Genomic DNA, 57,671 nt, shown 5'->3' with positions numbered 1-57,671 from the left:
AACTCGCGTCCGGATGCCCCGATCCCGACGTGGGCCTGCTCTCACCCAGCAGGAACCGCTGGCCGGGACCGTTCCCCTGACGGTTCCGGCCAGCGCCATGTTCTCGGAGTCTCTGCCGAGACGTGTGCCCGCCCCGGTACGATCGTGGCCAAGGTCACCAGGCCGCACGATCGGGAGGGGAACCGCGTGCGCATTCCACGGACTGGGCTGGCCGAGCGCCGCCGACTGCAGGGCTTGAGTCAGGAAGCGCTCGCCGAGCGTCTTGGCGTCGCGCGCACGACGGTCACTCGCTGGGAAGCAGGTGACGTGGAACCGCTGGCCTGGGTACGCCCCGCGCTGGCCGCCGCGCTCTCGGTCACCCTCGAAGACCTTGCCACGCTCCTGACGCCCACAGACCATGGGCCGGACAGCATCCCGAGCCACGTGCCCGCGCCTGAGGCCGTCCCGGCGCAGCCTCCCTACCCGCTCGATGACGGTGAGCTGCTCGACGTGGCTGAGCGGCGGTCCTGGCTGGCCTCGCTGGACGTGAGCGCCGCGAAGATCGATTACCTGGCGCCGGCCGTCGAGTGGATCATTGATCAGGACGAACGCGTACCGGCCGCTGAGCTCCAAGCCAGAGCACGTGGCCTGCGATCCCACCTGCATCCGTTGCTGGAGGCTCCGCAGCGCCCGCGCACGGCGATGCGTCTGTTTGCGGTCGCTTCCCGCTTGTCGGGCGTGCAGGCGGCGCTCAGCCTCGACATGGGCAGCCTTCCCTCGGCTCGCGTGCATTCGGCTGAGGCGTTCGAGCTTGCTGAAGCTACGGGAGACCCGGACCTCATGGCTTGGGCGCGAGCCACGCAGAGCCTCGTTGAGTACTACGCGGGTCGGTACCCCGATGCACTTGCCCTGGCCAACGACGGCCTTGCGCGCTCTCCCCGAGGACCACACGCGGTGCGTTTGTCCGTCAACGGCCGGGCCCGCGCACTGGCCAGGATGGGTGACCGAGCTGGCGTTGACCATGCGGTCGGGCATGCCTGGACGGTCCGCACCGAACACCCCGACCCGGACACTGCCCTCACCGCAAGCCTGACAACGACCGTCTACTGCGAGCCCCGCGCCGCAGGCAACGCTGCCACCGCGTACCTGGCCCTCGGGGACACCGCACGCGTGGAGCAGTATGCGAACCTCGCCCTGGACACGTTCGACGCCGAAGGCTTCACAGGGCCGCAGGCTATGACACGAATCGACGTCGCCACGGCGCTCTTGGACCCTGCGACCGGTGACGTCGAACGGGCTGCAAGCCTGGTCACTGACGCCTTCCAGATCGGCGGGGCCGCCTCGTTCCCTGTGCAGCAGCGTGTGACCGAGTTCGTCGCTGCCGCGGCGTCGTGGGAGGCTCTGCCCGCTATCCGCGAGGTCCGGGAACTCGTCTCCGGACACACGACTGAGGAGGGCACGAATGCCGACACCTGAGCTGGACAGCTTCACTGCTCGCTGGGAGGAGTTTGGCCGACTGGAACGGCTGACCAACCACTGGTGGTGGCGTCCTGGCTGGTCCCTCGGCCGCTCGTTCTACACATGGCACCTCACGTTCGACGACCCCACGGCAGCACCGCTGCACGACCTCGTCCACCGCCTCCACGATGGGTTGGCCGACGTCGACGGACTCGACCTCATCCCGCAAAGGTGGCTGCATCTGACGATGCAGGGGCTCGGCTTCACCGACGAGGTCACCGACGTCGACGTGGACGCCATCACGCGCGCCGCGACCAAGCACCTGGCCACCGTCCCCGCCTTCGACCTGACGCTCGGCCCGATCGAGGCCGACGACGAAGCGACCGGCCTGCTCGTCCGCCCTTGGACAGCTGTGGCCGGCGTCCGGGACGGTATTCGCGATGCCATCGGGGACGTCTGGGACGAGGTGCTCGAGAGCCCCGAGTTCCACCCGCACGTCTCCATCGCCTACAGCAATTCCGACGTCCCAACCGGCCCCGTCCGGGAGCGTGTCGCTCCACTGCGTGATTTCGAGCCGGTCACTATCCCGATCACCTCTGCCCAACTCATCCGCCTCAACCGCGACAATCAGATGTACGAGTGGGAGACGGTCGCCGACGTCCCGCTCGGATGAGGCCGACCGGCGCTGACGCATCTTGGTAGCACCTGCGTGCGGCACGCCTTCGGGCCAGGACTTGGGCCATCCCGGGCCATAGCCTCGACGCGTGGACGAGACACACGAGGACGAGACGATGTTGCGGTCCGGGATGCTGGACCGATTGGCGGCTATGAGGGGGCGCCCTCTGGCCGACGACGTGGCGGACGCCATGACGACCGTGCCGCGGCACGTGTTCGTACCTGACGCGCCGTTGTCGGAGGCGTACGGGCTGGGCGCTGTGGTGACGCACAGGGATGCGCAGGGTGTGCCGACGAGCTCGGCGTCCGCTCCTGGCACGGTGGCGGGGATGCTGGAGCAGGCGCAGGTCCGGCCCGGTCAGCGGGTTCTGGAGGTCGGGGCGGGCACGGGGTACAACGCGGCGCTCCTGGCCCATCTGGTCGGGCCGTCGGGTTCGGTGACGACGATCGAGTACGACGCTGATGTCGCGGACGCCGCGCGAATGCATCTCATCGCGTACGGCGCGAACGACGTGCGGGTCGTCACCGGTGACGGAACGCTGGGTGCCCCAGAGGACGCTCCGTTCGACCGGATCCTGGTGACGGCTGGGGCGTGGGACGTCTCGCCGGCCTGGGTCCAGCAGCTCGCACCTGGCGGGCGGATCGTGCTGCCGCTACGCCTGCGCGGCCTGACCCGGGTGGTCGCGTTCGAGCGGGAGGGGACTGGCCTGCGGAGTGTGTCGGTGCAAGAGGACGGCTTCATCCCGATGAAGGGCATCGGCGCGATGCCGGAGAAGAACGTCCCGATTGGCCCTGGGCCGGACCTGACGCTGCGGATCGACGACGCACAGCCTGTCCAGCGCGACCTGTTGGACGCACTGGACAGTGAGCCGACTCTGGTGTGGACGGATGTGGTGGCGCCATGGGCGTGGACGCCGGAGCAGGACTTCTGGCTCGCGACGCTGCCCGGATTCTGCCGGGTGTTCGTCAACGCGGACGCGGTGGCAGCGGCCAGGATTCCTCGGGCGAAGGATCCATGGGGCGCGTGGGGCGTCTACTCGGACGGATCGCTGGCCTACCTGACCGCGCAGCAGGTCGGCGGGACGAACGAGATGCCCATGTTGCAGGTCGGTGCATGCGGGTTCGGTCCGGACGGTGACGCCCTGGCGCGTCGGCTCGCCGACCGAGTCCGGGCCTGGCGGGAACAGACCGAGGGTGGAGTCGAGATGCGGATCGAGACGAGACCGCCCTCTTCGGCACCGCGCCCCGGTGAAGACGAGGCCCTGCTGGTCGTCGACAAGGTGGACCACGTGTTCGTCGTGCACACCGTGCGGGCTGCGACCCCAGCCGAGGCGTAGCACCGGCTGACGTGAGGAGCGAAGAGGACTCTGACCGCGGCCAGAGTCCTCTTCGCCGTGCATATGGTCAGATCATGCGATCAGGAGCGGGGCGTCCCAGAGCGTGGAGGCGGAGTGCGAGGGAAGTCCGGCTACCTCGCTGAGGGTAAGCGCGACGCCCGCCGCACCGGTCAGGTAGCCGGGGCTGTCATGCCTGACGCCGTGCTCAACATGCGCTACGACAAAGGGCCGGTCGTGATCCACCGACTGCATGACAGCTGCTGCCGCGCACTCAGCGACGTCACGGTCGACGTCGGCCGTGCAGCGCGCGACTCCCGAGTACCCGTGGCAGAGAGTCGGACCCACCGCGTCCCAGTTGGCGTTCTGCGTACCGAGTCGCGCGAGGTCCGCGCGGGCTGCCTGGCCAAGGTCGTCGTCGCGGAGCGCATGTGCAGCGTGTAGCAGGGATCGAGCGATCCCGGGTACGCCGTAGCACCACGCGACACGTCGCCCAGATCGCTGGGCGACAGCACCTGCTGCGAGCTCCTGACCCGTGACGTGGTTGGGCCAGCCGTGGTCGTCGATCCGCCAACGGTCGAGCCAGCCGACGGCGTCCCGGATCGCGGTCGTCTGCCCGGCCACGGAGTAGCCCGCGGACTGCGCAAGCGCCAGAAACGCGAGGGGGCCTGCGACACCATGGGAAAGCCCCGTGTCTGCCGCACCGCCAGGGTCGAGGCGAGCAGCGACAACGGGCGGGTGCTGATCGGTCGGAACCCACCACCCGGGCAGCGCTACTCCGTTGTCAGTCAGCATCGTCGTCATCGCCGTCAGCGCGGCGACCAGACCCGGCTCGGCGGAGCCATGACCCCCGGCCCGAGCGGCGAGCAGGATTCGGCCGATGCCGGACAGGCCGGAGATCGTGTCGTAGACGTGCCACGAGGTTCCGGATCCACCCGCGCGGACCGACTCCGCGTGGTAGGCGGCGATCTTGACGGCGTGAGCGGAGAGCCAGCGGACCGACCGGGCCGTCGCTGCCGCCGTCACGTCAGGGTCGGATAAGTAAGGGGAGCCGAGAACGAGGGAAGCGGTCAGCCCGCCAAACGTCCCGAAGATCCCGGCCCCCTGCGCGGGGCCCGTCGCAGCGCGCACGACCGCAGCGTCCCAGTGAGCGCGGGCCGCCGTCGCGAACACGGAGTCGACGGCTGACAAGCGGGCATGCAGCAAGGCGGTTCCCGGGAGCCCATCGGCGAGCGTCGCTACCCCGTACGACGGTGCGGTCTCGATCACTCGTTGCGGGTCCAGCAGCCGCTCGGCGATGGCCAATGTGGCCTCGGCGGCGTTCATCAGCCCTTCCGTGCGAGGAGCTCCGCCGCCAGTGCACGGGCGACATGTTCCTGGTCGCGGTCCAGACCCAGCCGGTTGGCGTGCATGTGGATCACCGACGAGGCGCAGTCGGCGCGTCGAGCGGCCGGCAGAACGTCACGGTAGACGGCAAGCGCGGCGCGGCGCCGGTCCCACAGTTCCCCGGCGGCGGAGTCGAGCAGCGTGGCTGGGCGAGATGACGCTGTCGCGCGTAGTTCGTTGACCCGTCGCCGCCGCGCACGGTCCAGCCGCGGCCGCCCGACGGCTGCAGCGGCATCGTCGCTGATCCGGAGAGCGATCTCGACGGCCGACGAAGCCGCAAGGATGAGTCTGTCGTCGTCAGGGGGGTTGGCCAGAAGGCTCAGCGCGAGGTCGCTGTCGGCGGCGAAGATTCGCTCGGCGGCGTCGATCGCCGCGGGGCCGCCATAGCGGTCGACCTCCGGTTCGTAGGACTCGATGACCAGCCGCCCAACCAGCCCGCGGGCCATCCAAGTGGCGTACGCCTCGGACAAGGCGGGGAGCACCGCCGTGCTCAGGGCTGAGGGTTCGCCTGTGAATCGGACTCGCAGGTGCGGCCCGTGCGCGGGGTTGTCGTAGCGGAGCCAGAACCAGCGATCGAACTCGTCACGCAGAGTGAGGGCGAGGTTGCCGATCTGCGCGAGCAGGTCGTCGTGATGAGTGCTTGGCGACGGGATGGTCAGGGAGAGCCACCGGCCGCCCGGCAGGTGAATGACCGGCGGGGCCGAGACCACTGGGCGGTCGTCGTCTGTCGCAGGACGACGGACGGAGCCTCGTAGCGGGACGACGAGCTCAAGGACATGTCGTCCGTCCGGGCCGTCGGCGACGGCCTGGACGGCGTCAGGGCCGCCAGGCGGAGCGGTCACGGCATCGGCGCCGCGTCGGACGTACCGGCGCAAGAGCTCTCGGTCGCGAGGATCGTCCAGGTCGAGCGGGAGGCGTTGATCCGTGTCCTGCACGACCACAAGGCGTGGCACCGCGGGCACGGCGGCCGTCCGCCAGCGGAACAGCTCAGACTCCCACGTGTGCCTGTCGGCGACGGCGACCACGAGAGGGTGGGGCAGGCGCCACCGGGCCGGCGACAGGATCGTGTTCCGCCACCGGACCTCCGGCAGGAACGGGCTGTCGACGAGCTGTCCCCAGGTCCACGCATGCCACGGTCGCGTACCGGCGTTCGCGAGGTCCTGGAGCACGCGCACGGCGGGCGTGACATAGGCGGGACCGATCCGGGAGAACAGAACCGGGACGATCTCTTGATCGAGGCGCCGTGACCACAGCCTGAGGCGGTGCCCGTCGGACGCCAGGTCGAGATCGGACAGCGTCAAGTCACCCGGCTCAGGGATCGTCCCGATGCAGATCCGCCGTGGCGCGAATCCGGACGGCAGCGCCACCGTCGTCAGCGCCGTCAGGCGCGGACGAACCACGACCTCGACGTGCAGCGGCTCCTCGGGATCAGCGACCGGGCTGGGGAGGTCGAGGAGGGAAGAGAAGCGCCCGAGGGTTGATCCCGCGTCCTGGGTGCTGCCGAGGTAGGCCGCCAACAGGTATCGGCCGGCAGCGAGGTCGTCGGCCGATCCGGCGAGCACACGGGTGTACAGCTCGCCGCCCGTCGGCGGCACGCGCGGGCCGGACACCCGGAGTGCCGCGATCGTCCCGTCGTCGAGAGTGACCTGCGTGCTGTGCCTGGCGGCGGCGTCAGCAACGAGACCGGCCAAGACACGCTCGCGCGCAGGAACCTTGTCCGGGGCCGGGGGTTGGTCGTCGTCCGGGTTGCCGAGCCCGGTCACCGGGTCGATGACGGCCAGCAGCGGCACTCGTCGTCGGATGCCGTACCGCTCGACGAATCGAGAGTGGTAGACGCCCAGGACGTCGGACGACGGTGTGATGCTCCACAGCAGGCTGGCCGCATCGGCGGCCTCGCCCAGGAGCGATCGTGGGACCTGCACATCGGCGTCGACTGCGACGTCGACCGTGACCGGGTTCTCGTGTGATGCGAGGCGGTCGCAGATCGTGCGGGCCTCGGCCAGAGCGGCCAGGCGTTCATCGGTGCCCGGCGGGTACTTGTCGGCCTCAGCAAGTAGATCGCGTAGCTGGACCAGCGGTTCGGCCATCTCATGTGAGGAGGGGACACGGGCCAGGAGGTGTTTGAGCGGATCCTGTGCGACGTCGTGCGGCAACAGGTCAGTCAATAGCAGCCCGGTCCGGACCAGCGTGCGCACCGTCGCTCCTACGGTCTCGGCCGGAACGCCCGGCCAGCGGTCCTCGAGGGCGGCCATGATCTGCACCAGGCGGGTAGGGACACGGCAGGTCTCCAAGATCATTTCCACCGCTGGCGTCGCTCGCAGTGTGACCCGCTCGGGCTTCTTGGAGCCGACGGCCCACTCGTGCTCGTACCGGTCGCCGCGGCGGCAGACGAGGTCGTTGGACGCGAACTGTGCGGCACCGAGCACGTCCGGGGCGTCGAGGAGCTGGTCGGCGACGTCGTTCAGCCACGCGGCCGACGGCGCGGTCCGTGCCCGGTGATTCTTCCCGACACTAAACAGCGCGTCTCCTGTGGTTATCTGGGCGACCTGGACGCCGGCAAACGCGCCGCGAGGTGTCGCCCGGGTACGAGCGCGTCGCTCGTAGGCGTGCACCGTGGTCGCGAGCCGCTCATCGGCGTCCAGGTCGTTGTCAGTGACCGTGGCGAGGGAGCGCGAGGCGAAGCGCACCGCTTCTAGGAACGAACCCGGCAGCATGCGTGCTGGATCGGAAGCAGGGCCGTCCGGAAGCAGCGGTGTGCGTGCCAGGACCGGGAATCCGTCATGCAGCGTGAATATCCGCTCGCGCTTCATCGCCACGGCTCTCGCCTACTTGCAGTTGCAGGTAGCCGAGCAGCCGACACTCGGACAACTCGCCGAGCACCCGTCGTTCGTGTGGTTGTCGCAGGCCATCGGGACCTGCAGAGTGCGGACGTCCAGGTCGAACAGGTCGGCTGTCAGGCGGTCCAGGTCGCTCTCGGCGCGGTCCAGGACCCCGGTCAGATCTGCCATGGAAGTACCTCTCGATGAAGGGAACAGCTGTCATCCCTCATCGAAGCCAGAGGTCAGAACCCGGAACAGCGCACCATGGCCGCACCACCGTCGCATCTGAGTAGCACGGCAACCCATCTCGGTGGACTGGTGACCCAACACGAGTCCGGGTTCTTCGACCGGATTGCCTGAGCCCTCGTGGCGGCGGGGATCGCCCTGGGATCGCCCCGGGCCCTGAGGGGTCCCGTCGCGTCGCTTCTGCTGTCTTGCGGCACGAGCGCCGGGCAGCGACGGCGGCACACGCGCGCGACGACGCACACGGGTGCGCGCGACGACGCACACGCGCGACGGACGCGGCGGCGCGACGGACGCGGCTGCGTGGCTGGTGCAGGCGGACAGCGGGATGGCGGGTCCCGCGGACCGCTACGACGAGGGCCACACACCTCTTGCACAAGCCGTGAGCGGGGGTCGCTGAAGCGACCCGGAACAGCCACCGAGCGTCTGGGAGGGGGGTGGGGGTCACGTGATGACGGTCCACGTGCTGAGCGCCGGTAGCGGGTACACGTACCTGACCCAGCAGGTCGCCAGCGGGGACGTCCCGCGGGGTCGGGGCATGTCGTTGACGGATTACTACGTGCAGCACGGCAACCCGCCCGGCCGGTGGGTCGGCAGCGGGCTGGACCAGCTCGGGGTGTCCGGTCGGGTGCTGGAGCGGCAGATGAAGTCGTTGTTCGGGGTGGGGCGTCACCCGGACGCCGGCCGTCTGGAGGTCGAGGCGCTGGCGCGTGGTGCGTCGAGGCCTGAGGCGGATCGGGCGGGGTGGATCGGGCGGGCGTTCCCGATGTTCGAGTCCCGCCCGGATGACGGGTTCCGGGCCGGGTTGGAGGCCGGGTTCGAGCGGTTCGCTCGGGAGAACGACCGGCCGCCGGAGCCGGGGGTGGAGCGGGACCTGATCCGCTGGAACGTCGCGACCTCGTTGGCGCAGCAGGAGAAGAGCGACAAGGGCGGCGGCCCGGTCACGGACACGGAGGTCGCGACGTGGTTGGCCAAGCGGGGACAGCAGCCCCGCCGGGCGGTGGCGGGGTATGACCTGGTCTTCACGCCCTCGAAGAGCATCAGCGTCCTGTGGGGTCTGGGGGATCCGGCCACGCGGGAGGCGATCACGCGGGCGCACACCGACGCCTGGCGGGACACCCTGGCATGGATCGAGGCCGAGGGAGCGCTGACGCGGGAGGGCGCGGGTGGTGTAAGGCAGATCGACACCCACGGCCTGACCGCGGTGGCGTTCGACCACCTTGACTCCCGGGCCGGCGACCCGAACCTGCACACGCATGTCGCGGTCTCGAACAAGGTCCGTGGCGTGGACGGGCAGTGGCGGGCGTTGGACGGGCGGGTCCTGCATCACCTGGCTGTGGCGGCCAGCGAGCGGTACAACACGAGGATCGAGCAGCTGCTGGTCGACCGGCTCGGCGTCGTGTTCCACACCGAGACCCGGGGCCGGGGCAAGCAGGGCGTCCGGGAGATCACTGGCATCCCGAAGGCGCTGCGGGACGCGTTCTCCCGTCGGCGGGCGGCGATCGAGGAGTCCTACGAGACCCTTCGCGCGGCCTACCGGGCCAAGCACGGGCACGAGCCTGGGACGAAGACGGCGTTCGGGTTGACGCAGCAGGCCAACCTCGACACCCGGCAGGCCAAGGGCACCCCCGTGGGCCTGCGCGACCGGCTCCCGCAATGGGCCCAGGTGGCTACCGGTGTCCTGGGCGGTGGGGACGCGGTCGCGAGGATGCTGACCACCGCGCTCCACCCGCACCCTGGGGCCGGCCGGGTCGTGGTCGACGGGCTGGAGGATCTGTGGCGTGCGGTCGCGCAGGACCTGGCCGGGCGTGGGGTCGTCCGGTGGGCGGCCGGCGATGTTACCGCTGCTGTGGAGCGGCTCGTGGCGCGGTGGCCGCGCGCACAGGTCTTCCGGCCGTTGCGGCACCGCACACCGGCCGCCCGCCAGCGGCTGCTCACCGACCTGGCCGGCGGGGTGCTGGCCGGTGGCGACCTGGTGGAGGTGTGCCTGCGGAACGTGGCCGACCGGCACTCGACCTGGACGGCGTACACCCTGCAGGCCGAAGCCACCCGCCTCGCCAGGGAGCACGCCCCGCGCAGTACCGACCTGCTTGCCCTGGCCGCGACCATCACCGGGCATGCGGTGGCGGGGAGTTTGCAGGTGTCGGCGCCAGATGTGAACGAGCCGCCGGACACCATGCGCCGCAAGGACGGCGAGAGCGTCTACATGGTGCACGGCTCCACGAGGTACACGTCGCTGGCCGTGCTGGAGGCCGAGGACCAACTCATGACCGCCGCCCGCACTCCCGGCGGCCTGATCATCGACCCCGGCACGGTCGAGCACGCCGTCGAGCAGGTTCGCCTGGACACGGGCCGGGTGCTGAACTCGGGGCAGCGGGACCTGGTCGCGTCGTTCGCGGCGAGCGTGAGCCTGGTGGCGGGGATCGGCCCGGCCGGCACCGGCAAGACCACCGCGATGCGCGCCTTTGCGGGCGCCGTGCAGGAGTCGGGTGGCAAGCTGATCGCGCTGGCGCCGTCGGCCGCCGCCGCGGAAGTCCTCGGCGCGGACCTCGGCGAGGGGATCACCGCGGAGACCCTGGACATGTTCCTCCTCGCCGCCCGGGGTGCGGGTGGGGAACGCCTGCGGGAACGCCTCCGCGTGGAGTCGGGCACGGTGGTGCTGGTGGACGAGGCCAGCCTGGCCGGCTCCCTCGCCCTGGCCGAGGTCGTGGCCATCACCCAGCAGGCCGGCGGGAGTGTCCGGTTGCTGGGTGACCCGGCCCAGCTCGGCGCCGTCGCCGCCGGCGGCGCACTGCGGCTGATCTCCGAACAGGCCGGTGCCATCGAGCTCACGAAGATCCACCGGTTCCGCACCACCGGCGAGGCCGAGGCGTCCCTCCAGGTCCGCGATGGTGATCACCGGGGGCTGGACTTCTACGTCACCGCCCACCGCACTCAAGGCGGCAGCGCGGCGGCGATGGCGGAGGAGATGTTCGCCAACTGGCAGACCGACTCCGACCGAGGCCTGTCGACGATCATGATCGCGGCGACCAACGACCTGGTCACCACCCTGTCCGCCCGGGCCCGCCAGCACCGGGTCGCGCGAGGTGAGGTCGAGGACGACGGCGTCACGTTGCACGACGAGACCCGGGCCGGGATCGGGGACGTCATCGTGACCCGGCTGAACAACCGGCACATGCACGCCCAGGACGACGACGGGCACATCGACCGGGGGCGGGGCTGGGTCCGCAACGGCGACCTCTGGCGGGTCACCGCGCGCAGTCCCGAGGGCGCCCTGCGGGCCCGGCACCTGGACACCGGCGCCACCGTCGTGCTCCCTGCGGACTACGTCGCCGCGCACGTGGAGCTGGGGTACGCGGCGACGATCCACCGGGTCCAGGGCATGACGGTGGACACCGCCCACGCCATGGTGGGGGTCGGCATGACCCGCAACGAGCTCTACACCGCCATCACCCGCGGTGCCGACTCCAACCGGGTCTATGTGGAGGTCGAGGACGTCCTGGATCTGGACCCGCACCGGCAGCCCGCCACCGAGCGTGCGGTGCTGAACGCGCTCAAGGGCGTCCTGGACCGTGACGGCGAGGAGAAGTCCGCCCACCGGGTCATCGAGGACGACTGGGACTACGCGCACTCCCTGGCGCGCCTGGTCCCGGAGTACGAAGACGCCTACCTCGCCTTCCTCGAACCCGACCGCACCGCCCGCCTCGCCCACGCCGTGCGCACCGTGCTCCCGGAAAGGATGGCGAACCTGGTGCTGGCGGACGAGGCCTGGCCGGCCTTGGCCAAGCGGCTGTCCATGCACGACGCCGCCGGCACCGACCCGGCCGCGGTGGTCCAGCGCGCGTCCCAGGAGGGGTTCGGGGGCGCGAAGTCGATCGCGAAGGTCCTGCACCACCGCATCGGCCTGCCTCGACCCCACCACACGGACGGGGACGGGCGGGGTCTGCCGGTCTGGATCACCACCGCCCCCGACACCACCCAGAACCTCCTCTGGGAGGCCACCCACCCGGCACCAACCGACCACACGGAGATGCGCGACCAAGTACCGACGTCGCCGGCCGGGGACGACGCCGCGGGCACCGAGCGGTCGGCGCCCGTGGATGCGCGGGGGCGGGCGTTGGTGGTGGAGATCACCGCGCAGGCCTGGGGGTGGTGGACGAGCCAGACCACCACCCAGGAGTGGGCGACGCGGTACATGGCCAGCCGCGGCCTGGCCGGTGCCGAGTGGGGTGTCGCACCGGCGGCGTGGACGGGGCTGACCGACCACCTGCAGACCCTCGGCTACACCCCCGACCAGCTCATCACGGCTGGGGTCGCGACCCGGACCCGCAACGGCAGAGCGGTCGACAAGTTCCGGGGCCGGATCATGTTTCCCTACCGCGACCAGACCGGGACCGTCGTCGGCGTCACCGGTCGCATCAACCCCGCCGACACCAGCACGGGGGAGAAGCAGGTACCGAAGTACCTCAACACCCCCGAGACCGCCGCCTACCGCAAGAGCGAGCTCCTGTACGGGCTCGACCCCACCGCAGCCGCACGCCTCGCGGCCGGGGCACGACCCGTCCTGGTCGAGGGACCCACCGACCACGCCGCCCTCCACCTGGCCGCCACTCGCCTGGCCGAGGAGACCGAGGTGCAGATCGTGCCGGTCGCGGCCGGCGGCACCGGTGTCACGCAGCAGCACCTGCAGGCCCTGCGCGAGGCATCGGGGCGGGACCTGTCCGACCTGATCGTCGCCCTGGACCCCGACACCGCCGGGCGCACAGCCGCTGCCCGCGTCTGGGAGGCCCTTACCCCGAAGGAAGCCGCCCACGCTCAGGCCCTGAAGCTGCCGACCGATCCCGCCCAGACCGCTCACGAGGACCCTGACGCCCTCACCGCCGCGTTGGCCGGGCCGGTGCCGCTGGCGTGGTTCGCGATGGAACCCAACCTCCAGCACATCCGATCCCTCGACCACCCCGACCGGCAGACATCCCTGCTACGGGCTCTGGTCGACCACCTCTACGACCGCGTCGAACCACAGCAGTGGCCGGCCCTGGTCGAGCACATCGCGCGCACCGTCGGCGACACCCCCGGCGCGAGCACCCATGCCCAGCTCGATGTCTCCTCCGTACGGCGAGTCGTGACCGACCATCTCGTCGACCGGATCTCGCCCGACACGCAAACCAGTCTGGACCACGACGTCGCCCTCCAGGCCGATCCCGCCAGCCAGGGAGACCACGAGACCGAACCGGCGCGCGCACCGGAGACGGACCTGCTCGTGGCCGCGTGGCTGGTGCGGCACGCCGACCTGATCGCTGCCCGCCTCGACGCCCTCGTCGAACGGGCTCTAACAGAACCGGAGCTGTGGATGGAGACCATCACGCCACCGCCCCCACCCGGCCCCGCACGCGACGGGTGGCTGGCCGCGATGCGGCAGGTGCTGGCCTACCGCGACCGGTACCAGATCACCGACCCCACCCACCCGCTCGGACCCGACGTCAGTGAGGGCGAACGCGGCGACGCCCACGCCGTGGCTGACAGGGCACTGGACACCATCACCAGCAGCGACAGCGGAACCCGGCACGCGGCCCGGCCGGTGACCCATTGCCGCCCGAAGTCGATGGAACGCGCGCCGGTCGTGCTGGCCGACGCCCGGGCCAGCGCCGCACGGATGCGCCAAGAGGGCGACGAACGTGCCCGCCGCGACCGCGAGCGGGAACGCGAGCCCTCTACCGACCTGAGCCGGTAGAGGAAGCCAACCCGGGTCCCTGCGGGGCTGCCGGGTGAACCGTTCGGCGTGGGCCCACCGGTCGGGCCCGTGACCTCATCGGTTGGTCGCAGCCCGGCAACCCAAGCCGCCGGTGCCCCGCGGCACCCTGCACGTCACGCACGGCACCTGGGACCGCATGTTGGACCGGTCCGAAGACCCGCTCATGAGGCTGCGACAGGTTCAAGGGTGAGCGGCTGGGTCGTGTCTTGCTGGGCTGGGCCTGTCTACTGCCTATCGTGACGCGTGCTCCGGTGCGGATCGCCAACGGGGTGGCGGGGCAGCTCCAGGGGCCGAGCCCGCACCCGCACCTCTACCGACGCCGGCGAGGGGGAATGCGCCTATTCGGGTTCAACCTTCCGTACTGGGAGGTGAGCATGATCTACCACGCTGGCTTCACGCTTACGATCCCGATGGCACTGACGGGGCGCAACTATGCTGCGGCTCTATGAGGTCATTTCGGGACAGCCCGCCCATGTGGCAGATGTTCGAGCGAGCGGTCGCTCAGGTTGTGGTCAGCCTTGGCTCAGAGGCGGTCGTCGAGCACAATGCCCGCATGTTCGGTGAACTGAGCCGAACCCAGCGTCAGATCGATGTGCTCGTGACTGGCGCGCTGGCAGCATACCCGGTCTCGACTGCGATTGAGTGCAAGCACCACAAGGCGGCCGTCACGATCGATGTGGTCGAGTCATTCATTGGAAAGCTCCAAGATGTCGGCATCGGTTCGGGAGTAATCTTCTCGACCTCTGGATTCACCGCGCCGGCAGAACGTCGAGCCGCTGGATCGCGGTTCCCGACAGTGCAGTTGAAGAAAATACCTCGTGAGATGTTCCTGGATGAACGCGAGGTATCCATGGGTGAACACGGGGGAGCCTCTACGCGGTTCAAGATGGAGCGGGTCGGTCCAGGTGGGAAACTCGTCGTTCTGGAGAATCCTTGGTATTTCGATTATGCACGCGAAGCGCTGAGGAGGGAACCAGGAGGAATTGGCCTCGTGGCGTGCGGGTCCGGCTTTATGTTGTCGTCAATGTTTCAATCTATGGATCCCGAATTTATCGCTGAGATCGTGTATTTTGGCGACGTGGACGTCCAGGGCCTGCGCATGCCGATTGTCGCCGATCGCGCCGCCCGGCAGGCGGGGCTGCCGCCGGTGCGGCCAGCGGTAGGTTTGTATGAGGCACTACTGGCCAGCGATAGGACCGAGCCGGCAGGAGGGAATCCCGTGTCGCAAGGAGTGGCTGCTGACTTGGCTAGTTGGCTTGCTCCGAAACACCGAGTGGTGGCCTCCGATATTCTGCGGTCGGGGCGCAGGCTGTGGCAGGAGACCGTCTTGCTGCCGGCGGGCGTTCGGTTTGATTCGTACTTTCGCTGAGGCGGCCGAAGTGCTGCCGGATCCCAGTGCTGCGAGACCGTTATTCGATCAGGTGCTTAGTGTGCGCCGGCCTGCTGCACCGATAGGCGAAGGTGCCTGCCGCGCACGCGTTCGCATGAGGGTCGGTCTGAGACTAGCCCCACCAGTAGAAGAAGTATCCTCTGGTGTCTCGATAGCAGCCTGAGGTGGGCAATGTGGGATGTCCGCCGTCTACTATCCTCTGTCTCCAGGCATCGCACCCGTATGTGCCACCGAGTGAATCCCAGAAACCGTAGATGTTCCATCGCGCTGCCTGTGCCGCGGGGCGGGTGGTAAGAACGTTTAGGTTCGCTGAGGTCGTTGTGGCGTCGACCGCTGTCGACTCCTCGGCCGCTGCGGTGGTGAGAGATGCGACGGCGATCAGCGCCGTGGATGCCACGATAGTTACGAGCCTTCTGGCCCTGAATCGAGTAGTTGTCTTCATTTCTCAACCGTCGGGCTTCGCAGGGCTAGCCTGCAAGCTGATTCGGCTGAAGCCGAAGGGTCCGCAGGTTCCGGAGGGCCAGCGATCGTTCAGTCGATCGCGCCCCGCCTGTCGCGTGTTCGACGGCCTGCCGGCGGCTTCCTTCTGTCCGGTGTGGGCGAGAGATGCCGTTCTCTTCGGGCGCGGGACCGCATGCACGACCTCACGGGGTGTGAGTCTGCCGACGCCAGGTCGGGCACTTCATCTGGTGGCGCTTGAGCCACACGCGGTCGCGGTCCACCTTCCTGGCCCCGGCGCTTCCCCCGGTCCCGGTCATCTCCGTGATCGCGATCCCTCGCGCCGCTCTACCCAGCCGGTGTCTCCGGCGATGGCACACCCAGAGACGGTGGTTGCCCTGGGCGATGGTCTCGGCACGCCCATCGTGCCCAGACGTGGTGCACGGTCGGCCGAGCGCCCGAGAGAATGGGGCGGTGGCCAGCGACCTCACCCCGTTCTTCACCACGACCGCCCAGGTGATCCCCGCCCTTCTGATCGTGATCGGGCTGGATGCCGGATTGCTGCGCACGCTACGCACGGAGGGCTGGCGTCGCGCGCAGACGCTTGATCGTCATCACCAGACCCGGGCCAAGGAGGAGCTCGGGCAGTTGGCGGCCGCGCCGCTCGAGCAGGACAACGTCGCCGACATCAGGCGCCTGATCGCAGGCCACAAGCGCACCTACCGGTGGCGCGTCGCGCCGATGAAGCATCTCGCCTCGGTATGGGTCGCCGCGCTGCTGCTCCTGACCTGCACAGCCGAGATCGTCTCGTTGATCGCTACGGTGATCCTCCCGCAAGGAGCGTGGCGGGTGTGCGCAGTCAGCCTGGTCGGGCTCGCCGTAGCGCTGCTGCTCGGCCATGTCGCCACCGCGGTCGTGCGAGCGGCCTGGCACTGGCAGACACCGGGTGGCCTGCGGCCGGCGCCGACCTCCCGCGACTGACCGCACAAATGAGATCGGCCCGAGCGGTGCCAGGTCAGGACAGGTCCAGCATGCCCTGTGAGAGCACGTCCACGCTGGCCACTCGGGCAGAATCCTTGCGGCGGGTCATGCGTAACATCATCGTCAACTGAGGCTACTGCGCAAGAATCGTCGCCCAGCGGTCCTCGGTCTGGCCACTTGCTCGAAGTTGGCCCGCGGTTACCACGGTCACATCCGCCACGTGGTAAATCCTGCAATCCCCGCCCATTGGATCGTGGGCCGGCGTGCTGGAGCAGTGCGACGACTAGCGTCACCTGTCAGTGCATCCATCCCATCTCTAGTCAGGTGTCTGTGCTGAATGCGAGGAAGTCGGCTCGCGCGGTACGTTGCGTACGCCACCGACCAGTGTGCCCAACTGGACGATCGCGGAACCGGGCGTGGGTGAGAGTGAGGTGGGTCTTCGCGCGTGAGATCGCAACAAAGAAAGCTGAGATCGCTTCTTCAGGGTCCCCCCAGAACAGTTCGTTCTCGACGCCGAGTACCACGACGCGCTCGAACTCCAGTCCCTTGCACTTGTGGATGGTTAGGATGCGGACGGTCTCGGTGTCGGACAGCCGCTTGATGGCGGCTGCCGGCTTCTCTTCGACGGTGAGCGCGTCTTCGAAGGCTTTAAATGCCTGATCGAGGACGTCGTCCAGGCGGGATCCTTGTTGGTAGCCGGGTGACAGCGCCATGAGCGCAGGCCGGGAGACTAGTTCGAGGAAGCTGGCGATCGAACTACGCCAGAATGTCGGGTCCGCTCCACCATCGCGGGATGTGCGGAGGTCTGTTCGGGCTTCTTGGATGAGACGCTTGAGCTTCCGGTCGAAGCGGAGGGCTTCCTCTTCGGAGGCGTCGGCGCGTGCGGTCGTCCGCATGAGCTCTGTGTAGGCGGCCGGCTGACGGGCGCTGGTGACAACGCGGATGTAGTTGAAGACGAGGGTTGCTGCGGGCTCGGCGACGAGATCCTGGGCGTCTTGCTCGTTGCGGAAAGCGATCCCTCGGCGGGACAGAGATTCTGCGAGCCGCGCCGTGACCAGGTGAGGCTGCTGGCGGACCAGGATGGCGATCTCGGAAGGGGCGATCCCATCAGCGAGCCATGTCTGCACCTGGTCGGCGACGTGCTCTGCTTCGTGACGGTCCGTCTCGAAGCCGCAGACGTCGATGGTGCCAGCGTCCCCCGCCAGGGATTCGGCGTCACTCGCAGCCGTCGCATCCATGACGGTGATCATGCGGTTCTGCATGCGCCGCAGACGGGGTGCGGAGCGGAAGTTCTGATAGAGCGACAACGGAGTGGCGCTGAAGTCGTCCGCGAAGGTCTGCAGGACTCCGTCGAGGGCGCCAGCCCAGGCCATGATGCGCTGCTTCACGTCACCAACCGCTGTCATGGTGGCGTCGCCATGCGTGAACGCGGCCTTGAGGAGGTCATATTGCTCGGTGGTGGCATCCTGGAACTCGTCAAGGAAGACGTGGCTATACGTCTGGCGGATTCCGCCTCGTGCGTAACGGTTGGTCTCGAGGATCTCCAGAGCGAGGGGCACGAGGTCTTTGAAAGTGATCTGCGTGCGAGCGACCCGTGTATCGGGATCGATGCTGTAGTCGGCGTCGAGCGCGCTGATACCGGCGAGAGCAGGACGGTAGTTGTCGATGATGCGCTTCGCGAATGCGTGGAAGGTGAAGCTGTCGAACCTGGCTGCGTACCGCGTACCGGAGCGCTGGCGGACCCGCTCACGCAGGTTGCGGGCCGCGTCGACCTTGAAGGAGACGGCGAGGATCCGGCGTGGGTATGGGCAGGCTCCGGTGCGGAACAGGAAGTCTGCCCGTTGAGCAAGTAGCTCGGTCTTCCCGGATCCCGGCCCGGCCGTCACGACCACGTTCTGGTCCACGGCGGTGGCTGCGGCTAGGGCGTTGCGTTCGAGGACCTTGCCGCCCGTTGGCACCCAGTCGCTGGACCGGATCATTCAGGCAACCCTGCGAGCGTGGACCGCACTCGCGCCACGAGCCGGGTCAGCACTTCCGGAAGGCCCTGCATGAGCACGTCGTCTTCGAGAGCGGCCAATGCAGCAAGGTGCGAAGCGGGCTTGCTCTTCACGTCGAATTTGCGGTGGTAATCGACGAACAGATCCAGCACGCTTGGACCGAGGCGATCCTCGTGGATGTGTGCCTTGCCCAGGACAGCCACGATGGTCGACTCGTCAGGGGGTTGTGGGGACGTCCCGTAAGCGTCGGGAAACGCCTCCATCATGAGCATGTCGAGATCCACTGGGGCGGAGAAATACACACCTGCACGTTCCAGCCATGACACAGGGCCGTTCTCGGAACTGGTCGTCGGGAAATCGACGTCGTCGTTCCACGCCGGCAGAGCTTCTATGTGCGCCACGGTGACGAGGCCCGGTCTAATCTTCTGAACCTGCGTGAAGGCGTTGCGCACCCTGCCCCAGCCACCTTGGTGACGTCCGCTGTCCAGGTCGAGCAACGTGACATGCGGGATGTGAAGCTCATCCAGGAGCCTCCAGAAGTGGTTCACGTGCCGGCCGCCGAGCGGCACGACGGACACGGACGCGTCGTCCTCGGCGATCCCGGCAGCCGCGAGCATCCGCGGGAGGACGACCAGCTCGCTAGCGCCTTCCCCGAGCACCACCAAGCGGGAGAAATAGAGCTCCGGGTACGCCTCGACCGCTTCCTGGACGTATTTCGCTGCCTCCTGGTCGTCCTCGGGGAGTCTGATGCGGTGGACCGCCGTCTGCCGGCGCTCGTCCAGGCGCAGGAAGCAGATGGCCTCAGGGTCGACGCGGCGCAGCAATGCCGGGGCGTGTGTCGCCACGAGGGCCTGCACGTCCCCTGTTTCACAGGCTTCTCGCAGTTGCCGGATGATGCGGCCCAGGTACTGCGGCGCCAGGCTGTTCTCAGGCTCCTCAACGGCAATCAAGGTGTGGACCGGTGGGCGCAACCTGTCTGGGTCCAAGGATGTCTCCTCCCCCGTGAGCACCCGGCGGGAGAGGTTCTGCCAGGCGAGCACGAGGGAGATGTACAGCAGTGACTTCTGGCCGTCGCTGAGGCGTTCGAAGGGCAACGGTGCCCCTTCGTGGGACGGCGTGAACGTGACAGTGAGCTGGCGTAGCACCCCGTCCAGCTCGCCCCGGCCGAATGCGATGGCCGGGTCTGCGAAGAACGCTCCCTTGTGCAGGCCGCGCCACTCTTGGCTGAGGTGCGTGCCGAGACTCGCCACGGCGCCGTTTGCCGTCATTGCCTGCGTGATCTGGTTGGTGAGGTCAGCCAGGGTGTTCCGTTCCGCTGTCCAGTCGACAGCGCGGAGCGCCCGGCCGATCAGGGAGGACGTCGCGTAGGAGATGTGGTCGGTCGGGTCTCTCCTGGCCGGAAGGTAGTGCACCTCGATATGGCCGCGGTCGTAGCGCGACATCGTGGCCGTAGACGAGGGATTCCCGTCCTCGTCGGCCTGCAGGACGTACTCGAGCTTCTCTTCGACGACGCCGTCGACGGCCAGGACAGCGGTCAGCCGGACACGGATCCGCGGGGCACTGTCAGGGTCTTCGATGGCCATGTGCGAGAAATTTGGTGGGACGGAGGCATGCTGGCCGTCCTGGCCGGCTTCAGGGAACTCGATGTCGACCTCGATCCACAGCTTCGGGGCGTCGTCCTGGATCTCGACCGCGCTGCGGTCGGCCGGGACGTGGAAGTCGCTCGTCCGGATCGAGCGTTGCCCGGTCACCGGGCTGAACAAACGGGCCAGGGCTTCGAGCACGGCCGTTTTCCCGGCGCCGTTCGGCCCGAGAACGTACGTGAGATCCGCCAGTTCGATCGTCGTGGGTTCTGGTCCGAACGACTGAAAGTTGCTCAGCCGCAGCGACGTGATCTTCATGAGCACCTTTCGGATGAGTCTCACGTGGGAGAGGGCTGGCTGGTAACCGATGTGCTGGCCGCCAGCCCTGTCGATCGAACGATGAGCGGCCTGCCTGCACCTCCTGCGTGCTCTCAGGCTCCTGAGCTGGCGTCGCCGCCGTCGAGCAATCGCAGGACAGGTCTCGTGTCTTCCGTTCCTAGGACTTCTCGGACACGAGAGGGATGCCAGCGCAGCTCATGAGCAAGGTCGACCTGTGTGAATCCCGTGGTGTCGGCAAGACGTGCTGCTTCACTCAGCATCGATGGCGTCTCTCCGGGATACGCACTGACTGGTTCGGGCGTCTCCAGGCCTGTGCTTCGTAGTTGATTCAGTTTCTGGTAACCGCGACGGACCGATGCCTCGGAGACCGTGCCGGCTTCCTTCATGCGGAGCAGGAGCGAGTCGATCGAGACACCCCAGTGCCGGGAGAGCTCGTCCAGGCGGGCGAGGTTCACTGAGCGCGGCAGCAGGTTGACGATCTGGGAGTGCGGGGTCAGGAACTCGGCAGCGAACTGGTCCGCCTCGCGTTCTTGCTGCTGGTCACCAGGTGCCGCTTCGCCGTGGAGAAGAATGTGCCCGATTTCGTGGGCGACAGTGAACCGGTAGACGAACACCGACCTGGCCCGCTCGGGCGTGATGACGATGACTGGGCGGGCCAGGTGCGATGTGGAGAAGGCGCCCACACGAGCCACATCTTGATTCGCCATCGTCAAAAGGGACACAACGATCCCATGTGACTCCGCGCGAGCAACCAGGTGCTTCACGGGCTTGTGCCCTAGACCCCAGTGGGCTCGCAATTGCCGTGCGGCCGACACGGGATCGGTCTGCTCCCGATCGATCGCGGGCAGGTCGACGTCGGGAAACTGAACCTTCTTCTCGAGCGCGAACGTCAGTTCCCAGACCTGCTCGATGAACGAGATCGCCTTCGACCTCTCGCGCGCGGTCGTGGAGCGCAGGCTGCGGAAATGGGCCTGAGATCCATCGACACGCCCGATGGGCCTCCCGGTGGCGAAATAGTCCACCGGCACGTGAAGCTCACGGGCCAGCGCAGGCAGCAGGTCGCGCCGCGGCTTGGCGACCTGGGACTCGTACTGGCCGATCGCTGCTGGTGTCACGCCGACCAGAGATGCGAGTTTGGTCTTCGAAAGGCCGGCCGCTGCTCGTGCTTGGGTCAGGCGTGCTGGATCGAACGCTCCCGCGACCGTCTCCAGGTCCAGATCGCGGGAGGACGCGAAGAGCGTGAGGGAGGTGTTTTTGTCACGCATGCGTTTCTCCGGTCTGGTCCTCCTGCTTCACTCCCAACTGCGGTCGAGGGATGGGGCCCTCGGCGAACCCGTCGTTCGTCGGCCCGACATCGACCAGCGAGCCGCTGCCCAGGGCGAGCAGCGACTCGAGGGACTCGAAGGTCAGGTATCCGTCGGACCCCAGTGTTGCCTCACCCCACTCGATGCTGTGCAGAGCGGAGGGGTTGCTGGCGTAGGGAACGACGACGACGCGGTGCTGCTCCAGGGTCTCAGCGAGGGTCTTCGACTCCTCATTGAGCAAGGCGTGCTCCTCGGCGCTCAGTTCGGGGTGGTCGAACTCGATCGGGAGTCGGCCCTGGGGGTCAGGGTGTCGCTGCGTGAAGAGCGAGACCCGGGAGTCCGAGACCGCGAACGGGCGTGTGCTCGCCTCTGCTGCCCGGTCCTTCGCGTAGCGCCACGGGAACAGGACCACGCCGTTGAACGCTACGAGCTTGTGGCGCCCCACCGTGACTAGCTCGGCTGAGGGAAGCCTGCTGAGCACTGCAACGAACTGGTCCAGGCATCGGCGCCAGATGTACCCGTACGGCCCCGAGTGATTCATCTCGGCCGCAGCCTGGGCGTTGGCCAGCTTCTCGTGGCAGTCCTGGATGATCTCCGGGATCTTTTCCCGAACCAGCACGCCATCAGCGCCAAGCGTCCGCAGTGCCCACGCGCGCCCCTCGTCAACTGCCACAGTCGACTCCCTTCACTGTTGTGCGTAGAACATAGCATGACGCTTTAGTTTTGCGCACGATTTCGTCACGGTGTGCTGCGCAATCGGGACCTGTCGTACCGCATGACGGGTCACGTCCTCGGCATCGGCGCGTCGGACCTGAATTGCGCGATCCCGTGTGAGACCGTCCGCGGTACCCGGTCGGAATTCGGATGGATGGGCCGCGCTGCTCATCGCCGGGCAGATGGCCGTCGCGGCGGGCGTCGCCTGGGCGTGCGCAGGCTCGGCAAGCGAGCGCGCTCCATTCCCACGCTCGATGGAACGCCCGAACCCCCGACCCGCGGAGCAGCTGAAACCTAACTTCGGAGCCCAGGCATTATGCGCGCAAGCTTCACCCGTCCCTTGACCCAGCCAGCAGAGCATCGAGGCTAGGGTGAACCGATGAGCACAGCCGCTGACGCGCCTGGTTCGCCCGAACTGGACAGTGTGCGCGAACGCGCGCGTGAACTTGCCGAGAGCGTCGAAGAAGACGTCCTGGCGCGTGAGCCGCTAGAGGTGACCCTGGAGCGGCTCGTCACCCAGGGCGCGCCTCAACCGCTCGTCCTCGACGTCAGCGATCGGTACTACGAGTCGAGAGGCAACTCGTTCACGATCAGCTACCCCTTCGTCGGACCGATTGATCCCATCCTCCGCCGGAGCACCCTCTTCCGGACGGGTGGCTCCCACGGATCACAGAGCTACGTCACGATCCGCGTTGACGTGCACGAGCAGTCAACAGATCCGGACAGATTCGAGAAGGCATTGGCTGACCTGCTCAACAGATGCGACCAGCAGATACTGCACGACGTGCAGGTCGCCAACGAGGACCTGACTCGCCAACAGGAGGCGTTCACGCTCGCCGCCCGGGAGGTGTTGATGCCCCGGTGGCGGATGGTGCGGACCATCCGCGGCGCAATGGAGCGTCTCGACATCCCGCTGGGGCCACGCACCAACCCGCTCGTTCACATCCCGGTCCGGCCAACCCAGTTGTCCCGGGCCGTCATCGAGCAGGCCGCCGAAGCCGGCACCCCGCAGTACGCGCTCGCCGACGACCTGGCCGAGTCCGTCATCTCGACCATCGCATCCTTCGGCCTGGCACTGGAGCGACTGCCCGTCACGGCGGCAAAGCTCGTCGGCGAGCACGAGGAGAGCCTGCGAGACGTCCTGCTGTTCGTGCTCAACGCCAACTTTCAGGGTCAGGTCACAGGCGAGACGTTCATCAGCAAGGGCAAGGCAGACCTGCTGCTGCGCTGGAAGGACCGCGACGCATTCGTCGGCGAATGCAAGATCTGGAAGGGTCGGAAGGCCCTCAGCGAGGGACTAGACCAGCTGCTCGACCGGTACACCCTGTGGCGGCAGACCCGGATCGCCCTGGTTGTGTTCATCCGCGCGCCCAAGGACGCAACGACGATCATCGAGGACGCACGCCAGGTGATAGCCGACCACCCCCGGGTGCGCCACGAGCTCCACACGACCGAGCCCGCCCATCGCAGCGACTACGAAGTCCTGGGCTCAGGAGACGAGAAGCGACTTGCGCGACTCACGCTCCTCCCGGTTGTCATCGCGTAGCACGAAGCTCAGTGTCGATCTCGCCGTCGACGTTTGGTTGCGTCGCCCCGTCCGCCCGCGCGGACTGGACCTCTGTGCCACCGGATCCAGAAGTCGCGCGGACGGTACCAAATGCTGAGGCGTTCTCACCGCTCTGATCAGCGGCGTCGCGCCGTCCCAAGAGTTCACTCTCGGCGCTCGCCTGGTTCGAACGAAACCATCCCCTCCGGCCGATGCCAAGTGTCCCTACTGGTCAACCGTCGGGCGGCGGTCCTCGGTTCGGCGGACGGAGGCTTCCTGCACTACACGAAGACTTGTCAGGTGGTAAAGGCCGACCCGTTGGGCGGCGCATCTCGGCCACAAGTGTCCGGTGGGATGTCCAGCGCGGCGGTCCTGGAGCTGGGCGGCACACAGGCGCGGGACTGCCGTTGCGGATCTGGCAACGCGACGCGTTCGCATGGGAGTCTGAGGCCATGCATCAGCACATGAACCCCGGATGCCCGTGGGATGCCCACGAGCAGGTCTTCGAGGGGTGTCTGTGCAGGTCAGGGCGAGTTCTACGGTTTACACCGTGGATGTCGGGGGTTCGAATCCCTCCGGGCCCACTCGCTGCAAGGATGCAGCCTTGAATCTCAGGCGCAAGGAATCTCTCAGGCGCAAGGCGCTAGCGGGGCCTGAGCCCGTCGACGACGACGCCCAGCATTCGGTTCAGCCGGGGGCGCTGCTCGGGTGCGCCGGCCACGGAGAGCACGCCGGCGAGGATTTCGCCTACCTCGACGGGGTCGATGTCGCCGCGCAGCTCTCCTGTTGCGGCGCCGGCCTCGAGCATCATCGCCAGGATCTGTTGGACCTCGTCGCAGACCGGTCCGGTGCCGAAGCGGCCGGTGGCACTCATGGCGACCAGGGCCTCGCAGATACCGCGTCGTTCACCGGCCCAGTCGGCGAATCGGAGCATCCACGCATGGAGGCTCTGCGCGGGCGGCTCGGCAGCCAGCAGGGTCCGCGCCTCTTCGCGCAAGGGCCGGATCTGGTCCCGGTAGACCTCTTCGACCAGATCCTCACGGGTGGGGAAGTGCCGGTACAGGGTGGCGTTCCCTACGCCCGCGCGCTTGGCGATCGCGTCGAGCGAGACCGCGTGTCCGGACGCGAAGGCTTCGGCGGCCGTGGCGATCAGCTGCTCGCGGTTGCGCTGCGCGTCGGCGCGCAGGGTACGTGGACGTGTCATGACCTTCGCCATCGTGAGTGTCGGATGAGGTTCGGGAGCGATCCAGGGAGGTCCCCGGTTTAGTGTACGGTGAGGCAAACGGGGAGATCCCCGCTTGTGGGGTGGGCTCGCCCGGAGGCAGCCGAGCGGCTGAGACCGGGCGGGCCGACCACCGGCCCTCACCTCACGAACCGCACCTCACAGGAGGACCTGATGGCACTCACTCTCGACACCTATCGGCTGCTGGGCCGTTCCGGGCTCCGGGTCTCACCGCTGGCGCTGGGCACGGCGACCTTCGGCACCGAGTGGGGCTGGGGCGCCGAGCGCGACGAGGCGCGCAGGCTCTTCGACCGCTACACCGAGCTCGGCGGCAACTTCTTCGACACCGCCAGCACCTACACCAAGGGCAGCTCCGAGCGAATGCTCGGCGAGTTCGCCCACGCCGACCGGGACAAGATGGTGCTGGCGACGAAGTACTCGACGCTGCGACAGCCCGGTGACCCGAACTCCGGGGGTACCCACCGCAAGAGCATGGCGGCGTCGGTGGAGGCCAGCCTGCGGCAGCTGAACACCGACTACATCGACCTGCTCTACGTGAACGTGTGGGACTTCAGGACGCCGGTGGAGGAGATCCTGCGGAGCCTGGACGACCTGGTGCGGCAGGGCAAGGTGCTGTACCTGGCGATCTCCAGCGCCCCGGCCTGGCAGGTGTCCCGCATGCAGGCGATCGCCGACCTGCGCGGCTGGTCCCCGCTGGTCGCACTGCAGACCGAGTACAGCCTGATCCAGCGCACCACGGAGCGTGACCTGATCCCGATGGCACGCGAGATGGGTCTCGGCGTGGTCCCCTACTCCCCGCTGGGCGGCGGGGTGCTCACCGGCAAGTACAGCCGGGAGGACCAGAACCCGGTGGGTTCCGTGGTCGGCGAGACCGCGGGCAACCGCAGGAGCCTCAACGCCGCCCTGGGATGGGTCACCGACCGCAACCTTGCCATTGCCGATGCGGTGAAGGAGGTGGCCTCGGAGCTGGACCGCACACCCGCCCAGGTGGCACTGGCCTGGACCCTGAACGCCCCTGGCGTGACGGCACCCATCGTCGGCGCCCGCACCGTCGCGCAGCTGGAGGACAACCTGGGTGCCCTGCAGGTCGACCTCACGTCGTCGCAGCTGGCCCGCCTCGACAGGGCCAGCGCCATCGAGCTCGGCAACCCGCACGACGTGCTCGCGGGCGATCACATCCGCACCATCACCGCAGGCGACATGAAGATCGAGGCCGCTTCATGAACGGCGACGTCCAGATGTCCGACATGCTTGACGATGGAACGGAATGCCCTCGGCTCATGGGTGAGTACCGCGACAAGAGTGTGGTGATCACGGGCGGCAGCAGCGGCATGGGGCTCGCGCTGGCGGAGCTGCTGGTGCGGGGCGGGGCTCGCGTGGTGATCACCGGCCGTTCTCAGGCCAAGCTCGACGTGGCACGCGACCGGCTCGGCGCGCATGCCGTGACCGTCCGAGCGGACGTGGCCTCGCTGCCCGACCTCGACATGCTCGCCGACCGTGCAGGGAGCGAGCTCGGCTCGATCGAGGCTCTGTTCGTCAACGCCGGCATCTCACCCCTCACGCCCCTCGAGTCGACGACCGAGGACGTGTACGACGAGCTGTTCGCGATCAACGTGAAGGGCTCCTTCTTCACCGTGCAGAAGCTCGCCCCGCTGCTGAGCGCGAACGCCGGCGTCGTCCTCACCACCTCGATCGCGAACGTCATCGGCATGGCGCAGACCGGCGTCTATGCGGCCGGCAAGGCGGCGCTGCGCTCGATGGCCCGCACCTTCTCCCGTGAGCTGCTCCCGCGGGGAATCCGTGTGAACGCGATCAGCCCAGGTCCCATCGACTCGGGGATCCTGGAGACGATGAGTCTGTCGAAGGGGGCCGCCGACCAGTTCAGGGCGGAGCGGACCGCGAGCAACCCCATGAAGCGCTACGGCACCGTCGAGGAGTTCGCCAAGGCGGCCGCGTTCCTCGCCTTCGATGCCACGTACACCACCGGCATCGAGCTGGCCGTGGACGGCGGCGAGACCCAGCTCTGAGCGCAGCCTGAGGTCGCGATGCTGCGGCCCGCTGAGCTCCAGGGCCGGGGTGCGCGAGGGCCCACTCGAGGAACGAGTCGACCAGAGTGCGCACCGTCTCCTCGGTGGTGCCCGCGTGAGCGAGTGGCGGCCAGAGCCGCCGGTCCGATGGGGCAGCCCTGGGGAGCCGGTACGATCTCACCAGCCGGTACAAGGGCCTACGGCCGCGGTCGGGATGAGCACCGAAAGGGATTGAGTCGATGTCGATCTCGGCGGAGGTTGCCGATGACCTTGGGCCATTGCCCGGGCTCGGCGGCACCACGATGCAGGTGCTGGTGGACGGCGCACGAACGGACGGCAAGCTGGCGATCTCTCGCCTGAGGATGCCCGCAGGCGCGACGGTTCCCCTGCACGCGCATGCGGGTCAGGACATCATCCTGCTGCTCCTGCGCGGGAGCATGGCTGTTCAGCTGATGGGGCAGGGCTACGAGCTCGACGAAGGCAGCGTCGCCGTCCTGCCGCGGGGCCTCGCCCACGCGTACCACGTCACGGTGGAGACGGACCTGCTGCTGCTGAGCACTCCGAGCGGCCCGGAGGACTCTGCCTGCGATGCCGCCGTTCGCGTCGCGCCGCAGCCGGAGAGGCGACCGGTCGCCACGGCTCTGCCGGGCCTGGCGCCCTACATCGCCCGGGCTGATGAGCACGAGGTCCTCGAGTGGCTGGACGGTGGCCTGGTGAGGATCCTTCTCGACGCGGGGCGCACGGGCGGCCGGCTCTCGCTGGGGCGGTCGACCTTCCGTGCAGGCTCGACCTCGCCCATCTATGTCCACGGGAAGGAGGACGAGGTGGTGGTCATGATGCGTGGCAGTGCCATCTACTGGGTCGGCGAACGTCGCTACGACGTCTCAGCCGGCGACGTCGTGGTGATACCTCGTGGAGTCTCCACGGCGCACCGTATGACCACCGATGCCGAGATCCTGGTGGCCACCAGTCCGGGGGGCCTGGAGGAGCTCTTCCGCGCCGCCTGCCGCGACGCGCGGCTGCCGCGCCCGGAGAACTGGCAGGTCTCGTTCGACGCGCTCAGGAGGGCGGCCGAGGCTGCCGGCCAGACCCTCATCGCGGCCCCGGCCTAGCCGCCGCCCCCTGTATCGCGTCGAGCAGGGCGCGCGCGGTGCGGGGACGCTGGCATGTGCCGGACCGGCATGGGACGCTGCACCCGTGGACCAGCACCCGAACCTCCCCGGCCGGCGGGACGCCCACGAGCGCGTCGCCGGAAGGCGACCGTGCAGGTCAGAACACCTTCCGCGGTTCGCACCGCGCAAGTCCGGGGATCGAGTCCCTCCGGGCCCGCTCCCTTGCCGTGAGGAGATCGGCCGGTGAGCAGCCAGCACCTCTGGTCCGCGACCGTGCTGGCTGATCTCGTCCGGGAGTCCCGCCTGAGCAGGGGCATGACGCAGCAGACCCTCGCCGACCTCTCCGGTGTCCGGGTGGGGACGATCCGTGACGTCGAGCAGGGCCGGACCGCTCGTCCGCGCGGCAGCACCGTGTCGGCGATCCTGCGCGTCCTTGACGTGAGCGGCTGGCCCGCGGCAGATCTGCTGCCCGACGCCGACGGCGCGCCCGGAGCGGCCCCTGACGAGTCCGACCCTCCGCCGGCGGTCCGCACAGGTCCGACCGGGCTCTTCATCCTCGGCACGATCGCGGTGGAGCGGGACGGACGGCGGCTGCCGGTGTCCGCGCGGGTGCAGCGCCACCTCGTCGTGCGCCTGGCGCTCGCCGGGGGAGCCGCCGTCGACCAGGACGACCTCTTCGAGGCGGTGTGGGACCGTGAGCGGCGGCCCGGCGACGAGGCCGTGCTGCACTCGGCGGTCGCCCGGCTCCGTCGCGTCGTCGACCCTGTGCCGATCGTGCGCGTGGGCACCGGCTACGCACTTGAGGTGCGGCCCGAGCAGCTCGACTGGCTCCGCTTCCGCGACGCCGTCCGGAGTGCCGAGGCCGCCGGGTCCGCCGAGGAGGCTTTCGGCCTGCTCCGGGCCGCGATGGCGATGTGGCGGGGGTTCCCGGGAGACCTCGCGCCCTGGGTGGGGACGCCGTTCGAGCTGTGGGACGTCCACCGTCAGGCGGCCAGGCTGCTGGCGACGTCCGGGCGGGCGATCGGCCGTGCTGCCGACGCCGTCCCCCACCTGCGGAACGCCCTGACCGTCGCCCCGTACGACGAGGCGTTCCACGCGGAGCTCATCCTCTCCCTCGCGGCGAGCGGCCGCCGGACGGAGGCGCTCATCGTCTACCGCGACGTGCGGCGGGCGCTGCTCGAGGAGCACGGCGTCGACGTGGGTGCCGAGCTCGTGGCCGCGCACGCCGCCGTCCTGTCGGACCGGGCCGGGAGCCACGTCGGCCTGGTGCCGCCGCGGCAGGCCCCGCTCCCGCCCCGTGTCTTCGTCGGCCGCGTCGCGGAGGTCGACAGGATCGTCGGCGACGACGTCGGCTCCCGGCCTGCGGTGCGGTCCGGCGTGACGGTGATCAGCGGCCCTGCCGGTGTGGGAAAGACGGCCCTGGCGCTCGAGGCGGCGCGCAGGATGGCGGACCGCTACCCGGACGGGACGCTCTACGTCGACGCCAAGGGCACGGACCGTACGGCGATGAGCGCCGACGCGATCGCGCGACGCTTCCTGCGGTCCCTCGGCGAGCCCGACGTGCGCGGCAGCGACGACCCGGACGAGGCGCCCAGCCTGCTGCGGAGCGCTCTGGCCGGCCGGCGGGTGCTCGTCGTCCTCGACAACGTACGGAGCCCGGAGCTGGTGCGGGCGCTGGCGCCGGCCGCCGGGGAGAGCCGCCTCGTCGTGACGAGCCGGTGGTCCCTCCACCAGGCCGTCGCGGACTGCCACGTCGCCCTCACCGTGCTCGACCTGGACAGCGCCACCGCTCTGCTGACGACGACGATCGGCGGCATGCGGGCGATCGGGGACCGCGCGGCCGCCGAGACGCTCGCCGAGCTGTGCGGCCGGCTGCCCCTCGCGCTCGCGATCACCGCCGCTCGTCTCGCGAGCCGGCCGGCCTCGTCCCTGGCGGACATGGTGGCGCTGCTGGAGGACGAGGCGGCGCGCCTGGAGGAGCTCGCCACGCCCGACTCCCGCGTCGACGAGAGCCTGGAGATGACGTACCGGCTGCTGAGCCCTGCCGCCCAGCGGATGCTCCGCGCGGTCTCGCTCCACCGCGCCGACGCGTTCGGCACGGAGTTCTGTCTCGCGGTGCTGGACGGCATCGGCCGCCGGGACGTCTACCGGCTCCTCGAGGAGCTGGTGAGCGCGAACGTCGTCATGGAGGTCGGTGACGGAAGCTATCGCCTGCACGACCTCCTGCGGATCTTCGCCCGTCGCAAGCTGGACGAGGCGGGCGAGCTCGCCGCGTGCGAGGCGCGCATCGACGAGTGGTACCTGACGTCCCTCCGCGAGGCGGTCGACGCCATCTACCCGAACATCGTGCGGCTGCGCGGACCTGGCGTCACGAACACGGAGATGACCGCCGACGACGCCCTTGCCTGGATCTCGACCGAGGAGTCCGGCCTGGTGCGGACCGCCCGGGAGGCGGCGACGACGCCGTCGCGCCGGCACGTCGCCTGGGAGGTCGCCGACGAGCTGAGGGCCTACTGCCTCGTGCGGCACGTGGACGAGTGGAAGCTCGTGGTCGAGGCGGGCCTCGCCGCGGCGAGGGCCGCCGGAGACCTGCGGGCCGAGAGCGCGATGCTCATGGGCAGGTCGCAGCAGTCCTGGGCCGTGAGCCCGGACCAGGGACCGCTGGCGGACGTGACCGAGGCCGAACGTCTCGCGGCGAAGGTCGGCTGGGCCGACGCCGTCTCCTACTGCGCGCACAACCTCGGCTGGATGCATGCCTGGCAGGGCCGGCCCGATGAGGCGGAGGGCTGGTACCGCAAGGCGCTGGAGCACAGCTCGCACCTGACCGGCCCGGACGTCGGGGCGATCGTCCGCAACGCGATCGGGCTGCTGCGGTTCGACCAAGGGAGGTACGCCGAGAGCGTCGAGATCCTCACCGAGGTCGCCGAGTGGAACGAGGCGCAGGGCCACACGGGCTCGGCGCTGACGAACCGCGGCAATCTCGCCAGGTCGCTCCGGGTGGTGGGGCGGGCCGGCGAGGCGCTCGACTCCCTGGAAGCGGTGCTCGCCGGGTTCCGGGAGCGGGGCGACCTGCGTGGCGAGGCGTCGACGCTCGACGAGATGGCGCACGTGCTGCTCGAGCTCGGGCGGTGGGACGAAGCGCTCGAGGCCGGGACCCGTGGGCACACGATCGCGGCGAACCACCGCGACCTGCGGTCCGAGTGCCACCTGTCCTGCACCGTCGCGGGCGTGCTGGTGGCCGGCCCGGACCCCGCGGCCGCCCAGGGGTGGCTCGACCGCGCCGAGCTGCTGGCGGGGCACCTGAGGTCGGACCTGCTGCGCCTGCGCGTGACGGCGGAGCGGGGCCGTCTGCTCGGAGCCGTCGGCCGTCCGGACGAGGCGCGGGACCTGCTGCGGTCAGCCGGCGCCGACGCCGAGGAGCGGGGCCTCGGTCATCTGGGCAACCTCATGCGCGCAGCCGAGCGAGACCTTCGTGCGCCTCGAGAATCCTGACCGCCTGCGCCAGGACCCGCAGGCCCCGAGCCGTGGGCCTGAACCGCCCGTCGGTGCGCACGAGAAGAGTCGTCTTCATCATGGACTCCAGCGCGTGGACGTGCGTGCTGACCGTGCTCACGGAGCAGTGGGTCGCGCGGGCGGCGGCGGTGGTGGTGCCGTGCTCGCACAGAGCGACGAACGAGCGGAGCTGCTGGACGGTGGGCATGGCCCGAACGTAGCGAGCCGGCCGTACGCCGGGCTGTCGAGGCGCTTCCCGTAGTCCCGTAGTCGGCGTCGGGCAGGGGCGAGCGGGGCAGCGCGACGACGGACACCTCGCCGCCGTCGTCGCGCTGGGGCCTTCTAGAAGAAGTTGCGCGGGTCGAACTTCTCCGCGATGTCGGAGAGCGTCCCGCCCGCCTCCGACACCTGGTCGCCGAGGCCGGACACCGCGCCCTCGGCCGTGCCGGTGAGGTCCTCGACACCGGCCGTGGCCTGGTCGACGACGCCCGCCCCGAGCTCCTCGACGCCGGCCGTGGCCTCGCCCAGCGCGCCGTTCCCGTACTCCCCGAGACCGGCAGCCGCCTCGTCCAGGGCTCCTGCTCCGGCCTCGCCGGCCGCCGCCGTCAGGCCCTCGACGTCGACGCCCGCCGCCAGCGACTCGAAGTCGACCCCGAGGTTCGCCGCGTTCTCCAGGAGCGGGCCGGCCACGCTGCTGACCGCCGCACCTGCCGCGACGGCGCCCAGGACGCCCACCGCGCCCACGGCGACGCCGGCGACGGCCCCGCCCGTGCCGACCTTCGCGAGCATCGACCGCATGGAGCCCGGCCGCCGAGCCTCGGTCCGGGCAGCCGCCCGGGCGAGCTCGGCATGGTCGGCGGAGCGGGGCTGCTCGTGCGGCGGAAGCTCTGCCTGCATGCGCTGCAGCACCGCCTGGCGCTGCGCCGGTGTCAGGCGGGCGAAGGACTCGGCGTGGATCCGCTCGACCTGGTGCGGGTCGGCGGTCTGCATGAGGTAGTCGTAGCGGGCGATGGCCTGCCGGTCGGCGTCCGCGGTCGCCGGGGCGGGCCGTGCGCCCGGGTGGTTCTGCGGCGTCGTCGGGTAGCCCGGCTGTCGGCCGGCCGGGTAGCCCTGGCCCGGCGCGCCCTGCTGCTGGTCGCGCCCGGTCACCGCTCCGGCGATGTCCTGGAGCGCGGACTGCCAGGATCGCTGGCCCGTCGAGCCGCCCTGCTGTTGCTGCTGCCCGGACTGGGACTCGAGCACCTTCTTGGCGAGGCCGATCATGTTCGAGAGCTTGGACATGCGGTCCGTTCCTTCCGTCGGGGCGGATGGGCCACACTTCCAGGCCAGCATGAGAACTACGTGAGACCAGGATGAGAGATTCACCCGGTGGCCTGGCGAGAGACCCCGAGATCGGCCAGGGTGTGAACCGCGAGCCACCACCGAGCGACGGAGGCACAGTGCATTCCCATCTCCCCGGACCCGGCCGCCGCACCCCGGTCAGCACGTACCGTCTCCAGCTCGGCCCCGACCTGACGTTCGCGGACGCCGAGAAGGCGCTCCCGTACCTCGACGCCCTCGGGATCACGGACCTCTACCTCTCGCCGGTGCTGCAGGCCGCGCCCGGGTCCATGCACGGCTACGACGTCGTGGACCACACGCGGATCAGCGACGTCCTGGGCGGCCGGGAGGGCCTCGAACGGCTCGCGGCGGCGGCACACGAGCGGGGGATGGGCGTCGTCGTCGACGTGGTGCCGAACCACATGGCCGTGCCGACGCCTGCCTGGCACAACCGGGCCCTGTGGTCCGCGCTCAAGCACGGCCACGAGTCCCCGTACGCGACGTGGTTCGACCTCGACATCGCCCCGGGCGAGGGACTGCTCATGCCGGTGCTCGGTGCGCGGATCGGCACGGTGCTCGCGGCGGGCGAGCTCGTGCTCGACCGCGTCGTCGTGCCCGGTGAGGACGGCGAGCAGCCGGTGCTGCGCTACTACGACCACCTGTTCCCCGTGCGGCCCGAGACGGAGGACCTGCCGCTCGCGGAGCTCGTGGGCCGCCAGCACTACCGGCTCGCGTACTGGCGCGTGGCCGACGAGGAGCTCAACTACCGGCGCTTCTTCGACGTCGGCACCCTGGCGGGTATCCGCGTGGAGGACGACGACGTCTTCGACGCCACGCACGCCCTGCTGCTGGAGCTCTTCCACGCGGGCGTGATCGACGGCTTCCGGATCGACCACCCCGACGGGCTCGCCGACCCGCGCGGCTACCTGCGCCGGCTGCACGAGGCGACCGGCGGGGCGTGGGTCGTGGCCGAGAAGATTCTCGAGGAGGACGAGGCGCTGCCCGACGACTGGCCCGTCGCCGGCACCACGGGCTACGACACGGCGTGGCGGCTGCACGGCCTCCAGGTCGACGCCGACGGCGCCGCCCCGCTCGCGGCCCTGATGCAGGAGCTGACGGGCGAGCAGACGAGCCTGGACGACGTGATCGAGCAGGCCAAGCGGCAGATCGTCGAGACCTCGCTGTACGCGGAGGCCCACCTGCTGACCACGATGCTCGCCGACATCTGCCGCGAGGACGTGCGGCTGCGCGACCACACGTTCCGGTCGCTGCAGGACTGCGTGGTCGAGCTGATCGTCGCCTTCGGGCGGTACCGCGCCTACGTCGTGCCGGGAGAGACGGCGCCGCCTGAGGCGGAGCGCGTGGTCCTGGAGGCGGCCGACGTCGCCCGGTCGCGCCTCGACCCGGACCGGCACGACACGCTGGACCTCGTGGTCGACCTGGTGCTCGGGCGCGAGGCCGGGTCCGCGGGGCGGCGGGACGAGGAGCGGCGTGCCGAGCTCGTGGTGCGGTTCCCGCAGGTGTGCGGCGCCGTCATGGCCAAGGGCGTGGAGGACACCGCGTACTACCGGTGGACCCACCTGGTCAGCCTGTGCGAGGTGGGCGGGGCGCCTTCGCGCTTCGGTGCGGGGCCGGACGAGCTGCACGCGCACGCGCGGCACCTGGCCGAGTCGTGGCCCGCGACGATGACCGCCGGGTCGACGCACGACACGAAGCGGGGCGAGGACGTGCGCTCGCGGATCGGGGCCGTCTCCTCGCACGCGGAGGCCTGGGTAGCGCTGGTGCGGCGGCTGCGGGAGGCGACTGCTGACGTGCGGCCTGCCGACCTCGACGGGCGCACCGAGAACCTGCTCTGGCAGACGCTCGCCGGGACCTGGACGCCGGAGGGGCCGATCGAGGCCGAGCGGCTCGCCGCGTACCTGGTCAAGGCGTCGCGGGAGCAGAAGGCGTGGACCACGTGGACGGCGCCCGACGTCGCTCGCGAGGAAGGCCTGGTGGAGTACGCGACCGGACTGCTGACGCACCCCGAGGTCGTCGCCGGGTTCGACGGGTGGGTGGCCGAGGTGACGCCGACCGTCCGGCGCTCCGTGCTCGCGACCAAGCTGCTGCAGCTCACCGTGCCCGGCGTCGCCGACGTCTACCAGGGGACCGAGGTGACCGGGACGTCGCTCGTCGACCCGGACAACCGGCGGCCCGTGGACCTGGAAGGGCTCGCGGCCGTGCTCGGACCGCTCGATGCGGGGCGGACGCCGTCGGGGCTCGCGGAGGAGAAGCTCGTCGTGACGGCCGCCGCGTTGCGGCTGCGGCGGGCGCACCCCGAGGCGTTCGTCGGGGAGGACGCCGGGTACGAGCCGCTGCCGGTGACCACCGAGCGGGCGGTGGGGTTTGTTCGGTCGGATGCTGCCGGGCCTCGGGTCGTGGTGGTCGCGACGCGGCTCGGGGATGCACCGGGGCTGTTGGACGCGTCCGTCGTGCTGCCGGAGCCTGCGCCGGGGGAGGTGTGGCGGTCCGCGCTGACCGGGGCCTCGGCCGACGCCGGGGCCGTGCGGCTCGGCGACCTGCTGGGGGCGTGGCCGGTCGGGCTGCTGGTGGCGGAGGCTGCTGATCGTTCGGACGCTGACCGCCGTTCGCGCCTTGCTGTTCGTGCGGGCGGGGCGGGCGCGTGACCGGGGACCTGCGGGTCTGGGCGCCGCGGGCGTCCCGGGTCGACCTGGTCCTGTCGGCGAGCGGCACCACGGAGGCGATGGACACCGACGCCGGGGGCTGGTGGTGCTCGCGGCGTCCGCTGCTGGCCGGGACCGACTACGCGTTCTCGCTCGACGGCGGCCCACCACGCCCCGACCCGCGCAGCCCCTGGCAGCCCGCCGGTGTGCACGGGCCGTCGCGCACCTTCGACGTTCATGCTCATTCCTGGGCCGACGGCGGCTGGGCCGGCCGGGACGTGCTCGGCGCCGTCGTCTACGAGCTGCACGTCGGGACGTTCACGCCCGAAGGCACGCTGGATGCCGCCGTCGGGCGCCTCGACCACCTTGCCGACCTGGGCGTCGACATGGTCGAGCTGATGCCGGTCGCCGCGTTCGGCGGGCACCACGGCTGGGGGTACGACGGCGTCGCCCTGTGGGCCGTGCACGAACCGTACGGTGGTCCGGCCGCGCTCCAGCGCTTCGTGGACGCGGCGCACGCGCGCGGGCTCGCCGTGTGTCTCGACGTGGTCGACAACCACCTCGGGCCGTCCGGCAACTACCTGGCCGAGTTCGGGCCGTACTTCACCGACCAGCACCAGACGCCGTGGGGCGCGGCCGTGAACCTCGACGGCGACGGCTCCGCCGAGGTGCGCGCGTTCGTCGTCGAGAAGGCGTTGCGGTGGTTCCGGGACTTCCATGTGGACGCGCTGCGGCTGGACGCCGTGCACGCGCTCGTGGACGACTCGCCGCGGCACGTGCTGGCGGAGCTGTCGGACGCCGTCGCTGTGCTGGCCGCCGAGCTGGGGCGGCCGTTGTCGCTGGTGGCCGAGTCGGATGTGAACGATCCTCGAACTGTCACGCTCACGGGTTCCTCGTTCCAGGGCCGGGCCGGGTACGGGATGACGGCGCAGTGGGCCGACGACGTCCACCACGCCCTGCACACCCTCCTGACCGGCGAACGGCAGGGGTACTACGTCGACTTCGGCACCCCGGAGACGCTCGCCAAGGCGCTGACCGGCGTCTTCGTGCACGACGGCGGCTGGTCCACCTTCCGCGGCCGGAACTGGGGCGCGCCCGTGCCGGCCGACCTGGACCGCCGCCGCTTCGTCGTCTGCTCCCAGAACCACGACCAGGTGGGCAACCGGGCGCTCGGCGACCGGCCGTCGCGCGTGCTGACGCCGGGGGCGCTTGCGGTGAGCGCGGCCGTGGTGCTGCTCGGGCCGTTCACGCCGATGCTGTTCATGGGCGAGGAGTGGGGCGCGACCACGCCGTTCCAGTACTTCTCGGACCACGAGGAGCCGGAGCTCGCGGCGGCGATCTCGCGCGGGCGGGCGGCGGAGTTCGGCGGGCACGGGTGGGCCGAGCTGTACGGGGCTGATGTCGTGGTGCCTGACCCGCAAGCCCGCTCGACGTTCGAGGCTTCTCGGCTGGACTGGGGTGAGGCTTCGTCGGAGGGCGGGGCTCGGATGCTGGAGCTCTACCGGGGGTTGGTGGGGCTGCGGCGGGCGGAGGCGGCCGTGGCTTCCGGAGATCCTTCCGGGACGTCGGTGCGCGTGCAGGACGGGGCTCTTGTCCTGACACGGGTCGCCGTCGGGCCATCTCGGGGTGCGCGGGTCGATGTGGTGCTGGCGGTGCGGGAGGGGGCGGTGTCCGTGGTGGTCGACCGGGGCGGTGAGCCGGCGCGGGTGGTGCTCGACTCGGGGGTGGTGCTCGGGGGCGCGGCGGCGGTCGTCGAGAGCGGCGTCGGTGGGACGACGGTGACGGTGTCGGGGCCAGGGGTCGTCGTACTGCGGTGAGCGGCTGCAGGTGGGGTCAGCTCATCGGGCGGGCAGATCTGCTCGCGCTCTCGCGAGGTCGGCACCTCCCTGCGAGGTCGGCAGTCTGCCTTGAGGTCGGTACAGGCCTGGACCGACCTCGAGGCAGACTGCCGACTCTGCGCGGCAAACTGCCGACCTCGACGCAGACTGCCGACTCCGCGCGGCAGACTGCCGACCTCAGCCGGCCGTCGGTCGTCAGCGCCCACCGATGCTCGACTACGTCGACACCATCATGCCGGGGCCGGCCGAGCCGGTGGCGTTGACCAAGTCGGTGACCAGGCCGTAGCGACGGTGCCTCGACGTGTGTCGGTGACGGTGGGTTGCGGCCGTTGCCAAGCAGGGCTGGGTCGCTGAACCTGTGACCTAGAGATTATGAGTCTCCCGGCATCCTCGTCGTCCCCGCCGGCACCGCCTCGCAGACCGTCCCTTCCGCAGGCAGCACGCGGTCGATCAGCGCCGCGTCGACCGCGGAGTCGATGCACGGCCCGCTCGTGCGGTAGGACGTGTGGCCGACGCCCGTCCGGGTCAGCAGCACGGCGTCCTCCAGGCGTTCCGTCATGGCCTGCGCCCAGTGGTACGGCGACACGTTGTCGACCTCGCCGCCGACCACCAGGATCGGCGGGGCGCCGGCGCCGGTGAGCTCGGCGGTGAACCGGTCCTTGTTCGCGGCAGGCCAGAACGCGCAGCTCAGCGCGCTGTACGCGGCCCGGCTGCCGAGGCGCTCGCCGCGGGCGTCGATCTCGCGGGCGGCCGCCCGGTGCTCGCCGAGGTTGCGCAGGGCGGGCCAGTCGGCGCAGCGGACGGCCGTGTGCGGCTCCTGCAGGGTGGTGGCGAACGGGCCGCCGAACGGCGCGACCGTCAAGTTCACGACCATGAAGTGGAGGAAGGCGCCGTTGCCCTGCTGCGCGGCGAGCAGGCCCGCGGTGAGCTGCGGCCAGAGCGTGCGGACACCCGCCGCGGCCCGCACACCCTCCAGCGCCATGGCGCCGTCGAGCGTCCCGCCCGGGGTGAGGCCCTCGATCGGCGGGACCTGCAGGGGCTCCCGCTCCAGGTCGGCGATCAGGGCGTCGAACGCGGTCTCCGGGTCGCCGTCGCCGAACGGGCAGACCTCCACGCCCTCGGCGCGGCACGTCTCGAACCAGAGGTCGAGCGTCTCCTCGTTGGACCTGGCGACGTCGTCGAGCAGGCGGAGCGGGTCGTTCTGCCACAGGTCGGTGTCGACGGGGCCGTCGATCACCATCTGGCGCACACGCTCCGGGAACAGCGTGGCGTACATCGGACCGACCACGGTGCCGTACGAGGCGCCGTAGAACGTGATCTGCTCCTCGCCGATCGCGGCGCGCACCTGGTCCAGGTCGCGGGCGACGTTGTCGGTGGACAGGCTCGCCAGGTAAGCGCGGTCCTGGTGCGTCGCGCAGCCCTTCGCGAAGGTCCGGGCGTCCTTGACCAGCTGCGCGAACGACGTGCCACCCGGGATGGTCGGGTCGCGGTCCTCGGCCGCCTGCTCGGCGCGCTGCTCGTCGGTGAGGCAGCGGACGGCGTCCGACTCCCCGACGCCGCGCGGGTCCATGCCGACGACGTCGAAGCGCGCCACGACGTCGGGCGAGAACGGGCCGGTCTCGCCGGTGGGGTCGATGGAGCGGACCATGTCCGACGCCGGCACGCCCGGGCCGCCCGGGTTGATGAACAGGCTGCCGATGCGCCGGTCCGGGTCGGTCGCGCGGTGCCGCACGACGGAGAGCGGGATCTGCTCGCCGTCCGGGTCCGAGTACTCCAGGGGGACCTGGACGGTGGCGCAGTCCAGTCCGGGGCCGCACCCGGCCCAGTCGATCGGGCCCGGGGCCGGGGCGGAGACGGTCGGGCGGGGGACGCCGCCACCGGCCGACGCAGCCAGCGCCGCGCCGGTGCCCGCGCACCCGGTCACGGCCAGGGCGACGACGGCGAGCAGCGCAGTGATCCGCAGCGACGCACGAGTTGTTCTTGGCATGGCACCGACGCTAGGTATCTCACCCGGTGAGCGCATCCGCCGATGGGTCCGGACCCGCCGACCAAAGGAGGAGCGGCCCGGTCACCCCGGCCGGTCGTCGTCGCTGAGCCCGGCCTCCTGCACCAGCAGCGCCACCTGGACCCGGTTGTTCAGGCCGAGCTTGGCCAGGATGGACGACACGTGGGTCTTCACCGTGGTCAGGCCCAGGAAGCGGCGTGCCGCGATCTCGGCGTTCGAGAGCCCCGCCCCGATGTCGACCGCGACCTCCCGCTCCCGCTCCCCGAGCACGTCGAGGCGCCGGCGGGCCGTGGCGCGCCGGCCGTCCTGGTCCGAGTCGGTAACCCGGGCGATGAGCCGCCGGGTCACCTCGGGGGAGAGGACGGGGCGCCCCTGGGCGGCGTGCCGGATGGCGACGACGAGCTCGTCGGGCGGGGTGTCCTTGAGCAGGAACCCCGCCGCTCCGGCGCGCAGTGCGCGCAGCACGTGGGCGTCGGCGTCGAAGGTCGTGAGCACCATGACCTGCGGGGCGGGCGAGCCCCGGCGCAGCGTCTCGGTGGCGGTGAGCCCGTCGGTGCCGGGCATCCGGATGTCCATCAGCACGACGTCGGGGCGGTGGCGCCGGGCCAGCTCGACCGCCTCGGCGCCGTCCCCGGCCTCGGCCACGACGCGCAGGTCGGGTGCGCCGCTGAGCATCATCCGGAGCCCGAAGCGGACCACCGGGTCGTCGTCGGCGATGAGCACGTCGATGGCCGGCTCGTCGCCGGGTGCGGGATGAGTCACGTCGGCCAGGGTAGGCGGAGCTGGACCCGCCAGCCGCCCCGGTCCGTCGGGCCGTGGTCGAGGTGGCCGGCCACGAGCCGGGCGCGCTCCTCGAGCCCGCGCAGGCCGGTCCCGGAACCGCTCGGTCGCGCCACCGGGGCGGCGGGGGGCGCGTTGACCACCTCGGCGACGACGTCGTCCCCCGGGCGCCCCGTGATCCGGACGGTGACCCGTGCGCCCGGGGCGTGCTTGCGGGCGTTGGTCAGGGACTCCTGCACCACGCGGTAGACCGTGCGGCCCTGCAGGTCGGGGAGGGTCCGCTCGCCGGTGGTGACCCCCGCGTCGTCGTGCAGCGTCACCGGCGTCCCGGCCGTGCGGGCCTCCTCGACCAGCTCCAGCACGTCCTCGACCGCGGGCAGGGGCAGCTCTCCCACGGGGGCGCGCAGCACCCCGATCACCTCGCGCAGGTCCTGCAGCGCGCGGTGCGCGTTCTCCCGCACCACCTCGGCGGCCCGGCCGACGTCGTCCGGCGGGGCCGTGCGGGCATAGGCGAGGGCACCGGCATGAACGCTGAGCAGGGACAGGCGGTGGCCGAGAACGTCGTGCATCTCCCGCGCGATGGCCTGGCGCGCCTCACGTTCCGAGCGCTCGGCCCGGAGCTGCGCCTCGACCTCGGCGGCCGCGGCGCGCTCGCGCAGGGACTCGACGAGAGCACGCCGGTTGCGGATGGTCAGGCCCCACGCGACGGTCGCGGCGCTGCCGAGGCCGATCAACGTGAACACCGTCAGGGGCGGGACGGTCTGGTCCGGCCAGATGAGCTGGTAGGTGCCGAGAGCCGCGACGCCGGTGGCGCACACGGCTGCCGTGGCGCGGGTCGAGGCGTGCAGGGCCACGGTGAAGAGCGCGACGATCGCGGCGCCGCTGACCGTCTCGGAGTAGACGCTGACCACGGCGAGGGCGAGGCCGATCTGGACGGGGTACGCGCGGCGCCACCACAGGGCGACGCAGCCGAGGAGGCCGGTGAGGCGGTCGGCTACCAGGAGCGCTGCGGGGAGCGGGTCGGGCTCGGCGGCCTGGATCCACAGGGACGTCCACGCCAGGGCCACGGCGACGGCGATGAGGGCGACGTCGGTGAGGCGCTTCCGGAGCGCGGGGGTGGTCGGCGTGGTGGGCATCGGGTCGAGCCTAGAGCGGGGTGGGTGCGGGCATCGGGTCGGAGTGTCAGTAGCTCCGCGTACGTTCCTCGCCATGGGTACATCGAGCACTGACGACCTGGGGCCGAAACATCCGGCCTTCGCCGCCCACTTCCGTGACCCCATCTACGACGACGAGGGCGACGACTTCGCGCCCTTCGGCAACGACGAGGGGTGGGACCTGGTCTTCCTGACGGCGCGACGGGCCGACGAGCTGGACGGCAGCACGACCGTGGCGCAGATCGACCCCGAGTGGCTGGGGGACGAGGCGGAGGTGGCTGCCGGGCTCGACGAGGGCGACGTCGACATGGTGGACGTCGTGATCGGCGCGGGGTTCACGCTGCTGCGCCTGACCGGGCAGATCGACGACCTCGGTCGCGCGCTGGTGCTGCGTGCGCTGGACACGCGGGACCGGGTCTACGGGCGGCAGCCCCAGACGGAGCGGATGCGGGCCGACCTGCTGGCGTTCGGGTGAGTGGCACACGCCTGACCACGACGGGTTAGTCTGCCCCCTTTGGCCGAACTTTCACCCAGGAGTGCCTATGAGCTTCGCCGATCGCATCGTGGCCACCAACGAGCTGATCTGGTCCATCCCGCTGATCGCCCTCTGCCTGCTCGCCGGCCTGTACTTCTCCGTGCGCACCGGCTTCCTCCAGGTGCGACACATCCCCGACATGCTGGCCCAGCTCAAGCGGGGCAAGGAGTCGGAGGAGGGCACGTCGTCCTTCCAGTCGCTGATGATGTCCCTGGCCGGCCGCGTGGGGATGGGCAACATCGGCGGCGTCGCCACGGCGATCGCCTTCGGCGGTCCCGGCGCCGTGTTCTGGATGTGGACCTCCGCGTTCCTCGGTGCCGCCACCTCCTTCGTCGAGAGCACCCTCGGGCAGATCTACAAGGAGAAGGACCCGGACACCGGCGAGTACCGCGGTGGGCCGGCGTACTACTTCGAGAAGGCCTACCGGCACAAGGCCCGTGGCCTGTCGCTGGTCTACGCGATCCTCTTCGCGGTCGTGACCATCTTCGCGATGAGCTTCTTCCTGCCAGGCGTGCAGGCCAACGGCATGGCCTCCGCGATCAACAACGTCTGGGGCGTGCCCACCTGGGTCACCGCCGTCGGCCTCGTCATCCTGCTGGCCTTCATCGTGATCGGCGGCGTCAAGCGCATCGCCCACTTCGCCGTGATCGTGGTGCCCACGATGGCGCTGGTCTACATCGCCATCGCGCTGGTCGTGCTCTTCGTGAACTTCAGCCAGATCCCGGCCGTGTTCGGGCTGATCTTCGGGAGCGCCTTCGGGGTCCAGCCGGTGTTCGGCGCGATCCTCGGCCTCGCCGTCAAGTGGGGCGTGCAGCGCGGCATCTACTCCAACGAGGCGGGCCAGGGTACCGGGCCGCACGCCGCAGCGGCCGCCGAGGTCTCGCACCCGGCCAAGCAGGGCTTCGCGCAGTCCTTCGCGGTGTACGTCGACACCCTGCTCGTCTGTTCCGCGACGGCCTTCATCATCATCTCGACCGGCATGTTCAACACCTTCGCCGGCGAGACCTGGCCGAGCGAGGTGATCCACGAGGGCAGCGGCGGCCTCGGCACCGACGTCGAGCCCGGCCCGGGCTTCGTGCAGCAGGGCCTGGACGCGGTGTTCCCGGGTGCCGGCCCCGCGTTCGTCGCCATCGCGCTGGCGTTCTTCGCGTTCACCACGATCGTGGCGTACTACTACATGGCCGAGACCAACCTGACCTACCTCACCCGCAAGATGACCAACCGGATCGCGGCGCGGGCCGTGCGGCGGGTGCTGCAGGCCCTCGTGCTGGTCTCGGTGGCGTACGGTGCCGTGACCACGGCGGGTGCGGCCTGGGGCCTGGGTGACATCGGCGTCGGGTCGATGGCCTGGCTGAACATCGTCGGCATCCTGTTCCTCCAGGGCCCTGCCCTCAAGGCACTCAAGGACTACCGGGACCAGAAGCGGCGAGGGCTGGACCCGCAGTTCGACCCGCGCACGCTCGGCATCCGGAACGCGACGTTCTGGGAGCGCCGTGCCGACCGTGAGGCTCGGAGCACGTCCGGTGGGGACGAGCCCGAGAGGGAGCTCGACCGGGCCTGACGGTTCCACCGGGGCCGGGCGGCGTCGCCCGGCCCCGGAGGCAGTACGCTCCGGCCGTGACTCCCGAGACCCACGGCCGGCGACCCACCGCCGCCGACGCGGCGTACGACTTCGTCCCCGTCCGTGCCGACTACGCGGACCTGCTGCGTGCCATGCCCCAGATGCGTGCGGTACGGGTGCTCGGCTGGTGTGTTCTCGGCCTGATCGCCGCGATGATCGGGCTGTCCTTCCTCCTCGTCCGGGACGACGGCGCGCCCGTCGCCGACGCCGCGACCCTGGCCCCGCTGGTGGTGCTCGGTATGCTCACGGGCATCGTCGTCCTGGGCTACGCGCCGCTGGGTGCGCACGCCGCCTGGCGCAGGCCGGCGAACCGCGAGCCGGTGCGTGCGGTGCTGGACGACGACGGTTTCCGGCACGAGGGCCCCAGCGGCAGCCAGGCGTGCGTCTGGGGCGTCGCGTCCCAGGCCCGTGAGACGGCCGGGGCCTACTACCTCTACGTGCCGAACGGGCTGGCCTCGATGATCTTCTGGCTGCCCAAGCGGGCCGTCCCGGTCGGCGAGCAGGCCCTGGTCCGGGAGCGCATCCGGGCACATGTCGGGCGGTACGTGATCCGCTGATCCGGCCGGGCGCCGCCGGCGCACAGATGGAGTCAACCCGGGTCCGTGCCAAATGGCCTTGCCGCGGGGCCGGACCACCGCCACGCTGACCCGATGCCGAGCGACGACGTGGTGCCGACCGACGAGGTGGTCCTGGGCTGGCGCACGCCCGTGTCCGACGAGGAGGTCGTCGACCTCACGCGGTCCCACGGCGGACACCCCGAACCCGGCTGGTGGGACCGGGTCCACGACCACTCCCTGGGATGGGTCACCGCCCGGAGCGCGGACGGAACGCTGGTGGGGTTCGTGAACGTTGCGTGGGACGGCGCGGGCCACGCCTTCCTCATCGACACCAAGACGCGACCCAGCCACCAGCGCCGCGGCGTGGGCACCGCCGTCGTGCGCCGGGCGGTCGAGGGAGCCCGGGCCGCGGGCTGCGAGTGGCTGCACGTGGACTTCGAGCCGCACCTCGAGGGCTTCTATCTCGACGCCTGCGGCTTCCGGCCGACGGCGGCCGGGCTGGTGCACCTCAGGACTGCCGCATCTGCCAGGATGCGTCCGTGACCAGTCACTTCGCCCGGTACCAGGCCGGGGAGCACGACGGCGTGTGGCATGACCTGCGCGCCCTGGGGCTGACGGCCTTCGACGCGCCGTACCGCGAGGACGCCGAGGCCGTGGCCCGCGAGATGGCGGCACGCGCCCGCCGGAACGTGGAGACGCTCGTGGACCGCCTGACGGCGGACGGCTTCGTCGCCGCGCGGAACGACGACGACGCGACGCCGCGCCCGGCGCACTTCCCGCCGTCCGACGGCGCCCCCGCGCTGGCGGACTGGATGGAGGCGCAGTTCGCGCCGTTCCCGATGACGGTGGCGGCATGGATCCGCCAGGTCGGTGACGTGTGGCTCGTGGGCGAGCACCCGCGCTGGCCCGAGAGCGTGCTGGCCGACCCGCTCGTGGTCGAGTTCGAGCACAGCGTGTACGGGGGTGGCTCGCGCGAGTACTACGAGGGCGAGTGGGAGCTCTGGCAGGAGGACGCGGACCAGGACGGCGTCTCCCCGTTCCAGCTCGACTACGCGCCCGACGCCCTGCACAAGGCCAACATCAGCGGCGACGGCCCGTACGGGATCGAGCTGCCCGGCGTCGGCGTCGACGGCCTCGTCGGTCCGACGACGTGGTTCGTGGACGACCTCAACACCGCGTTCGCGGCAGGCGGGTTCCCCGGGGCGCTGCGGGCCGAGGGCTACGTGGACCCGCCCGCCGGGCTGCGCGAGGCCCTGGTGCGGGACCTGCTGCGGCTCTGACCCCTCCGGGTCAGGGCACGGAGGCCTCATCCAGGGTGGGCTGCCGGCCCGCGTCGAGCAGGGTGTGCGCCACGGTGACGCCGAGGGCGCACACGAGCAGGACGAGGGTGCCGGCCAGCGTCGCGCGCAGGCCGAGCAGGGCGAGGAGCCCGCTGGCGACGATGACACCGAGCGACGTGGCGGTGCGCAGCAGCGCGAACAGCTCGGCCCGGCGGTCGGGCGGGGCGAGCCGGTCCAGGGCCAGCGAGTAGAAGGTGCCCAGGACCGGCAGGAAGAAGCCGATGACGGCGGCGCCGGCGAGCGCCGTGGCGAGGTGCCCGCCGAGCAGCACCAGGGCGGACGCCGCGGTGGTCGCGGCCAGGTAGGTGACGACGCTCCAGGGGCGGGGCATGCGGTTGCGGACGCTGACGACGACGCCCCCGGTGACCGAGCCGACGCACAGCACGAGGGCGAACAGGAAGGACCACGCCGGGCCGAGCCCGAAGGCGAGTGCGAACGAGACGGCGCCGACCTCGACGGACGCGACCACCCCGCCGCCGGCGGCGGCGCACAGCAGCCAGACGTAGGCCTGCCGGGGGATCCGCCGGCGGGCGCGGGCGGGTTCGTCGACGCGCAGGTCGTGCGCCTCGGGGACGGCCGGCATGAGGACCAGCGGCCCGACGCCGAGCACGGTGACGGCGGCCATGGCCCACACGGGCGAGACGGCGCCGAGCAGGGAGGCGAGCACCGGGGCGAGGGCGAAGGTGATCTCGTTCAGGGTCGCGGCGACGCCGAGCGCGCGCGGCAGGTCGCGGGGTTCGACGAGGTGGTTGAGCAGCAGCCGCTGGTAGCCGTAGGCGGCGCCGTTGACGGCTCCGGCCGCCACGACGGCGAGCACCAGCAGGGCGAACGGCGCCTGCGCGGCGGCCAGCGCGGTCACGGCGGCCAGGGCGGCGGTGCGGACGGCGATGAGCACGCGCAGGTAGCGCACGCCGTCGAACCGGCGGCCCAGGCGGGACATGGGGACGGCGCCGACGATCTGGGCCGCCGTCATGGCGAGGACGAGCGCGGCGCCGGACTCCGCCGTCCCGGTGATGGGGAGGGCGATGAGGGCGAACGCGATGGGGGCCGCGGCCTGGGGCACGCCGAACGTCCCGTACCCGGCCTGCCAGCGGAGCACGTCCCGGCGCGAGCGCTGCCGGTCGGGCGTGTGCTCCGGCGCTGGTGCCGGGGTGCGGGTCATCGGGGTCTCTCGTTCCTGTGGGGCTGGTGTTCGTAGAATGCGGCTGCGACCGGCTCCTCGGCCGGACCACCCTCAGTGAGCACTATATTGCTCACTGAGGGTGGATGTCGACGTGCCGATGAGGCGAGGGGTGCATGGCGGAGCGGATCAGGCCCGAGGTGGCGGTCCTCGTGGGCCGGCGCATCCGCGCCCTGCGGTCGGGTGCGGGGCTGAGCGTCGCCCGGCTGGGGGAGCTCAGCGACGTCAGCCGCCGGATGCTCACGCAGATCGAGCTCGGCCAGGCCAACCCCAGCCTCGCCACGGTCGACCGCATCGCCTCGGCGCTCGGGACCACGTTCCCCGCTCTGGTCGGCCTGGCCGGCGAACCCTCGCCCGACGGCGTCCTGGTGTGGTCGACGCCGAACGGGAGCTGGGCCTACCTGCTCAAGTCGACCGAGACGAGCGAGGTCTCGGTGGAGCTGTGGAAGTGGCACATCGTCGGTGACGACACCTACCAGACGGCGCCCGAGCAGGGCGCGCCCGACTCGATGGTGCACGTGCTGCACGGGCGGCTGCGCCTCCGGTCGAGCACGGCCGAGCTGCACGTGGACGAGTCGGAGTCGGCGCGCATCGTCAACGACCCGGCGTACGCGTTCGGGACCGCCGCCGAGGCGACGGACTTCCTGTGGGTGGTGATGATCCCACGGCGGGGGTGACGGGTCCCGCCGCGCCGGGTCAGGTGACCAGGCCGGTGCGGTAGGCGTGGACCACGGCCTGTACGCGGTCCCGCAGGCCGAGCTTGGTCAGGATGCGCGACACGTACGTCTTGACCGTCTCCTGGCTGATCACCAGCCGCGTCGCGATCTCCCCGTTCGACAGGCCGTCGGCGATCAGGCGCAGCACCTCCAGCTCGCGCGGGGTGAGCCCGGTGTCGCCGGGCTCGTCCCGCGCCGGACGGATCCGGGCGGCGTACCGGCCGACGAGCTGCCGGGTCACCTCCGGGGCCAGCAGAGCGGCCCCGGAGGCGACCGTGCGGATGCCCTGCAGCAGCTGCGCCGCCGGTGCGTCCTTGAGCAGGAACCCGCTCGCCCCGGCACGCAGCGCCTCGTACACGTACTCGTCCAGGTTGAACGTGGTCACCACCAGCACCTTGACCGGTCGGGCCACCCCGGAGCCGGCGAGCAGCCGGGTCGCCTCGATGCCGTCGAGCACCGGCATGCGGACGTCCATCACCACGATGTCGGGCCGCAGCTCGTGGGCGAGCTCGACGGCGGCCCGCCCGTCCCCGCACTCGCCCGCCACCTCCATGTCGGGCTGCGCGTCGATGATCGTCGTGAACCCGGTACGGATCAGCATCTGGTCGTCGCACACCAGCACCCGCAGCGGTGCGGCCGGGGAACCGGCGGTCACGAGGCGCTCCCCGTGGGGATGCGCGCCGACACGACGAAGCCGCCGTGGGCGTCCGGGCCCGCGCCGAGCTCGCCGCCCAGCGCACCGACCCGCTCCCGGAGCCCGGCCAGGCCCCGCCCGCCCCGGCCCGGCGGACGGTTCGCCACCGGACCCGGCGAACCCTCCCGTGGTCCCGGCACCGCTGTCACGACCTCCACGCCGATCTCCCTCTCGTCGTAGTGCACGTCGACCACCGTCCGGCTCCCGCGCGCATGCTTCAGGGCGTTCGTCAGCGCCTCCTGGACCACGCGGTACGCCACCAGCTCCGCGCTCCCGCTCGCCGGCGACGGCGAGCCGTGCTCGGCCAGCTCCACGGGCTGACCCGCGCGGCGCGTCTGCTCCACGAGCACGTGCAGGTCACCGGTCGACGGCGCCCGGGCCGGCCCGTCGTGCCCGGGATCCAGCACGTCGAGCAGGTTCCGCAGGTCGGCGATCGCGCGCCGGCCCGTGTCCGTCACGGCGTCGAGGGTCTGCTCCAGGCGGTCCGGCGCCGCCGTCAGGTACCGCGCGGACTCCGTCTGCACCACCATGGCCGTCACGTGGTGGGTCACCACGTCGTGCAGCTCGCGCGCGAGGCGGGTGCGTTCGGCGGCGCGCGTGTCCTCCGCGACCCGGAGCCGGCGCTCCGCCTCGGCCGCCCGCGTCGAGCGCAGCCAGGCGCCGATGCCCCAGGTGAGCACCAGGGCCAGGAAGAACGTCACGTACTCGTCCGGCCGTTCCGTACCGCCGCGCCGGTCGAGCGCCACCGCCAGCACCGCGTACCCGGCGCCGAGCGCACCGGCCACGGCAAGACGGCGTCGGGCGAGGTGGGCGCCCGTGCTCACGAGCGCGACCGCCAGCGCGTTCCCGGCGAACGACGGGTAGGCCAGGAGCTGGGCGAGCGCGAACCCGGACGAGACCAGGGCGACGCACGCCGCGGGCCACCGCCGTCGCACGGCCAGCGGCAGGCACTGCAGGGCGATGGCCAGCACCGCCCACGCGTCGACCGGCCGGGCCGGCAGGCCACCGACCTGGGTGCCGTAGTCGCGCAGCACCGGCACGAAGGCCGCCGCGGCGAGCCCCAGGGCGAGCGGCAGGTCCCGGACGGTGACGTCGAGCCGGTGCCACCGGTCCAGGACCGGCCTCAGATCGATCACCGGGGGAGCGTAGCGGTCACGTCCGTCCGTGCGGCCCGCCGCAGCGGCACGATCCGGCCCCGCCGGTGGGCCACCACGAGGAACACGGCGGCCGTCACGACGCAGAACACCACCGAGTACAGGCTGCCCTCCGGGCCGAAGGTGCCGCCCGTCACGAGCACGTGCCCCGACGTCGTGGCGTCGAGCAGCCCCTGCGGGGTGTCGTTGCCGGAGACCTCCGTGCTGAAGATCGCGCTCCCGGCCACGTTCCAGCCGAGGTGCAGGCCGATGGGCACCCACAGCCTGCGCGTGGCCACGTACGCCGCGGTCAGCATGCCGCCCGCCTCGATCGCGATGGCGATCGCACCCCACAGGGTGGCGTGCGGGTTGAGCAGGTGCGCCAGCCCGAACAGGAGACCGGTGGCCGCCAGGGCGACCCAGGTTCCGGTCCAGCCCTCCACGACCCGGAACAGGACACCCCGCCACAGCAGCTCCTCGGTCACGGCAGCGGCGGCCATGAACCCCAGCAGCCCCAGTGCGCTCGACGGCGACCCCAGGCCGTGCACGGTGTAGCTGCCGAGAAGGGCGAGGTTCACGATGACGAGGGCGAACAGGCCGAGGCCGAGCAGCGTGCCCCGGACGAGGGCGGGCGCGGCACCCCGGAGGGCCGCCTCCACCACCGCTCGGTGCTCGGTCAGCCGCACCACCCACCGGTAGACGACGACGCCGACCACGGCCGTCGCCAGGCCGACGGCGAACGTCAGCCAGGGGTCGTCCTCGACCGCCACGAGGGCCTGTCCACCGAGGAACGAGACGGCCACGACGGCCACGAGCTGCCACACCAGACGCACGATGACTCCTTCGCGAGAGGCCGCGGCGGGTGCGCCGCGGGCTACCCGGAACGCTAGGGAACCGGGCCCCGCCAGGTCGTCACCGCACGGTGGACACCTGCGAGTAGCTCGCACGGGGGACAGCCACGGGGCCAGACTGGGCCGGGTGCAGACCACCCTCGACCGCATCCGCGCCGAGATCGCCGCCCACCCGTCCAACGCCTGGGCCCGCGACCTCGGGTACGAGCCGCTCTACACCGCCGGGCCGGGCGCGCGGATCGCCCTCGTCGGCCAGGCCCCCGGCCGCAAGGCACAGGAGAGCGGCGTGCCGTGGAACGACGCCAGCGGGGTGCGGCTGCGCGCCTGGCTCGGCGTCGACGACGCCCAGTTCTACGACCCGGACCGGTTCGCCATCCTGCCGATGGACTTCTACTACCCGGGCAAGGGGGCGTCCGGCGACCTGCCACCCCGCAGGGACTTCGCCGCCCGGTGGCACGGGCAGATCCTCGCCGAGCTGCCCCACGTGGAGCTCACGATCCTGGTGGGCGCCTACGCCCAGAAGTACTACCTGGGCTCCCGCGCGAAACCGACGCTGACCGCGACCGTGCGCGCCTGGGCCGAGTACCTGCCGGCGGACATCCCGCTCGTGCACCCCTCCCCGCTCAACTTCCGCTGGCAGGCCAGGAACCCCTGGTTCGAGGACGAGGTCGTGCCCGCCCTCCGGGCGCGGGTGGCCCAGGCGCTCGCGGCCGGCGGCCGAGGGGCCGCGGTCAGCCGCCGTGGCTCACCCGCGCCGGCTCCCACGCGAAGCCGTCGGGGTCGGTGACGGTCCCGAGGTCGCCGTGCACGACGAGCCGGTGCGAGCCCGAGCCCTCCGGCGGCACCCCGGCGTCCTTGGCCAGCGCGCGGTGCTTGTACAGACCGAACCCGACCCGGCCGGGCCCCTTGCCGAAGTCGACGTAGGAGCCGAAGCTCTTGCCCACCGTCAGGCCGCGCTCCACGTAGAACGCCTTGCTGGCCCGCACGTCCGCCGCCCCGACCAGGAGCACCACCTCGTCGATCGTGCGGGTGACGGGGGCGGAGTCCTTCCGGGCGGACGTCGCGACCTTCCAGATCGCGCCGTCGGGCGCCTGGACCACGCCGCCGTGGCCCCACAGGGACGTGGCCACCGGCTTGAGCACGGTGGCGCCGGCGGCGACCGCGGCGTCGAACAGCGCGTGGACGTCGCCCGGCTGCGCGGCGACGAGGGACAGGTGGTACCCGCGGAACCCGGAGGTGGGTGCGTCGGTCTCGCGCAGGTGCAGGACGTCGCCCAGGTCGAAGGCGGCGTCGTAGAAGGAACGTGCCGAGCTGAGGTCGGTCACCTCGAGGGTGACGGAGTCGATGTGTGCCATGCCGTCGACGCTAGGCGGCGCGCGCCGGCGGGGGCTTCTCGATTCCTGACCGGATGCGCGGGCCGGGGGACGAGACACGTTTGACGGGTCATTTACAGCGCTGTAAATTCCGACGGTCGCCGCGAGCAATGGAGTTCGAGCAATGGGAGATGCAGCGTGAGTCCAGGTGTGAGTGCAGGTTTCAGCCGTTCCGTCCCGCTGAGCCGCCGGTCGTTCCTGGCCGGCTCGGCCGCACTGGTCGCACTGGGTGCAGCGGGCTGCGCGTCGCCCACCGGGTCCTCCGGTGGGGGCACCACGCTGCGCTTCTACGAGCAGAAGCAAGAGGTCATCGCCTACTTCGACGAGCTGCTGCGCCGGTTCGAGAAGGAGCGGCCCGGCATCACCGTGGTGCACGACTCGACCGTGGCCATCGCGCCGCAGTTCGTGCGCAACGAGCCCGCCGACGTCGGTTGCTTCAACGACAACCTGGAGCTCGCCCGGTACATCAAGCGCGGGGTGCTCGGTGACCTCTCCGACCTGCCGTCGGCGCAGACGGTCCGGACCGACATCGGCGAGCTGACGGACCAGTACGCGACCTACCCCGGGCGCACGAGCGTGCTGCCGTACTCGCTCGCCGCCGCGGGCGTCATCTACAACAAGAAGATCTTCCGCGACCACGACCTGCCGGTGCCGGAGACCTGGTCGCAGTTCGTCGACGTGTGCGAGGAGCTCAGCCGCGCCGGGATCACGCCGGTCTACGCGACCGACCGGGACACCTGGACCCTGTGGCAGGGCCTGTTCGACTACTCGGTGGGCAGCCTCGTGGCGCCGGGGGAGTTCTTCGCGCGGATGAAGGAGCTCGGCACCGAGGTGGGCCCTGACTCCGAGGTGTCGTTCGAGAAGGACTTCGCCGTGCCGATGGAGCGCGCCAAGACCGTCTCGTCGTACTTCAACCCGGACCACGCGGTGCGCGCCTACGCGGACGGCAACCTGGCGTTCGGCAAGGGCGAGGCCGCCATGTACCTCCAGGGGCCCTGGGCGCTCAGCCAGATCGCGCTGGTGGACCCCGACCTGGAGATCGGCACGTTCCCGCTGCCGGTCTCCGAGAACCCGGACGACCGGCAGGCCCGGGTCAACATCGACCTCGGCCTGTGGATCCCGACGGCGTCGCAGCACCAGGAGGAGGCGCGCGAGCTGGTCGAGTTCCTCATGCGGCCCGACATCATCAACGCCTACAACGCCGACAACCTCGCCTACTCGACCCTCAAGGACGCCCCGCCGCAGCGTGACGAGCGGCTGGCCGGGCTCCAGGAGTACGTGGACCGCGCGGCCTTCTACCAGGGCGCGGGCACGTTCGTGCCCACGTCGATCCCGCTGGGCAACTACCTGCAGTCCGCCATCCGCAGCGGCAACTTCGAGGGCATGCTGCGCCAGCTCGACGCCGACTGGCGCCGCCTGGCGGGACGGGGCGCGACCGTATGACTGGCACAACGTTGTATCACATGGAACCTGCCCGGCTCGACGAGGAGCGACGATGACCGCACAAGCCGCACTGCCCCTGCCCACCGCGGAGGGAGGGCGAGGAGACCGGCACCGGTCGGGCGGCCGGCGCGTCGAGCCGGTCTTCTACCTGTTCCTGGTGCCGACGCTGCTCGTGTTCACGGCGTTCGTCGTGGTCCCGGCGCTGATCGGCATCTTCTACAGCCTCACCGACTACGTCGGCTTCGGGGACTGGTCGTTCCTGGGGTTGCGCAACTACGCGGCGCTCTTCAGCGACCCGCGGATCCTGGAGTCCTACGGGTTCACGCTCGGGTTCGCGCTGGTCACCGTGGTCGTGGCGCAGGTGATCGCCCTGGCGCTGGCCGTGGCGCTGTCCCGGCGCATCCGCTTCGTGACCAGCCTGCGCACGGTGTTCGTCATCCCGATGGTGGTCTCCGGCATCGTCGTGGCCTACGTGTTCAACTTCCTGTTCTCCAACTCGCTGCCCGCGATCGCCACGGCGGTCGGGTTCGGGCCGCTGGAGGAGAGCATCCTCGGCAACCCGGACCTGGCGTGGCTGTCCATCGTGATCGTGTCCGCGTGGCAGACCATCCCCGGCGCGCTGCTGGTCTACACCGCCGGTCTCACCTCGATCCCCGGCGAGCTGTACGAGGCCAGCGCCCTGGACGGCGCCTCCCCGTGGCGGCAGTTCCGGTCGATCACGGTGCCGCTCATCGCGGGCTTCATCCTCATCAACACGATCCTCGGCGTGAAGGGCTACCTCGGCGTCTACGACGTCATCGTCGGTCTGACCGGCGGCGGTCCCGGCACGTCGACCAGCAGCGTCGCCATGACGATCTTCGGCGGCTTCACCGGCGGCGACTACGCCTACCAGATGGCCAACGCCACGGTCTTCCTGATCGTCACCGCGCTCATCTCCGTCGCCCAGATCGTCGCCACCCGAGGAAGGGCGGTCCAGCTGTGACCACCGTCGACACGACCCGCGCGGCCGCGCCGCGCCCCGCCGTCCGCCCCCGCAACCGGCCCGGCGCCACGGGCCGGGCCCACCGCACCAACTGGCCGCTGACCGTTCTGCTCTGCCTGGCGACGCTCACGGTCTTCGTGCCGCTCTACGTCACGCTGTCGATGGCGTTCAAGACCAGCGCGCAGTCCGCCGACGGCAACGCGTTCTCCCTGCCGGCGCCGTTCAACCCGGCCAGCTTCGCCGAGGCGTGGTCGCTGACCCGGTTCCCGGTCTCGTTCGGGATCTCCGTGGCGGTCGCGGCGATCGCCGTCGTGCTCACGCTGCTGCTGAGCTCGCTGGCGGCCTACGCCATCGCGCGGAACTGGTCCCACCGGTTCTTCCGCTGGTCGATGATCTACCTGCTGGTGGCGCTGTTCCTGCCGTTCCCCGTGGTCGCGCTGCCGCAGATCCAGCTCACGGCGCTCACCGGCCTGGACAACCCGCTGGGCGTGGGGATCCTGCACGCCATGTTCCAGCTCTCGTTCAGCGTGCTGCTCTACACGGCCTACCTGCGCTCCATCCCCGTCGAGCTGGAGGAGAGCGCCCGGATCGACGGCGCGAGCACGGGGCAGATCTTCTGGCGGATCATCCTGCCGCTGCTCGGTCCCATGAACGCGACGGTCGGCATCTTCGCCTTCCTCGCCTCGTGGAACGACTTCATGATGCCGTCGCTCATCATGTCCGACCCCACGCTGCAGACGCTGCCCGTGGTGCAGAACATCTTCCAGAGCCAGTTCGGCACCAACTACAACGTCGCGTTCGCGTCGTACCTCATGGCGATGGCGCCGACGATCGTCGTGTACCTGTTCGCGCAGCGCTGGGTGATCAGCGGCGTGACGCAGGGCGCCGTCAAGCACTGACCCCCGGCCGCCGCACCACCCGCACCACCGACTCCCGAGGAGCCACATGTCTCAGACCGTCGACAGCCTGCCCGCCGTCCGCCCGCTGCCCGACGCCGCCCCGCACGCGCGGCCCGAGCAGCAGGTGCTCGGCGCCGGCTGGCGGATCACCGTGCTGACCGAGGGCGTGTTCCGCGTCGAACGGTCGGCCGACGGGGGCTTCGAGGACCGCGCCTCGACGTTCGCGATCCGCCGGGACCTGCCGCCGGCCGAGTTCGCCGTCGAGCGCGTGGGGGACGGCGTCGTGGTCACCACGCGCCGCGCCCGCCTGCGGTACGACGGCGGGGAGTTCTCCGCCAGCGGGCTCGTCGTCGAGGTGCTGGGGCGCGACTCCGGGCGCTGGCGGTACGGCGAGCCCACGCGCGACCTCGGCGGGACCGCCCGCACGCTGGACGACGTCGACGGCCGGACCGACCTCGAACCGGGCGTCGTGGCGCCCGACGGGATCGGCGTGATCGACGACTCGGCCTCGTTCCTGTTCGAGGACGACGGCTGGGTGGGCTCCCGGGTGCCCGGCCGGCAGGACCTGTACGTGTTCGTGCACGGCCGCGACTACGCCGACGCCGTCGGTGACCTCTACCGGGTCTCCGGCAACCCGATGCGGCTGCCGCGCTGGGCACTGGGCAACTGGTGGAGCCGGTACCACCCCTACAGCGACGAGTCCTACCTGGCGCTGATGGACCGGTTCGACGAGGAGGGCGTGCCGTTCTCCGTCGCGGTGATCGACATGGACTGGCACCGCGTGGGGTCGGTGCCGCCCGAGTACGGCAGCAGCTGGACCGGGTACTCGTGGGAGCCCACGCTGTTCCCCGACCCGGCGGCGTTCCTGCGCGCCCTGCACGAGCGCGGCCTGCGCACCACGCTCAACCTGCACCCGGCCGACGGCGTCCGCGCCTTCGAGGACGCCTACCCGGCCATGGCCCGCGCCCTGGGCGTGGACCCGGACAGCGGGCAGCCCCTCGGGTTCGACCCGACCGACCCGGCCTTCCTGCAGGCCTACTTCGAGCACCTGCACCACCCGCTGGAGGAGCAGGGCGTCGACTTCTGGTGGATCGACTGGCAGCAGGGCCGCACCTCGGGCATGCCCGGCGTGGACCCGCTGTGGGTGCTGAACCACTTCCACCACCTCGACGCCGCGCGCGACAGCCGGCCGGGCATGACGTTCTCCCGGTACGCCGGACCCGGCAGCCACCGGTACGCGGTCGGGTTCTCCGGCGACACCGTGGTCTCATGGGCGTCGCTCGCGTTCCAGCCGGAGTTCACCGCGACCGCGGCCAACATCGGCTACTCCTGGTGGAGCCACGACATCGGCGGCCACACCCGCGGCGTGCGGGACGACGAGCTGGCCACCCGGTGGGTGCAGTCCGGCGTCTTCTCGCCGATCATGCGGCTGCACTCCGCGAACAACCCGTTCATCCGCAAGGAACCGTGGCAGTTCCCGCCGGAGCACCGTGCCGCGATGACCGATGCGCTGCGGTTCCGCCACCGCATGGTGCCCTACCTGCACACGATGAACCACCGTGCGGCGGCGGGCGTGCCGCTCGTGCGGCCGATGTACCACCTGGAGCCGCGCCGGCACGAGGCGTACGGCGTGCCCAACCAGTACGCGTTCGGCAGCGAGCTGCTGGTCGCGCCGATCACGACGCCGCGGGACGCCGCGTCCCTGCGGGGGAGCGTGCGCGTGTGGCTGCCCGAGGGGCTGTGGACCGACATCTTCACGGACGCCGTCTACCAGGGCGGGCGCACCGTCGAGATGCACCGGACGCTGGGTTCCGTCCCGGTGCTGCTGCGCGAGGGCGGCATCCTGCCGCTGGACGGCGGGACCGACCTGGACGCCACGCGCAACCCCGAGGCGCTGGAGGTGCTCGTGGCACCCGGGGCGTCGGGAGAGCTCGTACTGGCAGAGGACGCCGAGGGGGATGATTCGCCGGGCGGCGGCGGTCGGGTCGACGGCGCGGGGTCGAGCGCAGCGGGCGGTGTCGCCTCGTCCGGCGCTGACGGGCCGGCCGCGACCACCGTGCTGCGGTGGGACCGCGAACGCGGCGAGCTCCGCATCGAGCCTGTGCGCGGCGACGCTTCGGCGGTGCCCGCGCAGCGAGAGTGGACGCTCACGTTCCTGGCCGGTGTCCCCGCGGGCCCGGTCACGGTCGACGGCGTCCCGGTCCCGGTGGACGGCGTCGACGGCCGCTGGAGCGTGCGCGCGTCGGGGCCCGTGACCGGCGAGATCGTCGTCCGGGTCGCGGGCGGGCCGCTGCGGGTCGGCGCGGACCGGACCGAGGCGGCGCGCGCCGTCCTGGAGAGCGCGCAGTGGGGCAACCCGGAGAAGCTGGAGGCGTGGGACGTGGTCAGGAGCGCGCGTCCGGTGGCGCAGAAGGTCGCCGAGCTCGCGGCCGTCGACCTGCCGGAGACGGTGCGCGCGGCGCTGGTGGAGCAGCTCGCGGCGGTCGACCCGGCGGCGCGCTGAGGGGCTGCCCCGGCGGCGCGCGTCGGGCTGCCCCGCTGGGGCGCGTCGGGCTGCTCCGGCGTCGGCAGTTTGCTTCGAAGGTCGGCAGTTTGCATCGAAGTCGGCACAGGCCTGGACCGACTTCGAAGCAAACTGCCGACCTGGTTGAGGGGAGTGCCGACCTGGGCGGGGGAGCGCCGACCTGGTTGAGGGGAGTGCCGACCTGGGCGGGGGAGCGCCGACCTGGTTGAGGGGAGTGCCGACCTGGGCGGGGGAGCGCCGACCTGGTTGAG

Annotated in this window: 43 protein-coding genes (1 of these 43 only partly in view); 25 read left to right on the top strand and 18 right to left on the bottom strand. The window is 70.9% G+C overall.

Annotated elements, in window-relative coordinates:
• From ACIBBF_RS22205 to fxlM, 4 genes are all read left to right on the top strand, one after another.
• Position 1, top strand: a 1-nt sliver of a protein-coding gene (locus tag ACIBBF_RS22205) for an HAD family hydrolase (RefSeq protein WP_397417689.1). The gene continues 1,118 nt to the left of window position 1, outside the view; just 1 of its 1,119 coding nucleotides falls inside the window; the start codon falls outside the window, past its left edge; the stop codon is cut by the window's left edge — 1 of its three bases falls inside, at position 1.
• Between the two features lie 143 nt (positions 2 to 144).
• A complete protein-coding gene (locus tag ACIBBF_RS22200) occupies positions 145 to 1,455 on the top strand; it encodes a helix-turn-helix domain-containing protein (RefSeq protein WP_397417687.1) in 1,311 nt (436 codons plus the stop codon).
• Entirely contained in the window at positions 1,442 to 2,110 is a 669-nt protein-coding gene (locus ACIBBF_RS22195) for a 2'-5' RNA ligase family protein (RefSeq protein ID WP_397417685.1), read from the top strand. Before ACIBBF_RS22200 ends, ACIBBF_RS22195 begins: the two co-directional genes overlap by 14 nt.
• 91 nt (positions 2,111 to 2,201) lie before the next feature.
• Positions 2,202 to 3,449 carry a methyltransferase, FxLD system gene (fxlM, locus tag ACIBBF_RS22190; RefSeq protein ID WP_397417683.1) on the top strand — a complete coding sequence of 416 codons (1,248 nt, stop codon included), beginning with the start codon at positions 2,202 to 2,204 and terminating at the stop codon, positions 3,447 to 3,449.
• Positions 3,450 to 3,521: 72 nt separating this feature from the next.
• Here fxlM and ACIBBF_RS22185 read toward each other — a convergent pair whose 3' ends face one another.
• The 3 genes from ACIBBF_RS22185 to ACIBBF_RS22175 are packed head-to-tail and all read right to left on the bottom strand — an operon-like array spanning position 3,522 to position 7,840.
• Complete coding sequence (locus ACIBBF_RS22185; protein WP_397417681.1) at positions 3,522 to 4,772, bottom strand: lanthionine synthetase C family protein; 1,251 nt, start codon at positions 4,770 to 4,772, stop codon at positions 3,522 to 3,524.
• Positions 4,772 to 7,642, bottom strand: coding sequence for a lantibiotic dehydratase (locus ACIBBF_RS22180; RefSeq protein WP_397417695.1), 2,871 nt, complete (start codon positions 7,640 to 7,642; stop codon positions 4,772 to 4,774). The genes ACIBBF_RS22185 and ACIBBF_RS22180 overlap by 1 nt, the downstream gene beginning before the upstream one ends.
• Positions 7,643 to 7,657: 15 nt before the next feature.
• Complete coding sequence (locus tag ACIBBF_RS22175) at positions 7,658 to 7,840, bottom strand: hypothetical protein (protein ID WP_397417679.1); 183 nt, start codon at positions 7,838 to 7,840, stop codon at positions 7,658 to 7,660.
• Between the two features lie 505 nt (positions 7,841 to 8,345).
• Between ACIBBF_RS22175 and mobF the strand changes: the two genes are divergently transcribed.
• The 3 genes from mobF to ACIBBF_RS22160 all read left to right on the top strand — a co-directional run bounded on the left by mobF (position 8,346) and on the right by ACIBBF_RS22160 (position 16,455).
• Positions 8,346 to 13,625, top strand: a complete 5,280-nt coding sequence (gene mobF, locus ACIBBF_RS22170; RefSeq protein ID WP_397417677.1) for a MobF family relaxase — start codon at positions 8,346 to 8,348, stop codon at positions 13,623 to 13,625.
• A gap of 493 nt (positions 13,626 to 14,118) precedes the next feature.
• On the top strand, positions 14,119 to 15,015 hold the full coding sequence (locus ACIBBF_RS22165; RefSeq protein WP_397417675.1) for a restriction endonuclease: 897 nt from the start codon (positions 14,119 to 14,121) through the stop codon (positions 15,013 to 15,015).
• A gap of 933 nt (positions 15,016 to 15,948) precedes the next feature.
• Positions 15,949 to 16,455 carry a hypothetical protein gene (locus tag ACIBBF_RS22160; protein ID WP_397417673.1) on the top strand — a complete coding sequence of 169 codons (507 nt, stop codon included), beginning with the start codon at positions 15,949 to 15,951 and terminating at the stop codon, positions 16,453 to 16,455.
• A gap of 320 nt (positions 16,456 to 16,775) precedes the next feature.
• Here ACIBBF_RS22160 and ACIBBF_RS22155 read toward each other — a convergent pair whose 3' ends face one another.
• The 4 genes from ACIBBF_RS22155 to ACIBBF_RS22140 form a co-directional block, all read right to left on the bottom strand.
• Positions 16,776 to 18,434, bottom strand: a complete 1,659-nt coding sequence (locus ACIBBF_RS22155; protein ID WP_397417671.1) for a UvrD-helicase domain-containing protein — start codon at positions 18,432 to 18,434, stop codon at positions 16,776 to 16,778.
• Positions 18,431 to 20,353 carry an ATP-dependent nuclease gene (locus tag ACIBBF_RS22150; protein WP_397417669.1) on the bottom strand — a complete coding sequence of 641 codons (1,923 nt, stop codon included), beginning with the start codon at positions 20,351 to 20,353 and terminating at the stop codon, positions 18,431 to 18,433. The genes ACIBBF_RS22155 and ACIBBF_RS22150 overlap by 4 nt, the downstream gene beginning before the upstream one ends.
• A 113-nt stretch (positions 20,354 to 20,466) precedes the next feature.
• The gene (locus ACIBBF_RS22145; RefSeq protein ID WP_397417667.1) at positions 20,467 to 21,639 is read right to left on the bottom strand and encodes a helix-turn-helix domain-containing protein; all 1,173 of its coding nucleotides are present in this window, start codon (positions 21,637 to 21,639) and stop codon (positions 20,467 to 20,469) included.
• Positions 21,632 to 22,351: a hypothetical protein gene (locus ACIBBF_RS22140; protein ID WP_397417665.1), complete on the bottom strand. Its 720-nt coding sequence runs from the start codon at positions 22,349 to 22,351 to the stop codon at positions 21,632 to 21,634. The genes ACIBBF_RS22145 and ACIBBF_RS22140 overlap by 8 nt, the downstream gene beginning before the upstream one ends.
• 420 nt (positions 22,352 to 22,771) lie before the next feature.
• Here ACIBBF_RS22140 and ACIBBF_RS22135 point away from each other — a divergent pair, with 420 nt between their 5' ends.
• Positions 22,772 to 23,938: a hypothetical protein gene (locus tag ACIBBF_RS22135; protein WP_397417662.1), complete on the top strand. Its 1,167-nt coding sequence runs from the start codon at positions 22,772 to 22,774 to the stop codon at positions 23,936 to 23,938.
• A gap of 643 nt (positions 23,939 to 24,581) precedes the next feature.
• Here ACIBBF_RS22135 and ACIBBF_RS22130 read toward each other — a convergent pair.
• Positions 24,582 to 25,154: a TetR/AcrR family transcriptional regulator gene (locus ACIBBF_RS22130; RefSeq protein WP_397417660.1), complete on the bottom strand. Its 573-nt coding sequence runs from the start codon at positions 25,152 to 25,154 to the stop codon at positions 24,582 to 24,584.
• A gap of 180 nt (positions 25,155 to 25,334) precedes the next feature.
• On the opposite strand from ACIBBF_RS22130, the gene ACIBBF_RS22125 reads away from it, so the two are divergent.
• The 4 genes from ACIBBF_RS22125 (at position 25,335) to ACIBBF_RS22110 (ending at position 31,812) form a co-directional block, all read left to right on the top strand.
• Positions 25,335 to 26,405 carry an aldo/keto reductase gene (locus ACIBBF_RS22125; protein WP_397417657.1) on the top strand — a complete coding sequence of 357 codons (1,071 nt, stop codon included), beginning with the start codon at positions 25,335 to 25,337 and terminating at the stop codon, positions 26,403 to 26,405.
• Positions 26,406 to 26,461: 56 nt separating this feature from the next.
• Positions 26,462 to 27,208, top strand: a complete 747-nt coding sequence (locus ACIBBF_RS22120; protein ID WP_397417655.1) for an SDR family oxidoreductase — start codon at positions 26,462 to 26,464, stop codon at positions 27,206 to 27,208.
• 239 nt (positions 27,209 to 27,447) lie between these two features.
• Positions 27,448 to 28,320, top strand: coding sequence for a cupin domain-containing protein (locus tag ACIBBF_RS22115; protein ID WP_397417653.1), 873 nt, complete (start codon positions 27,448 to 27,450; stop codon positions 28,318 to 28,320).
• Between the two features lie 243 nt (positions 28,321 to 28,563).
• Complete coding sequence (locus ACIBBF_RS22110) at positions 28,564 to 31,812, top strand: tetratricopeptide repeat protein (RefSeq protein WP_397417651.1); 3,249 nt, start codon at positions 28,564 to 28,566, stop codon at positions 31,810 to 31,812.
• On the opposite strand, the gene ACIBBF_RS22105 is transcribed toward ACIBBF_RS22110, so the two are convergent.
• Positions 31,766 to 32,020 carry a LysR family transcriptional regulator gene (locus tag ACIBBF_RS22105; protein WP_397417649.1) on the bottom strand — a complete coding sequence of 85 codons (255 nt, stop codon included), beginning with the start codon at positions 32,018 to 32,020 and terminating at the stop codon, positions 31,766 to 31,768. The two genes, ACIBBF_RS22110 and ACIBBF_RS22105, sit on opposite strands and share 47 nt — an antisense overlap.
• Positions 32,021 to 32,154: 134 nt before the next feature.
• The gene (locus ACIBBF_RS22100; protein WP_397417646.1) at positions 32,155 to 33,093 is read right to left on the bottom strand and encodes a cation-transporting ATPase; all 939 of its coding nucleotides are present in this window, start codon (positions 33,091 to 33,093) and stop codon (positions 32,155 to 32,157) included.
• A gap of 158 nt (positions 33,094 to 33,251) precedes the next feature.
• On the opposite strand from ACIBBF_RS22100, the gene treY reads away from it, so the two are divergent.
• Positions 33,252 to 35,798 carry a malto-oligosyltrehalose synthase gene (treY, locus tag ACIBBF_RS22095; RefSeq protein ID WP_397417643.1) on the top strand — a complete coding sequence of 849 codons (2,547 nt, stop codon included), beginning with the start codon at positions 33,252 to 33,254 and terminating at the stop codon, positions 35,796 to 35,798.
• Positions 35,795 to 37,612, top strand: a complete 1,818-nt coding sequence (gene treZ, locus ACIBBF_RS22090; RefSeq protein WP_397417641.1) for a malto-oligosyltrehalose trehalohydrolase — start codon at positions 35,795 to 35,797, stop codon at positions 37,610 to 37,612. The genes treY and treZ overlap by 4 nt, the downstream gene beginning before the upstream one ends.
• A gap of 391 nt (positions 37,613 to 38,003) precedes the next feature.
• Here the strand turns inward: treZ and ACIBBF_RS22085 are convergent, their stop codons facing one another.
• The 3 genes from ACIBBF_RS22085 to ACIBBF_RS22075 all read right to left on the bottom strand — a co-directional run bounded on the left by ACIBBF_RS22085 (position 38,004) and on the right by ACIBBF_RS22075 (position 41,554).
• Complete coding sequence (locus ACIBBF_RS22085; protein WP_397417638.1) at positions 38,004 to 39,620, bottom strand: alpha/beta hydrolase; 1,617 nt, start codon at positions 39,618 to 39,620, stop codon at positions 38,004 to 38,006.
• 81 nt (positions 39,621 to 39,701) lie between these two features.
• The gene (locus tag ACIBBF_RS22080) at positions 39,702 to 40,400 is read right to left on the bottom strand and encodes a response regulator (protein WP_397417635.1); all 699 of its coding nucleotides are present in this window, start codon (positions 40,398 to 40,400) and stop codon (positions 39,702 to 39,704) included.
• Positions 40,397 to 41,554 (bottom strand): sensor histidine kinase, encoded by a 1,158-nt coding sequence (locus ACIBBF_RS22075; RefSeq protein ID WP_397417633.1) that lies wholly within the window; start codon positions 41,552 to 41,554, stop codon positions 40,397 to 40,399. Before ACIBBF_RS22075 ends, ACIBBF_RS22080 begins: the two co-directional genes overlap by 4 nt.
• A gap of 73 nt (positions 41,555 to 41,627) precedes the next feature.
• Here ACIBBF_RS22075 and ACIBBF_RS22070 point away from each other — a divergent pair, with 73 nt between their 5' ends.
• The 5 genes from ACIBBF_RS22070 (at position 41,628) to ACIBBF_RS22050 (ending at position 45,565) form a co-directional block, all read left to right on the top strand.
• Positions 41,628 to 42,047, top strand: a complete 420-nt coding sequence (locus tag ACIBBF_RS22070; protein ID WP_397417631.1) for a hypothetical protein — start codon at positions 41,628 to 41,630, stop codon at positions 42,045 to 42,047.
• 67 nt (positions 42,048 to 42,114) lie between these two features.
• Positions 42,115 to 43,668, top strand: a complete 1,554-nt coding sequence (locus ACIBBF_RS22065) for an alanine/glycine:cation symporter family protein (RefSeq protein ID WP_397417629.1) — start codon at positions 42,115 to 42,117, stop codon at positions 43,666 to 43,668.
• A gap of 56 nt (positions 43,669 to 43,724) precedes the next feature.
• Positions 43,725 to 44,285: a YcxB family protein gene (locus ACIBBF_RS22060; RefSeq protein ID WP_397417627.1), complete on the top strand. Its 561-nt coding sequence runs from the start codon at positions 43,725 to 43,727 to the stop codon at positions 44,283 to 44,285.
• 93 nt (positions 44,286 to 44,378) lie between these two features.
• A complete protein-coding gene (locus tag ACIBBF_RS22055) occupies positions 44,379 to 44,828 on the top strand; it encodes a GNAT family N-acetyltransferase (RefSeq protein ID WP_397417625.1) in 450 nt (149 codons plus the stop codon).
• Positions 44,825 to 45,565, top strand: coding sequence for a hypothetical protein (locus ACIBBF_RS22050; protein WP_397417623.1), 741 nt, complete (start codon positions 44,825 to 44,827; stop codon positions 45,563 to 45,565). The genes ACIBBF_RS22055 and ACIBBF_RS22050 overlap by 4 nt, the downstream gene beginning before the upstream one ends.
• Before the next feature lie 10 nt (positions 45,566 to 45,575).
• Here the strand turns inward: ACIBBF_RS22050 and ACIBBF_RS22045 are convergent, their stop codons facing one another.
• On the bottom strand, positions 45,576 to 46,787 hold the full coding sequence (locus ACIBBF_RS22045) for an MFS transporter (RefSeq protein ID WP_397417621.1): 1,212 nt from the start codon (positions 46,785 to 46,787) through the stop codon (positions 45,576 to 45,578).
• A gap of 134 nt (positions 46,788 to 46,921) precedes the next feature.
• Between ACIBBF_RS22045 and ACIBBF_RS22040 the strand changes: the two genes are divergently transcribed.
• Positions 46,922 to 47,482: a helix-turn-helix domain-containing protein gene (locus ACIBBF_RS22040; RefSeq protein ID WP_397417619.1), complete on the top strand. Its 561-nt coding sequence runs from the start codon at positions 46,922 to 46,924 to the stop codon at positions 47,480 to 47,482.
• A gap of 19 nt (positions 47,483 to 47,501) precedes the next feature.
• On the opposite strand, the gene ACIBBF_RS22035 is transcribed toward ACIBBF_RS22040, so the two are convergent.
• Genes ACIBBF_RS22035 through ACIBBF_RS22025 form a run of 3 tightly spaced genes read right to left on the bottom strand, consistent with a single transcriptional unit; the run spans position 47,502 to position 50,181 of the window.
• Positions 47,502 to 48,176: a response regulator gene (locus ACIBBF_RS22035; protein WP_397417617.1), complete on the bottom strand. Its 675-nt coding sequence runs from the start codon at positions 48,174 to 48,176 to the stop codon at positions 47,502 to 47,504.
• A complete protein-coding gene (locus ACIBBF_RS22030; protein ID WP_397417615.1) occupies positions 48,173 to 49,351 on the bottom strand; it encodes a histidine kinase in 1,179 nt (392 codons plus the stop codon). The genes ACIBBF_RS22035 and ACIBBF_RS22030 overlap by 4 nt, the downstream gene beginning before the upstream one ends.
• The gene (locus ACIBBF_RS22025) at positions 49,348 to 50,181 is read right to left on the bottom strand and encodes a lysostaphin resistance A-like protein (RefSeq protein ID WP_397417613.1); all 834 of its coding nucleotides are present in this window, start codon (positions 50,179 to 50,181) and stop codon (positions 49,348 to 49,350) included. The genes ACIBBF_RS22030 and ACIBBF_RS22025 overlap by 4 nt, the downstream gene beginning before the upstream one ends.
• 145 nt (positions 50,182 to 50,326) lie before the next feature.
• Here ACIBBF_RS22025 and ACIBBF_RS22020 point away from each other — a divergent pair, with 145 nt between their 5' ends.
• Positions 50,327 to 50,986 (top strand): uracil-DNA glycosylase family protein, encoded by a 660-nt coding sequence (locus tag ACIBBF_RS22020; protein ID WP_397417610.1) that lies wholly within the window; start codon positions 50,327 to 50,329, stop codon positions 50,984 to 50,986.
• Here the strand turns inward: ACIBBF_RS22020 and ACIBBF_RS22015 are convergent.
• The gene (locus ACIBBF_RS22015) at positions 50,931 to 51,554 is read right to left on the bottom strand and encodes a VOC family protein (RefSeq protein ID WP_397417607.1); all 624 of its coding nucleotides are present in this window, start codon (positions 51,552 to 51,554) and stop codon (positions 50,931 to 50,933) included. The genes ACIBBF_RS22020 and ACIBBF_RS22015 overlap by 56 nt on opposite strands.
• Positions 51,555 to 51,722: 168 nt before the next feature.
• Here ACIBBF_RS22015 and ACIBBF_RS22010 point away from each other — a divergent pair, with 168 nt between their 5' ends.
• The 4 genes from ACIBBF_RS22010 to ACIBBF_RS21995 are packed head-to-tail and all read left to right on the top strand — an operon-like array spanning position 51,723 to position 57,399.
• Complete coding sequence (locus ACIBBF_RS22010) at positions 51,723 to 53,015, top strand: ABC transporter substrate-binding protein (RefSeq protein ID WP_397417605.1); 1,293 nt, start codon at positions 51,723 to 51,725, stop codon at positions 53,013 to 53,015.
• Positions 53,016 to 53,067: 52 nt separating this feature from the next.
• Positions 53,068 to 53,997, top strand: a complete 930-nt coding sequence (locus ACIBBF_RS22005) for a carbohydrate ABC transporter permease (protein WP_397417603.1) — start codon at positions 53,068 to 53,070, stop codon at positions 53,995 to 53,997.
• A complete protein-coding gene (locus tag ACIBBF_RS22000; RefSeq protein ID WP_397417601.1) occupies positions 53,994 to 54,896 on the top strand; it encodes a carbohydrate ABC transporter permease in 903 nt (300 codons plus the stop codon). The genes ACIBBF_RS22005 and ACIBBF_RS22000 overlap by 4 nt, the downstream gene beginning before the upstream one ends.
• Before the next feature lie 46 nt (positions 54,897 to 54,942).
• Positions 54,943 to 57,399, top strand: a complete 2,457-nt coding sequence (locus tag ACIBBF_RS21995; protein WP_397417599.1) for a TIM-barrel domain-containing protein — start codon at positions 54,943 to 54,945, stop codon at positions 57,397 to 57,399.
• Positions 57,400 to 57,671 lie beyond the last annotated feature (272 nt).

The sequence above is a fragment of the Promicromonospora sp. NPDC050880 genome, from assembly GCF_044456525.1.
GTDB lineage: Bacteria > Actinomycetota > Actinomycetes > Actinomycetales > Cellulomonadaceae > Promicromonospora.
The sequence above is the reverse complement of the archived record's forward strand: the minus strand, read 5'-3'. Positions and strand labels throughout refer to the sequence as shown.

Bases quoted from the DNA above. Each gene is read 5' to 3' on its own strand.
- ACIBBF_RS22195 (WP_397417685.1), top strand. From the start codon at position 1,442: ATGCCGACACCTGAGCTGGACAGCTTCACTGCTCGCTGGGAGGAGTTT.
- ACIBBF_RS22185 (WP_397417681.1), bottom strand. From the start codon at position 4,772: ATGAACGCCGCCGAGGCCACATTGGCCATCGCCGAGCGGCTGCTGGAC.
- ACIBBF_RS22180 (WP_397417695.1), bottom strand. From the start codon at position 7,642: ATGAAGCGCGAGCGGATATTCACGCTGCATGACGGATTCCCGGTCCTG.
- ACIBBF_RS22175 (WP_397417679.1), bottom strand. From the start codon at position 7,840: ATGGCAGATCTGACCGGGGTCCTGGACCGCGCCGAGAGCGACCTGGAC.
- mobF (WP_397417677.1), top strand. From the start codon at position 8,346: ATGACGGTCCACGTGCTGAGCGCCGGTAGCGGGTACACGTACCTGACC.
- ACIBBF_RS22165 (WP_397417675.1), top strand. From the start codon at position 14,119: ATGTGGCAGATGTTCGAGCGAGCGGTCGCTCAGGTTGTGGTCAGCCTT.
- ACIBBF_RS22155 (WP_397417671.1), bottom strand. From the start codon at position 18,434: ATGATCCGGTCCAGCGACTGGGTGCCAACGGGCGGCAAGGTCCTCGAA.
- ACIBBF_RS22150 (WP_397417669.1), bottom strand. From the start codon at position 20,353: ATGAAGATCACGTCGCTGCGGCTGAGCAACTTTCAGTCGTTCGGACCA.
- ACIBBF_RS22145 (WP_397417667.1), bottom strand. From the start codon at position 21,639: ATGCGTGACAAAAACACCTCCCTCACGCTCTTCGCGTCCTCCCGCGAT.
- ACIBBF_RS22135 (WP_397417662.1), top strand. From the start codon at position 22,772: ATGAGCACAGCCGCTGACGCGCCTGGTTCGCCCGAACTGGACAGTGTG.
- ACIBBF_RS22130 (WP_397417660.1), bottom strand. From the start codon at position 25,154: ATGGCGAAGGTCATGACACGTCCACGTACCCTGCGCGCCGACGCGCAG.
- ACIBBF_RS22125 (WP_397417657.1), top strand. From the start codon at position 25,335: ATGGCACTCACTCTCGACACCTATCGGCTGCTGGGCCGTTCCGGGCTC.
- ACIBBF_RS22120 (WP_397417655.1), top strand. From the start codon at position 26,462: ATGGGTGAGTACCGCGACAAGAGTGTGGTGATCACGGGCGGCAGCAGC.
- ACIBBF_RS22115 (WP_397417653.1), top strand. From the start codon at position 27,448: ATGTCGATCTCGGCGGAGGTTGCCGATGACCTTGGGCCATTGCCCGGG.
- ACIBBF_RS22105 (WP_397417649.1), bottom strand. From the start codon at position 32,020: ATGCCCACCGTCCAGCAGCTCCGCTCGTTCGTCGCTCTGTGCGAGCAC.
- ACIBBF_RS22100 (WP_397417646.1), bottom strand. From the start codon at position 33,093: ATGTCCAAGCTCTCGAACATGATCGGCCTCGCCAAGAAGGTGCTCGAG.
- ACIBBF_RS22085 (WP_397417638.1), bottom strand. From the start codon at position 39,620: ATGCCAAGAACAACTCGTGCGTCGCTGCGGATCACTGCGCTGCTCGCC.
- ACIBBF_RS22075 (WP_397417633.1), bottom strand. From the start codon at position 41,554: ATGCCCACCACGCCGACCACCCCCGCGCTCCGGAAGCGCCTCACCGAC.
- ACIBBF_RS22070 (WP_397417631.1), top strand. From the start codon at position 41,628: ATGGGTACATCGAGCACTGACGACCTGGGGCCGAAACATCCGGCCTTC.
- ACIBBF_RS22065 (WP_397417629.1), top strand. From the start codon at position 42,115: ATGAGCTTCGCCGATCGCATCGTGGCCACCAACGAGCTGATCTGGTCC.
- ACIBBF_RS22055 (WP_397417625.1), top strand. From the start codon at position 44,379: ATGCCGAGCGACGACGTGGTGCCGACCGACGAGGTGGTCCTGGGCTGG.
- ACIBBF_RS22045 (WP_397417621.1), bottom strand. From the start codon at position 46,787: ATGACCCGCACCCCGGCACCAGCGCCGGAGCACACGCCCGACCGGCAG.
- ACIBBF_RS22040 (WP_397417619.1), top strand. From the start codon at position 46,922: ATGGCGGAGCGGATCAGGCCCGAGGTGGCGGTCCTCGTGGGCCGGCGC.
- ACIBBF_RS22015 (WP_397417607.1), bottom strand. From the start codon at position 51,554: ATGGCACACATCGACTCCGTCACCCTCGAGGTGACCGACCTCAGCTCG.
- ACIBBF_RS22005 (WP_397417603.1), top strand. From the start codon at position 53,068: ATGACCGCACAAGCCGCACTGCCCCTGCCCACCGCGGAGGGAGGGCGA.
- ACIBBF_RS21995 (WP_397417599.1), top strand. From the start codon at position 54,943: ATGTCTCAGACCGTCGACAGCCTGCCCGCCGTCCGCCCGCTGCCCGAC.